Genomic DNA, 57,440 nt, shown 5'->3' on the forward strand with positions numbered 1-57,440 from the left:
ACCCCGACACGCATAAAACTGGCGTCTGACGCTCCGAACAAGCCGGGAATACTGCTCCTGATACGGATCAGCTTGTTGGCCCTGCGCATGGCATAGTAATGACTTTCTTCTCCAAGATAGGGCTGCTCGCGCAAAGCACGAGCCTGCTCCGGATTTATGCCTATTTCAATGCGTATGCCGGCCAGCAACCCGACCAGCCGGTAAAAAGCCTCGTGCTTATTTTGCAGATGCTCCGGTTTCTCGCCCTTCATCCAGAGAAAACCGTCGATTTCCTCGGCGCCAAACGGTCCCAGTTTGAGCCACTGTTCAATAGGCGCATCTCTGAGCCAATCGGCGATAAATGCACCGGCTACAACAAGTCCGATGCCAACCATCAATGCCCAGCCTGCCGGCCCGATGAAGGCAGCCATTCCGGTCGCCCCCGCTGCCGGACCAGCCATAAAAGCACTCACCAGCATGACCATCCCACCCCCGGCAGCGATCAGGTGCCCCCAGCCGCTGCTATCACTATGATTGAAGGCATCCATGGCATCCCAGAGGCCGATGCCGACAACAGCTACAGCACCTACGGCACCAAGCAGCATTCTTCCGGACACTTGAAACGCAAAACGTTTACTTGTTTTGGCTAGCGGATTTCGGAACAGAGGCTTATTCAGAGCGCCTGTCACTCTCTGCATCGCCGCAGTGTCGCTTGCGATGCGCTCAGCCAAAATTTGTGACGCCAATACAAGGTCATAGAATGTAGCTAAAACTCCCGAAGCGACCCTGGCTCTACCTCTTACCCTTTCAACTTGGCTAGCCGTATTTATCAGAGCCGCAAGGTTATAAACCTCCACCCCCACCAAAAACGCCGGCAGCAGCGGATGGTTAAGCACCCTCAACGCCCGTCGCCGGGCCTTACTTGTGCGCTCTAACTGATCACTCTCAGCCGCCGCTGCCAGCGCGCGCTCCTCTGCTGCAGCAGTCTGATTGAAGAGATCATAGGTATTGCGAAACAGCGCCGCTGTCGGCGTGCCTTCAGCTACCACCCAGAGTGCAACGGGGGCTTGTTTAGTGCCCGCCAAACCGGCATCGGTCGCGGCGGTGGAGTTGGTGCTTGCCACCAGACGGTCACCATCACCAAAAACATGGCCACTCATCTGCGTGCCGCCAGTGGCTTGCGCACCCATGACCTGCTGCGGCACGATCAGCAAGTCCCTTTCATTCACATTACCCGTGCGATAGATGCGCAGGCCACCCAGGGTGCCAGGGGCAATGGCGCGCCCCAAGTCAGTGCCGTCCAACTGGAAGGCACTAATCTTCAATACACGACTCTGCTCACTCAATGCGCTACGTGACGCCTGTAAGTCGGCATCCAGGGCCTCGTAGTGCCTGATATCTAGCCCCAGCTCATGCAGTCGGGCCTCTGCCTGAATCAGCGCACTTTGCACATTTGAAGCAACTGTCAGCGCAAGATTGACCGACTTGGACAGTCCCGCCGTCATGACGGTCTCCATCATGTCGCCCTCTGCTGCAGCCACTAGCGCACGCGCTTCAAGCAGCATCAGATTACTTGGTTCAGGCAACTCCATCTCTTCAAGCCGGGCCAACAACCGGCACCTGAAATGCCCATCGCCCTCATTGTGCTCTTCCCCATCGGGAAGTTCGTAGGCTTGCATACAGCTTTCAAGTGTGGTTCTCGGCAACAGCATGGCCCGCAAGGGGTGATCTTCACGCTGGAATCGCACCATGAAACGGTCCGCTGGCCCCACCTGGGGTGTTGGCATTATCTTCAGCGGATCACGCAGCACACTTGCCGTGGCCAACAAGGCTTGCCCTGCCAGTGCGAACGTACAAGTGTATTGAATATCATCCTGACTGAATGCGTCGGCCAGCGTTTCCTGGTAGCAAGTGTCATCCAGGCACTCTGCCAATACTGTGCGTATCTGTTCATGACACTCGCTGATGTTGCGCTTCAGCGGCTGAGCCAAAGCCCTGCGGACTTTTCTCACTCCCTGACCGTCCAAGGCCTCGGCGTAACGTCTTAGCGGGTTACTTCCCCGCCCCAACCGACTGGAAAGGATATAGTTGTCGACCAGAAGCGCGCTGGAAAAATGCTCCTGCTGCCCTGCAATCTGTGCACTCAGGTTGATCTGGGTCTGTATTGCTGTCAGCCGATCCTTCAGTTGGCGCATGCGATACAAGGCATCTTCGACAAGAATTCCACAAATCTTCCGGTCACGCACTTGCGCCAGCATATCGGGACTGCGCTCCAGGTTTTGCCAGCTCTGCTCTGCTGCAACCACCTGCTGACACTGTTGCTGATGTTCCTGTTCCTGTTCCTCTGCTTCCGCGTCTGTTTCCTGTAAGGCCAATACGTGGCGCTTCATACAAATATTCAAGGCATCAGTTTCCAGCTCACCACGTGGGAACCTCTGCTGATGCAAAAAGGCATCGAGCATCTGCTCGGCGTGCTCCATCTTATCCAGAGGGTACTGCCCCTCCAGATCCAGCAGATAACCCGTTGGCTCATTGAACTGGTACTCGAACATGTCATCGCGCTGGCGCTGCGGCGCAATACCAGCCAAGGGAAAAACTCTGCCAGCAATCCGCCGACGCTGCCTTTCAGCTTCTGCAGCCGCCTGCAACCCTTGCAGATTGTTAGTTAGCAAGGCAGACAGCAAACCAGCCGCCATCACCTGCCCCGAACCACTCTCCATGCTCTTGAAGTACTCACCCGACAGTCTCATGGCGACTGGTTGGCAGCGACGCCCGCGCGCTTGAGCATCAGCTTCCAGGCGCCGGATGCGTGGTGCAGTCCACTGGACTTCTGAATAGGCAACCTGAACATCAGAGACATAGCCGCTCTTCCACCGTGCCGGCAGCCAGATTTCCTCCAGCGCAACGCCCGTTGCTGCTCGGCGGCCATCCTGCTGCCCAGAATCCCGCCAGCTCTGAAGATTTACATCATGGTAAAAGGTACCTTGCTCTGTCTGGCGAATTTCCAGTTCGCGCCACAAGGTGCCTCGGAAGAAGACATACAGATAACCCGGACGCGATACCACCGGCACGCCCCCATCATCCATCCGGACTCCGCTACGCACGAGCGCCAGCGGGACCACCGCCGCGACCTGGTTCTCCTGCCCATCCAACTGACGTTTAGAGGCTCCCAGTTCTTCGGCCAGCGGTAATCGGATAGTGACACCCTCCGTGGTATCCACCTCAAGCCAGACATCGCAGGGAGAGGCATCCTCCCAGGGCCAGAGATGCAGAGTACTGCTGAAAACCTCATCCTCTAGTACTTCTGTTGAAGCCTGCTCGCTGATTGCTGCGGGTTGATCGCTACCATGCTCCGACAGCATCAGGCGTTGGCCCTGAGGATGGTTGATGCCAACAACTTCAATAATCAACTTGGCCGGCTCACACGCCGGTCCGTCACTCAAACTATCTACCTTGCTCATCCATGATGCTCCATGAGTTGACTGGCGGGATCCTCCAACCAGGCACTGAGAGTGTCCTGTTCATCATGCCCAACGGCTAAACCCTGCTCTATGCGACGGATCAGTCGTGCGAATGGTTCCGCCGAGTGGTTGTTCAGCCAATCAAAGGCGAAGCGCTCAACGCCTTGCCTCGCCAAAGCCGTTTGCTGGCTTTCACTCAGATTGAAAACGGGCAACCCTGCCGACGTCTCCTTGGCTGACACCTGTAATACCTCATGCCAGCTCAAGCTCTGCTCTGCTCTATCAGCCCAAGTACCGCCAAACCAAAATATCTGTCGCAGTGGCCCCATCCATCGTGGTAGCTCTTCACTTGAAACTGCGGGCCAGAGGTAGCTGGCCACCACCGGATCGTAGTAGCGCATTATGGCTTTGCGTTGCTGACCAAAATCGACATGCAATAAGGCCCGCAAGTGGCTGAGCACCTCATCAGGGCTTGATGATCCGATCAGTAGAATGCCGTTGAGCCTGCCGGGGTCCTCGCGTAGTGCAGCCAACAGACCGCCCCGCTCTGACAAGCGGAACAGCAGCGGGCCTTGCTCCCTCAAACGGGACCATGGTGTCTGATCAAACAGATACTCGGGAGAAGGGTCCGGTTCATGCTGGTAGACGCTTTCCATCAACCCTTCTTGCGGCTCTGCCAACCAATACAGGGGGCCTGCAATCAGCGGGAGTTCGGAGTGTCGAATCAGACTCATGCGCTTCCTGCCTTTCTGCAGGGACAATCTGCCAATGGGCACTGTGCCGCAGAGCCGCCTTGCGGCTTCTGGCACAGCTCCACCAAGGCGCCGTTGTTTCGCTGAGCCTGCTTCAGCTTATGCAACAACACCGCACCCGCCTCATCCGACTCTGCCACCGCTGTATCACCCGGCAACTTTGGCGCAGCCCCACTCCCCGAGCCTGCGCTACCGCCGGAGTTGATCTTGACGCTGGGGCCGACCAGGGTGACGCCGCTGGGGTCGAGTTTGACGAAGCTGCTGCCGACCTTGAAGGTGATCTCGCTGCCGGCTTCCAGTACTACTTTCATGCCGCTGGACAGGTGGATTTCCTGGCCGGCTTCGATGAACTGCCCCTGACCCAGCTTGACATGCTGATTGCCCGCCACGGTCAGATGATCATCGGCCTTGATCTCAGTCTTTCGGTCGGCGTGGGTAGTGTGGTGTTCCTCGGCCAGGTTTTCGCTGTAGCGGTTGGCTTCGATGCGTTCGTGACGTTCATGGCCGACGCGGATGCGCTGGTCGTGTTCGATGTCCTGGTCCCAGTCGCGCTGGGCATGGATAAAGATCTGTTCCTGTCCGGCCTTGTCTTCGATCCGCAGTTCGTTGAAGCCGTTGCCGCCAGGGCTGGAGAGGCTTTTGAACAGGCTGCGGGTTTTGTGTTCGGGCAGCTCATACGGCACCGGGTGGGCGCTGTTGTACAGGCAGCCGGAGACCAGCGGTTGGTCGGGGTCGCCTTCGAGGAAGCTGACCAGTACTTCCATGCCGACTCTGGGGATGGTCACAGCGCCCCAGCCGTTGCCGGCCCAACTGCTGGCGACCCGCAGCCAGCAACTGGTGTTGGCGTCGGCCTGGCCTTCGCGGTCCCAGTGGAACTGGACCTTGATCCGGCCTTCGTTGTCGCAGTGGATGTCTTCGCCTTCCGGGCCGGTGACCACGGCGGTTTGCTGGCCGAGGACCTTGGGTTTGGGGTGGTTCAGGGCCGGGCGCCAGGCGCTGTCCCAGGGGGTGGCGGTGAAGTGGTTGCGGTAGCCCTGGGTGAAGTCGTCATCGTTGTCGCTGTCACTGGTAATCGACTCTTCCAGTACCTGGGGTTGTTTGCCCTGGTGGTGGATGGCGGTGATCAGCCAGAGGTCGTTCCAGCTCTGGGTGGGGTGGCCTTCGAGTTCGAGGAAGTGGCCGCTGCGCAGGCTCGGCTGATCGCTGTCGCCACTGGCCTGGCGGTAGTCGCTGCGGTGGCGTTCGAGGGCGCGGCGGGCCAGCTGTTTGCCACGCTCGCGGTCTGTGAAGCGGCCGGGATAGTCGTAGTCTTCGAGGTCCGGCAGGTGTTCGCTGCGGGCTTCGCTTTCGAGCAGCAGGCGGGCTTTCTGGTGGTCGTAGTCGCGGCGGCTGACCCGGCTGCTGCGGGTTTCCAGGCGCAGGCCGAAGCGTTTGACTACCGGGTCGTCGGCGACCATGCCGTTGCCTTGGTCGAATCCGGTTGGCTCAAGGCGCGGGAAGCCGGTCTGGTCGTCGCCGAACACCAGCAGGTGGCCGTCCGGGCTGTGGCGGAAGTGGTAGTGGATGCCTTCTTCTTCACACAGGCGCTGGATGAAGTGCAGGTCGCTTTCGTCGTATTGGGTGCAGTACTCACGGGCCGGGTAGTCGCTGCCGAGCTGGAACTGCCAGGCGTCGGACTGGATGCCGTGTTCGGGCAGGATCCGGGCGATGATCTCGGGCACGCTCAGGTGCTGGAAGATGCGCTGATTGTGGCGCAGGCCGAGGTAGTGCAGGTGCGGTACCAGTTCCAGCTGGTAGCGGGTCAGGCGCTGGCCGGATTCGCTGACGGCGGCGTGGTGGATCAGCCCGTGCAGGCCGCTGCCGTTGCCCAGGTCCAGCCAGGCGCTGTGCTGCAACAGGGCTTCGAGGTCGATGTCGGGCTGTTCGCTGACCAGTTGCAGCTCGATGCGGTAGCACTGGCTGATGGCCTCGCGGGCGGTAAAGGCCAGGACCTTGAAGTCGTGGTCGAGGCCGTCGAGGGTCAGGCTGAAATGGGCTTCATTGGCTGGGGCGAACATCCGTTGTTCCTTTGCTGCGAGGCTACCTCGGAAAACCCCGGACCTTGCCGTGGCTTTCGGTGGCAGCCTGATCTACTGACACAGAGCACCCCCGCCCGGCGCGGCCGGGCGGGGGTGGGCATTATCACCGATTTAGGCGCTGATCGGTGTGCGCCAGTCATCAGAACCGGAGGTACCGGAGACTTCGTGGGTCCAGATGATCTTGCGGTAGGTGAAGTAGACGTCTTCCAGGTGGGTGAAGTGCGACATGTTCGGGTCCTGGCAGTTGGGCATGTGCGACTGCACGTCGACGATGATCGCGTCTTCCAGTTCGATGGTGTAGTAGTGCTCCTGGGTGCCGGTGGCCGAGGTGCGGTACCACTCCAGGCGGCACTTGTTCAGGCGCTCGCCGGAGGTCAGGGCGTTGAAGATCAGCGGCGACGACTTGTCGAACACCTTGGTGATCATCAGCGGCTTGTGGACGCGCTGGCCGGTCGGCTGGCCGGACTGCGGATCGCGCGGGATGATGACCTGATGGTCGAAGGCCTGGACCAGGATCTGGTCTTCGTGACCTTCCTGGAAGATGTTGCCGACCGAGTCTTCGGTAAAGGTGCCGGCGGTGATCAGGCCTTGTTTGGTGCCTTCAATGGTCATGTACGCGGGTGTTGGCATCGTGCTCTCCTTGCCGTGAATAAGGACCTGAAACGGGTCCGGGAGTCCACAACAGAGCAAGGCCTGTGCCAGTTATTTTTTATCCAGCCAGATCAAATGCTTGGCAAAAAGACATCACGGCGCGCAACGCGGAATGTGATGAAGATCACGGAAAAGTGCGCAACTTCTTGCGCACTGCTGTGCAAGAAGTTGCGCACTCATCTGAGGCACCTGAATAACAAGGCCTGCAGACAACCATGCACAGGGTTATCCACAGATTGCTGCGCAAGAAGTTGCGCAGTAATGTTTGTCCAGGGAGCCCCTGAAAAACGTAGGCGAGGCAGGCAAGACAAGGCCGATGGCGGCCCCGAAAAAACAGCCGAAAAAGCGCAGTTTACAAATTGTAAATGAGCATTTTTAGGCTGTTTTTAACGCAGTATTGCCAACGCAGGTAGTTTTTCAGGGGTTCACTAGCCGGCCCGGCGCATCAGCACGATACCCATCACCAGCAGCACGGCAATCGGTAGCGCCACGGCAATCAGCGGCGGGAAGCCAAAGACCAGACTGGACGGTCCGAGCAGGTCCTGCACGATACGAAAACCAAAGCCAACCAGCACCCCGGTAAACACCCGCTGACCCAGCGTTACCGAGCGCAGCGGTCCAAAGATGAAGGAAATGGCAACGAACACCAGCGCCGCGGTAGCTACCGGCTGCAGCAGCTTTTTCCAGAACGCCAGCCAGTACTGGCTGTTGTTCAAGCCCTGCTCGGCCAGGTAGGTTTGATAGCGCCAGATGCCGGCCATGGACAACAAGTCGGGATCGAGCACCACTACCTTGAGCAGTTCCGAAGACAGCTCGACATCCCAGTGCTGCTGCAGGTCACGACTGGTGCTGGTGTGGCCATCCTCGATGAAGTGCGTGGTTTCGACATCCTCCAGCAGCCAGCCCTGCTCCTGGGCGCTGGCGCGCCGGGCAAAGCTGGTTTCCAGCAGGTTGCGCTGACCATCGAAACGGTAACGGGTCACCCCGTGCAACACGCCATTGGGTTGCACGGCATTGATGTGAATGAAGTCGTTGCCCTCACGGTGCCAGAGCCCGCGCGACTTGATCGCCTCGCCGCTGCCTTGGGCGATGGCCCGGCGACTTTCCGCCAGATTCTCGGTATAGGGCGACACATATTCGCCGATCAGTGCGCCAGCCACCATCAACACCAGCAGCGGCTTCATCACCGAGCCGATGATCCGGGCAACCGAAACGCCGGCGGCGCGCATCACCGTCAGCTCGGAATGGCTGGCCAGCGTACCCAAGCCCACCAGACAACCGACCAGGGCCGACAGCGGCAGCATGTCGTAAAAGCGCCGGGGCGAGGTCAGCAGAACGTAGATCAAGGCCTCCATCGCGCTGTAGTCACCCTTTTTCAGGTCATCCAGCTCGTTGATAAAGGCGAACAGCAGATCCAGCCCCAGAATGATGACGGCCACTACCAGGATGCTGAACAGCACGGTAGTGCCAATATGCTGATCAAGCCGCCGCATGCGAACCTCCCCGAGGCGCGCTGGGCGCCAGCAATGCCTGACGGTTGAGCAGCAGACCGACCGCCAGGAACACCCCATGCACCCACCAGAGCCCCAGATTCGCCGGCATGCGCCCGCTTTCAATCCAGCCCCTGGCAGTAATCAGCAACGCCAGATAGGTCATATACAGCAAAATGGCGGGCAACAGCTTGAGGAATCGACCCTGACGCGGATTGACCCGGGCCAGCGGCACAGCAAAGAAGGCCACGATCGGCACCAGCAGCGGCAGCGCCAGACGCCATTGCAACTCGGCCTGCATCTTGCGGTCGGCATGCCCCAGCAGCTCACGGGTGGGCATGGCCTCACGATCGGTCACCTCGGTCGCCACTTCCGGCTTGGGCAGCAGCACACCGTAGGTGTCATATTCGATGGTACGAAAATCGGCCGCACCTGGCCGGCCGTCATAGCGATAGCCTTCATACAGCACCAGATAGCGACTGCCATCGGGATTGAGCTGCTGACGTCCAACCTCGGCCACCAGCACGCCGATACTGGCATCGGCGCCGCTGCCGGTACGCTCGGCAATGAAGACCTCCTGCAACTCGGTACGATCATCCGACAGGCTGCCGGCATAGGTTACCCGCGCCGCATCCCTGCCAATCGACTGGAAACGCCCGGCGGCCAGGGTATCGAATTCGGTGATAGCGTCCTGTTCATTGAACAGTTGCTGGGTCTTGTACACCCCCAACGGCGACACCCACAGACTCAGCACGGCCACCACCAGCGCAACCAGCAAGGCCGGCCCCTGGGTATACCAGAGCACCTTGCGGTCACTCATGCCGTTGGCCGAAAGCACCGTCATCTCGCTGTCCAGATGCATGCGCCCGTAGGCCAGCAGAATGCCGAGAAACATCCCCAGTGGCAGAATCAGCACCATGAAGCCGGGCAGACGATAGCCCATGATCAAAAACAGTACCCCGGGGTCAAGCTGCCCGGCAGCAGCCTGAGCCAGATACTTGATGAAGCGCCCGCTCATGATGATCAGCAGCAGCACGCCACTGACCGCCGTCAGGGTCAGCAACACCTCGCGACTCAGATAGCGAAAAACAATCACATTAACGTCCTTGGCTCCTGGCGTGCTAATGAGCCAGAATGCAGCTAAATGAAACCTGGTAAGGTCGACCAGGCCGGCAAAACCCCATGGGGGCGTTCAAGCCGGTTATGGCGACGTATTATCAGCCAATCCACTTGATTTGTCTTGGGGAGCACCATGGAGTTCAACGTCAAGCACGGCACACTGGAAACCATCAAGAGCGGCTGCCTGGTGGTCGCCCTCAGCGAAGCCCGATCCTTGAGCGGTCCAGCCGCTGATCTGGACAAGGCGTGCGGCGGTCAGATCAGTGCTGCAATCAAGCATGGCGACATCACCGGCAAGCCGGGACAAAGCCTGATGCTGTTCGGCCTGCCGGGCATCACCGCCCAGCGAGTACTGCTGCTGGGCTACGGCAAGGAAGACGAATTGAACGACCGCGGCCTGCGCAAACTGGCCAAAGCCGTGGTTGCCCAACTCAAGGACGGCGGTGCCAGCGACGCCCTGCTGACTTTGCCGGCCCTGGAGATCAAGGACCGCGACCTCTACGCTCGCACCCGCCTGCTGGTAGAAACCATCAGCGACGCGCTCTATCAGTTCGATCAGTTCAAGAGCAAGAAGGCCAGCGCGCCGAAACTGAAGAAGTGCCTGCTGTGGAGCGCCGACAAGAGTGACGCCGCTACACTCAAGAGCGCCATTGAGCACGGCCAGGCAATCGGCAGCGGCATGGCCCTGACCAAGAACCTTGGCAACCTGCCAGGCAACGTCTGCACCCCCAGCTATCTGGCCCGCGAAGCCAAGGCCCTGGCCAAGGCGCACCCGGAACTGGAAATCGAAGTGCTCGACGAAAAGGCCATGAAGGCACTGGGCATGGGCTCACTGCTGTCAGTCAGCGCCGGCAGCGCCGAGCCGGCCAAGCTGATCCGCTTCAGCTACAACGGCGGTAAGGCCAAGGGCAAACCGCATGTACTGGTCGGCAAGGGCATTACCTTCGACACCGGCGGCATCAACCTCAAGCCGGGCCTGAACATGGACGAAATGAAGTACGACATGTGCGGTGCCGCCACCGTATTCGGGGTAATGAAGGCAGTGGCCAGCCTCAAGCTGCCAATCAATGTGGTCGGCCTGATCGCTGCAGCCGAGAACATGCCCAGCGGCACTGCGACCAAGCCCGGTGATATCGTCACCAGCATGTCCGGCCAGACCATCGAGATTCTCAATACCGACGCCGAAGGTCGCCTGGTACTGTGCGACGCCCTGACCTACGCCGAACGCTTCAAACCGGCCAGCGTGGTCGATATCGCCACCCTGACCGGCGCCTGCATCGTCGCTCTGGGCAGCAATGTATCCGGTCTGATGGGCAACAACGATGAACTGATCGACCAGTTGCTGAGCGCCGGCAAGCAGGCCGACGACCGCGCCTGGCAACTGCCGCTGTTCGAGGAATACCAGGAGCAACTCGACAGCCCGTTCGCCGATATGGCCAACATTGGCGGACCCAAGGCTGGCACCATCACCGCCGGTTGCTTCCTGTCGCGCTTCGCCAAGGCTTACCCCTGGGCACACCTGGACATCGCCGGTACGGCCTGGATCAGCGGCGGCAAGGACAAGGGCGCTACCGGCCGGCCCGTGCCGATGCTGGTGCAGTACCTGCTGAATCAGGCTGGCTGAGATATAACACCCCATGACCCGGATTGATTTTTACCTGCTCTCCTCGGCCGACCCAGCCCAGCGGCTGGATTATGCCTGCCGTTTGGCACACAAAGCCTGGGGGAGCGGGCACCGGATCTATCTGCACTGCGCGGACGAAGCACAGGCCCAGGCGCTCGATGAGCACCTATGGGCCTTTCGCCCGGAGGCATTCTTGCCTCACGGCCTGCACAGTGAAAGCCCGCACGAGGCCGTCGTGATCGGTCATGGGGATGAGCCCGGTGAACATCACGACCTGCTGATCAACCTCAGTGATCAGGCCCCGGGGTTCTTCAGCAGTTTCAGCCGGCTGGCGGAAATCGTCGTCGAACATGATCCGGTTCGCCTTCCGGCACGTGAGCGCTTCCGTTTCTACCGCGAACGCGGCTATCCTTTGCAAACCCACAATATCCGCACGGCGGGATAACCCCATGACTCAGCGCGACCCTTCGGAACCCTCACGCCTGCTTGAGGACCTGGAGTCCATTCGCAACCTGCTTGACGAGCACGGTGAGCATGACCAGGGCGAGCCCGATGCCGAGGCCAGCGCCCAGCTCGACATCCCGCTGCTGCAGGATATCGTCACTGATCCCGCAGCAACCCCGCCCACCCTGCGCGAACCGGAACCGGCACCAGCGCCAGGCCCTGCCGTCACAGCCGCGCCGGAGCCAACCGACGCAGGCAAACCGCACAACCCGTTCCTGCCTTACGCCTCATTGGCCAAGCTGGCGGAAGAACGCCTGCAGCTCGACCGACTGCTTTCCAACCCAACGCCACCACCCAGCCATTACGGGCCGCACACCGGCGCCCGCGAGGTGCGGATGGAGGCTCGCCTGCAGGCCGAAGCCCAGTTGATCCTGCAGGATGTACTCGACGACCTGATGCCGACCATCGAGGACGAACTGCGCCGGCGCCTGCAGCGCAAACTGGATCAGTTGGTACGCGAACAACTGAAGTAAATCAGCCGCATCACAACGGATGCCGGCAACGCCTCAGCCCGTTATAATGGCGGTTTTTCCGCGACAAACGCCCACCTGAGCGGGCGAACGATTCCCGTCGCCAGCAGATAACCGGATAGCCAGACACCCATGGACAAGACCTACCAGCCGCACGCCATTGAAACCTCCTGGTACCAGACCTGGGAGCAGAACAACTATTTTGCCCCCCAGGGCTCGGGCGAGTCCTACACCATTGCCCTGCCGCCGCCGAACGTGACCGGCAGCCTGCACATGGGCCATGGTTTCAACAACTCGATCATGGATGCTCTGATCCGCTTCCGCCGCATGCAGGGCCGCAACACCCTGTGGCAGCCGGGTACCGACCATGCCGGCATCGCCACCCAGATGGTGGTTGAGCGCCAGCTGGCCGCACAGGGCGTCAGCCGCCATGATCTGGGCCGCGACAAGTTCCTCGAGAAAGTCTGGGAGTGGAAGGAAGAGTCCGGCGGCACCATTACCCGGCAGATCCGCCGCCTGGGCAGCTCAGTGGACTGGAGCCGCGAGCGCTTCACTATGGACGAGGGCCTGTCCGAGGCGGTCAAGGAAGCCTTTGTGCGTTTGCATGAGGATGGCCTGATCTACCGCGGCAAGCGGCTGGTCAACTGGGACCCGAAACTGCACACCGCAATTTCCGACCTGGAAGTGGAAAACCACGACGAGACCGGCTCGCTGTGGAACCTGCGCTACCCGCTGGCCGACGGCGCCAAGACCGCCGAGGGCAAAGACTATCTGGTGGTCGCCACCACCCGCCCGGAAACCATGCTGGGTGACAGCGCCGTGGCGGTGAACCCGAACGACGAGCGCTATCAGGCGCTGATCGGCAAATTCGTTGAGCTGCCACTGGTGGGCCGACGCATTCCGATCATCGCTGATGACTACTGTGATCCGGAGTTCGGTACCGGCTGCGTGAAGATCACCCCGGCCCACGACTTCAACGACTACGAGGTCGGCAAGCGCCACGCCCTGCCGCTGATCAACGTACTGGACAAGGACGCCGCGATTCTCGCCAGCGCCCAGGTGTTCAATATCGACGGCAGCGTCAACAGCGAGCTGGACACCAGCCTGCCGGTCTCCTATGCCGGACTGGACCGCTTCGAGGCGCGCAAGCAGATCGTCGCCGACTTCGAGGCCGCCGGCCTGCTGGAAAAGATCGAACCCCACGCGCTCAAGGTGCCCAAGGGCGACCGCTCCGGCGTGGTCATCGAGCCCTGGCTGACCGACCAGTGGTACGTCTCCACCAAACCGCTGGCCGAGCAGGCGATTGCCGCCGTGGAAGACGGCCGTATCCAGTTCGTGCCCAAGCAGTACGAAAACATGTATTTCAGCTGGATGCGCGACATCCAGGACTGGTGTATCTCGCGTCAGCTGTGGTGGGGCCACCGCATTCCGGCCTGGTATGACGAGGCTGGCAATGTCTATGTGGGCCGTGACGAGGCGGAAGTCCGTGCCAAACACAACCTCGGCGATGCGCCACTGCGCCAGGACGATGACGTGCTCGACACCTGGTTCAGTTCCGGTCTGTGGACCTTCTCGACCCTCGGCTGGCCCGAGCAGACCGAAGCGCTGAAGACCTTCCACCCGACCGATGTGCTGGTCACCGGCTTCGACATCATCTTCTTCTGGGTCGCACGGATGATCATGCTGACCATGCACCTGATGAAGCATGAGGACGGCAGCGCGCAGATTCCGTTCAAGACCGTCTACGTGCACGGTCTGGTGCGCGATGGCCAGGGCCAGAAGATGTCCAAGTCCAAGGGCAACGTGCTCGACCCGCTGGATATCATCGACGGCATCGATCTGGAATCGCTGGTGCAGAAGCGTACCAGCGGCATGATGCAGCCCAAGCTGGCGGAGAAGATCGCCAAGCAGACCCGCGCCGAATTCCCCGACGGCATCGCCGCCTACGGCACCGACGCGCTGCGTTTTACCAACTGCTCGCTGGCCTCCACCGGTCGCGATATCAAGTTCGATATGGGCCGGGTAGAAGGCTACCGCAACTTCTGCAACAAGATCTGGAACGCCGCGCGCTATGTAATGATGCAGTGTGAAGACCAGGACACCGGCGTCAATGGTGAGCCGGTCGAGCTGACCCTGGCCGACCGCTGGATCATCTCGCAGTTGCAGCGCACCGAGGCCGAAGTGACTCGCCAGCTCGACCAGTTCCGCTTTGACCTGGCCTCCAATGCGCTCTATGAATTTATCTGGAACCAGTACTGCGACTGGTATCTGGAGCTGTCCAAGCCGGTGCTGTGGGATGATAACGCCCCGGCCGAGCGTCTGCGCGGTACCCGCCGTACCCTGGTGCGAGTGCTGGAAACTGCGCTGCGTCTGGCCCACCCGTTCATGCCCTTTATCACCGAGGAAATCTGGCAGAAGATCGCCCCGCTGGCCGGCAAGAGCGGTGCGACCATCATGCTGCAGCCTTGGCCGCAGGCCGACGACGGCCGTCTGGACGAAGCCGCCGAAGGCGATATCGAATGGCTCAAGGCGATGATCCTTGGCGTGCGCAACATCCGTGGCGAGATGAATGTCGCGCCGGGCAAGGCCCTGGAGGTATTGCTGCGCAAGGCCGGCAGCGAGGATCAACGCCGCTTGCAGGACAACGAAGCATTCCTGAAGAAACTGGCCAAGCTCGACAGCATCCGCGTACTGGCCGACGGCGAAGAAGCGCCGCTGGCCGCCACTGCACTGGTCGGCGAGCTGGAAGTGCTAGTGCCGATGGCCGGGCTGATCGACAAGACCGCCGAACTGGCGCGTCTGGACAAGGAAATCGGTCGCCTGGAAGGCGAGGTCAAGCGCATTGGCGGCAAGCTCGGCAATGCCGGCTTCGTCGACAAAGCCCCGCCGGCGGTGATCGACAAGGAGCGCGCCAAGCTGGCCGAGGCGGAAAAGGCCCTGGCCCAGCTCAGTGAGCAACGCGCGCATATCGCCAGTCTGTAACCAGCGTACCCGGCCATGAGCGGCGAGTTGCTCTGGGTGCTCGGCCTGCTGCTGTGCAGCATGGTCCTGTTCATCCTCAACAAGCCGCGCATGGACGTGGTCGCGCTGCTGGTGATTCTGGCCCTGCCGCTGTCGGGCATCCTCAGTCTGGAGGAAACCCTGGCCGGCTTCAGCGATCCCAGCGTCATCCTGATCGCCGCGCTATTCGTGATCGGCCATGGCCTGGTCCGTACCGGCATCGCCTATCAGCTCGGCGACTGGATGGTTGCCAAGGCTGGCAACAGCGAATCCCGGCTTCTGATCCTGCTGATGCTGACCGTCGCCGGACTTGGCTCGGTGATGAGTTCGGCCGGCGTCGTCGCCATTTTCATTCCCATCGTCCTCAGCATTGCCAGCCGCATCGGCAGTTCGCCGGCCCGGCTGTTGATGCCGCTCAGCTTTGCCGGGCTGATCAGCGGTATGCTGACCCTGGTCGCAACCCCGCCCAACATGGTGGTGCACAGCGAACTGGTCCGTAATGGCCTGGACGGCTTCAGCTTCTTCAGCTTCACCCCGATTGGCCTACTGGTACTGGCCCTGGGGATCGGCTACATGCTGATTGCCCGACACTGGCTGGGCCAGACCAAAGCCCAGAACAGCCATGCTCTGCCACGCCAGACCCTGACCGAACTGGCCAGCGCCTACCGCCTGACCGAGCGTGAACGGCGTCTGCGGGTACGCCCGGACTCGCGTCTGGCCAACCACCCGCTGAACGAGCTGGAACTGCGCAGCCAATACGGCATCAATGTGATCGCCGTTGAGCGCCAGCAACGCTTTCGCACTCTGCTGCAGATCGCCACCGGCAATACGCTGATTCAGCCCGGCGATGTCCTGCTGGTCGATCTGGCCAGCCCGACCATTGCCCTGCTCGGTGCCTACGACGAGTTGGGACTGGAGCCGCTGCCGCTCAGTGATTCCTATTACAGCATCCACTCGCACCAGCTCGGCTTGGCCGAAGTGGCCCTGCCGCCGGAATCACGATTGCCAGGCAAGACCATTCAGGAGCTGGGCTTTCGCAGCCAATACCAGCTCAACGTCGTCGGCCTGCGTCGCAGCGGTCAGGCGCTGGAAGGATTGCTGGTCGATGAACGGCTCAAGCCCGCCGACACCCTGCTAGTGGCCGGTGAGTGGAAGGATATCAAGCGCCTGCATGGTCTGAGTCGCGACTTCCTGCTGCTCAGCCTGCCCGCCGAAGTCGATGAGGTGGCACCGGCCAAGCGCAAGGCACCCTACGCCCTGCTCTGCCTGGCAGTGATGGTGATGCTGATGGTCAGCGGCCTGGTACCCAATGTGCTGGCCGCCCTGATCGGCTGCCTGTTGATGGGCGCATTCCGCTGCATCGACATGGATTCGGCCTGGCGGGCCATCCACTGGCCCAGCCTGCTGCTGATCGTTGGCATGCTGCCATTCGCCCTGGCCCTGCAGAAAACCGGCGGGATCGACCTGGCGGTTCACGGCTTGCTGCAGCTGTTTGGTGAAGCCGGGCCACGTGCACTGCTGGCAGCCCTGTTTGCCGTAACAGCGATCACCGGCCTGTTCATTTCCAACACCGCCACAGCGGTGCTGATGGCCCCGGTAGCGATCGCCACCGCCCAGGCGCTGGAGGCCTCACCGGCACCATTCGCCATGATCGTCGCCCTGGCCGCCTCGGCAGCATTCATGACGCCAGTGTCCTCACCGGTCAATACTCTGGTGCTGGACCCCGGCCGGTACCGGTTTACCGACTTCGTGCGGATCGGCGTACCCTTCACCCTGCTGGTGATGCTGGTCAGCGTGCTGCTGGTGCCCTGGTTATTCCCGTTATGAACGCCTTTGCGCCCCGCGCCGATCTGCGCTAACGTGCGGCCCTTGAAACCCTGCGGACAGACGTCATGCCCATCGACAACAGCATCGTTCATCAGATCCACAAGAAACCTGACGGCCAACCGGCCAGCCTGACACTGCGCGACGCCGAACTGGCCGCCAGCGAGGCTCTGGAGCAATTGCTGGCCGGCCTGATCGAAGCCTACAACAGCAAGCCGAACAAGGCCTGGGGCTACTTCCACGAGGAAAGCGGCGCCTACCCGTTCAGTGGCTGGTTGCAGCAGTTGCTGGATCAGGAGCTGGATTTCGTCGGTTTCTCGGCCAAGGCCACCGAACAGCTCAAGACCCTGATGGAAAGTTCCAATCTGGCGCTCGGCGGCCATGTGCTGTTCATCCGTTACCGTCAGGGCATGACCGCGTTTCTGGTGATCGCTCTATTGCACCATACCGAAGGCGTTACCGTCACTGACGACCTCGATGTGGCCGCTGCCCGGCATCTAGATCTGTCCAGCCTGAACATGGCGGCGCGGATCAACCTGACCGAATGGAAACAGAACGCCAGCGCCAAGAACTACATCTCGTTCATCCGTGGCCGCAGCGGCAAGCGGGTTTCAGACTACTTCCGCGACTTCATCGGCTGCGTCGAAGGCTCCAACCCGGAAGAGGAAACCAACACCCTGTTGCAGGCCTTCAGTGACTATGTCGGTGAAGCCGAGCTGGAGCCGGATGCGCTCAAGCAGAAAACCAAGGCCCTGAGCGGTTACGTTAGCAGTCAGGCGCGCCAGGGCGAACAGGTGGCACTGGAAGAGTTGTCGGGGCTGATCGACGAGGAGCAGCCGCGCGCCTTCTACGACTACATCCGGCACAAGGATTACGGTCTGGCCCCGGAAATCCCGCCGGACAAGCGCGCGGTGAGCAACTTCATGCGCTTCTATGGCAAGGCTGACGGCCTGTCGATCAGTTTTGAGGCGCATCTGCTCGGTGAGCGAGTCGAATACGATGAAAGCGAGGATGCCCTGCTGATCAAGCACCCACCCAAGGGACTGATTCAGCAACTGCGCAACAAAAAACGCTAGGCATTATTCGCGGCTGCTAGCCGCTCCTACCAGAATCATGCGCGGGGTAGGAGCAGCCAGCAGCCGCGAACCAAACCCTCTAGCAACAGTAAGCTGCCGCGTTCAGCGATACACCAGCGATCCCTCGGTCGAGAGGATCATGACCATCACCAGCCACGACAGCAACCCCAGATAACCCAGCACCAGCCCACCCAGCGCCAGACCATCGCCCTTGAGCTGGCCATTGCTGCGACGAATGTTGGCGCGCGCCACGTGGCCACAAACCACCGCTATCAGCGAGCCCAGAAACAGCAAACCCACAATACCCATCACCAGACTTAGCACCGCCAAACCCGAGGTTCTGACTGCATCGCCAGCCGGCTGCCGCGGCACCGTCGAGGCCGCCTGCTCCGGCTCGGCAACCGCATCGAGCTCTACCTCCCAGCTCGATGCCGTCGCCGTGTCGGTACGCCGCTGAATCTCGGTAGCCTGCCCACCCGCCGCGACAAAGCTGACCGGATCGCCCTGACTCGGCATACCCAGACCTTTCCAGTCCGAGAACCCATAGCTATAGCGGCGGCCATTACTACCGCGCACCACACCCGGTTTTGCGCCGGGCACATCAACAACAACACCGTCCATCAATGTCCCTCACCCTCCATGAATCAAGCCGACAGCTCGCTTCAAGCCGCCTCATCACGCCACTGCTCGGCGGCTTCAGCACCGCGCGCCTCGCGCAGCGGTAACACGGCGATGATCGCCAGTACGAACAGCAGCATGCAGAACAGGATCGCGTCGGCCAGGCCAACACCCCATTGAATCAGGCCCAGGCCGAACATGCCAAACACCGCTGCCAGCTTGGAGGCCATACCCCATAGCCCGAAGAATTCGGCGGCCTTGCCCTTGGGCGTCAGTACACCAACCAGCGCGCGGGTAGCCGATTGGGAGGAACCCAGGCTGGCTCCGGCCAACACACCGGCTACCAGAAAAACGTACTGGGCTTGCCAACTGACCCCGAACCAGCGCGCCAGCAAGCCGGTCAACGCCGGGGTTTGCCAGATTGCCAGGATCGCCACCAGCCACAGACTCAGGGTGATCAGATAGGTGGTGCGTGCACCGATCCGGCTTTGCAGCCAGCCAAACCCCAGCGCCCCGATGGTGGCGGTGATCTGCACGGTAATGAACATCAACACCCGCACATTCTCATCCCAGCCGATAACCTGGGCACCGTAGATGAACGAGAAGGCAATGATGATGTAGATGCCAGCCATGGCGAAAAATACCGACACCAGCAGATAGCGCAGATCACGAAAATGACTGACCTCGCGCCAGGTGGTCAGTACCCGATTCAGGCCGATCCCCAGCAGGTTCTGGTCAACCGGCAGGCGCTTGCCACTATGCCGCTCCTTGAGCCAAACAAAGGTGGGGATGGCTGCAATCAGGAAGAAGGCCGCCGCGAAAGGTCCGACCCAACGAATGGTGTCGTAGTTGTCGGCCGATACTTCGCCAAGAAACACCAGGGCAAAGGCGGCAGCTACCAGCCCGCCAACATAACCCAAGGCCCAGCCAACCCCGGAAATCCAACCCAGTGCCTGGCGCGGCCCCAGATCCGGCAGAAAGCTGGCTATAAAGCCCTCGCCTATGGAGTAGGCGAAATTCGATAGCACGATCAGTACCACCGCCAGGGTCAGCCAGCCCGGCTCAATCAGATACAGCATGGCGGTGGTAACCACGGTCAGCAGATAGCTGGCGAACAGAAAGCGCTTGCGGCTATGGGTGTAGTCCATGATTGCGCCGCAGACCGGATTGGCCACCACCACCATCAGGTAGCTGAGCGCCAACGCCAGACTCCAGAGCAGATTGCCGAGCCGATAGTCCGGGGCATCACCAACGATTACCCGGGTAAACAGATCACCGTAGATCACGGTAATGATCAGCAGCGTATACCCCTGATTGGCGAAATCGAACATCGCCCAACCAAAGATTTCGCGTTTCGGGGCCAGCTCGGTAGCGCTCATCGCAGCTCCTCTGGTTCTTATAATGGCTTCTGCCAGAACATAGCCCGCCCCATCTGCGGGTCCAGTTCATAACCGGCATAGCCCAGCTTGCGATAGGCCGCCTGGGCTACCCGGTTGCCTTCGAGTACCTCCAGCGTCAGCTTGCAGCAGCCCCGTTCCCGGGCAATACGCTCTACCTCTTCCAGCAGTTGCTGGCTGAGGCCCTGGCCACGAAACTCCGGCAGTACCACTACATCGTGGATGTTGATCAACGGTTGGGCAACAAAGGTCGAGAAGCCTTCAAAACAGTTCACCAGTCCGGCCGGTTGCCCATCGACCCGGGCCAGCACACTGAAGGCATGCGGCAAACCAGCCAGTTTGCCCACCAGGCTGGCCTTGACCGACTCGGCCAACGGCTCGCCGCCACCCATAGGGTCGCGGGCATAGGCGTCGAGCAGACCAACAATTGCCTGGGCATCATCGGGATCATGGTAATTGGCTTGGCTGAGAGTAAGGGTCATGCGGCTGGCTCCGTTGTTTCACTGATTATCTGGCAGCGCCTGGATAGAACGCAGAATATCGCGGCCAATGGCCTCGCGCTTGGGCAAATCGTCCAGCCGATTGGGAGTATCGATATTGAGGGCGAAGAATACCGGGCCTTGCGGCCACTCGACCCAACCCACCCACCAGCCATACTGGCCTTGCCAGCCGGTCTTGGCTCGCAAAATCCAGTCACGCCCGGCTTCAACGATCAGAATATCCTTAACCAGACGCTGGTGCTCGAGCCGGAAAGGCAACAGGTTACTGTACAGACGCTGGAGAAATTCGATCTGCTCATGGGCGGAAATGGCCAGAGCCCCATCGATCCAGTAGGGCCCCTGCTCAGTACTCGGGTCGGCGTTGCCGTAGCTGCTGTACTGCAGGTATTGCCGGGCCTGTTGTTCACCGATCAGCCCGGCAAACTGTTCGTATACCCATACGGTGGAGTTGCGCATTGACGAGCGCAAGTCCTGATCCTGGTTGTGCGCAGCGAAACTGCGCTCCACGCCGTCCCAGACGAAGATCTGGAATTCATCCCGCACTACACCAGCCTCAAGGGCAAACAGGGCGTGCGGGATCTTGAAAGTCGAGGCTGGTGAGAAGCGCTGCTGCGCTCGTTGTGGGTTGTGTACCCAAAGCTGGTCCTGCTGGCCACGCTGATCAAGCACCACCAGGGTTCCGCTGGCCTGATGCTGATCGAACACTGCTGCCCAATCCGCTCGCTGCTGCTCCGGGGCGGCCTGTACCCAAGCGGTCATAAACCAGAAACTGCAGATAAACAGCAAAACGCGCATGGGCTCTCCCTGTCCAGTATGAAAGTCGATCAGTTATGTGATTGCAGGGCAGCCAGGCACATATACTCCATCTCCTGCGCCCACTGACACAATTGAGGCTCATCAAGCTGTACCAGCATGGCATAGCGGCGTCCGCCCCAAACCGCCAGATGCAGGGCTTCGACCCGGCTCGGCGGAGGTGGTTCCGGCAGATCGGTGCAGGCATCGATGACCCGTTGCCACATCGCTGCCAGCTCCTCACAGGCCCGCCGCTGGTGCTTGTGCTCGGCGATCTGGGCTTCGAGCTTGAGCATATCCGGGTGAAACCAGGACAATTCGGCTCGTTCCAGCCCACAGAGCAGACGAATCAGCCGCTGGATGCGTTGTTGCCAGCTAAGCCCCGGCACCTGCACCACCTGCTCATCGACCGCATGAATCAGAGTCTCGATGCAATGGCGCACATAACCTGAGTGCAGCGCCTGCTTGCTGGGGAAGTAGTCATATAGCGTGCCGACCGCAACACCTGCCTCCAGGGCTACCGCCCGGGTGGTCAGACGCTCCCAGCCATCGCGCTGCCAAATCCGAACATAGGTATCGAAAATCGCCTGCACGGTGAACTTGGCCCGGGCCTGGGTTGGCCGTTTGCGCGGCTTGCTGCGCGGCTCGCTCGGGGTTGCCTTCATCGCTGGCGGTATCCGAACCACTGCTCCCGTGCGCCGCGATAGAGTGTGTTCACCATCATTGCTGTCAGGAACCTCATAATGACTCTTGTTACCCAGTTGCAAACCGACAAGCTCGATCTCGGCAAGACCCGCATTGCCAGCCAGCCGCTACCGGCACTGCAAGCCGGGGAAGCACTGTTGAAAATCTGTCGCCTGGCGGTCACCACCAACAATATCACCTATGCCGCCTTCGGCGACACGCCGCATCTGCGCTATTGGGACTTCTACCCCACCGATAATCGGGAGTGGGGCCATATGCCGGCCTGGGGATTTGCCGAAGTAGTTGAAAGCACTGTGGACGGTCTGACCATTGGCGAACGATTCTATGGCTTCTGGCCGATCGCCAGCCATGTGCGGATGCAGCCGGTACGGATCACTGAGCGCGGCTTCTACGACGGCAGCGCACACCGCCTGGAATTGACTTCCGCCTACAACCAGTACCAGCGCATCAGCACCGACGCGGCCTATCGGGCCGAGAACGAGAACTACCAGATGCTGTTGCGGCCGCTGTTCATCACCTCGTTCATGCTGGCCGATTTCCTTGAGGACAACCAGTTCTTCGGCGCCCGCCGAGTGATCATTTCCAGCGCCTCAAGCAAGACCGCCTACGGCACGGCGTTCTGCCTGGAGCAGGTACCGGGGCTGGAACTGATCGGGCTGACCTCTACCCGCAACTGCGCCTTTGTCGACAGCCTTGGCTGCTACCAGCGCAGTGTCAGCTACGATGAACTGGAAAGCCTGAGCACCGACGTACCGACGCTGTATGTCGATTTTTCCGGCAATGACGATCTGCGCGCCCGCATCCACAGCCACTTCGATGAAGCGCTCAAATACAACTGCTACGCCGGTTCGGCCCACTCCCAGGACCACCTCAGCGCCAGTGCTATTCCGCCGACCGGTCCGAAGCCCGAGCCCTATTTCGCCCCCTACCAGATCCGCAAGCGCAATGCCGACTGGGGGCCGGCAGAAGTGACCCGCCGCTTCAATGAAGCCCAACTGGCCTTTATCCAGCGGGTCAGCGACCAGGCCAACCCGTGGATGTCAGTCACCGAGCACCAGGGACTGGAAGCTGGCCAGCCGCTGGTCCGCTCACTGGTCGATGGCCAGGTCGACCCCAACTGCGGGCATGTGCTGGTACTGGAGTAACACGGAAAGGGAGCATCGCTCTGGCGATGCTCCCAAGCCCCTAGGGTTTTAGCTTGTAGCCGGTACGAAAAATCCACCACACCAGAGTCAGACATACGCTCAGAAATACCAGGGTCATGCCAACACTGACGCCAATGTGCACATCGGCGGCGCCATAAAAGCTCCAGCGGAAACCGCTGATCAGGTACACCACCGGATTGAACAGGGTCACGGTCTGCCAGAACGGCGGCAGCATGGTGATCGAGTAGAAACTGCCGCCGAGAAAGGCCAGCGGCGTGACGATCATCAGCGGGATGATCTGCAGCTTCTCAAACCCGTCAGCCCAGACCCCGATGATGAAACCGAACAGGCTGAAGGTCACCGCCGTCAGAATCAGGAAGGCCAGCATCCAGAACGGATGCAGGATCTGATAGTCGACGAACAGCCGCGCCGTAACCAGCACCAGCAACCCGAGCAGTACCGACTTGGTCGCCGCCGCACCGACATACCCCACAACGATTTCCACCGGCGATACCGGGGCTGACAGCACCTCGTAAATGGTGCCGGTGAACTTGGGCATGTAGATGCCGAACGAGGCATTGGAAATGCTCTCGTTGAGCAACAGCAGCATGATCAGCCCGGGAATGATGAAAGCCCCGTAGCTGACCCCGTCGATCTCAGCCATGCGCGTACCGATCGCAGCACCGAAGACGATGAAATACAGCGAGGTGGAAATCACCGGCGAGGCAATGCTCTGCAACACGGTGCGCCACATGCGCGCCATTTCAGCCTTATAGATGGCCTGGATACCGTACAGATTCATGCGCCCTCCCCAACTCGCAGGCGCGGCTGTTCCTGTCCTTGCAGCAGCCCAACGAAGATATCTTCCAGTGAACTCTGCGAGGAATGCAGATCCTTGAACTCGAGGCCTTCGCGCTCGAGCTGACGCAGCAGATCAGCCACCCCGGTCTGCTCGCACTTGGCATCGAAGGTGTAGACCAGGGCGTGGCCCTCATCGGCCAGGGTCAGGGCATGACAGGCCAGCGCCGCGGGGATCTCGGTGATCGGCTGCTGCAACTGAATGGTCAATTGACGGGTACCGAGCTTGCGCATCAAGGTGGCCTTGTCTTCGACCAGCAGTAGCTCGCCATGGTTGATCACCCCGATACGGTCGGCCATTTCCTCAGCTTCTTCGATGTAATGGGTGGTGAGGATGATGGTCACGCCATTATCACGCAGGCGCCGCACCATGGCCCACATGTCGCGACGCAGCTCGACATCGACCCCGGCCGTCGGCTCATCGAGAAACAGCACCTGGGGCTCATGGACCAGCGCCTTGGCAATCAGCACCCGGCGCTTCATCCCACCGGACAACGCCATGATCCGCTCGTTGCGTTTATCCCACAGCGACAGCTCACGCAAAATCCGCTCGATCAGCGCTTCGTCCGGCGCCTTGCCGAACAGTCCACGGCTCAGACGTACGGTAGCCAGCACCGTGTCGAACATGTTGTTGGTCAACTCCTGGGGTACCAGGCCGATCAGGCTGCGGGCCTTGCGATAATGCCGCACGATGTCGTGCTCCCCTACCAGCACCTGGCCGGCCGAGGGATTGACCAGCCCGCAAACAATGCTGATCAGGGTGGTCTTGCCTGCTCCATTGGGGCCGAGCAAGGCAAAGATTTCACCCCGGCGAATTTCCAGACTGACACCCTTGAGCGCCTGAAACCCCGAGTCGTAGGTTTTTGCCAGATCCCTGACAGTGATGATCGCGCTCACAATAGCTCCCTGTTTGTTGCAGTCATTGACCGGCACACCGGTCATCGCTAGCGTTCAACTTACTAACCCCGATCAGGCCGCCGACAGGGCAAAGCCGAAGCGCGGGAAGTACACATGCAGTAGCCCGGCACGCTCGTCCTCGCGGGCAATGATGATCTGCTCAGCATCTTCGTAGACCAACGTGCCAGCTACCGGATCGGTACCATAGTCTACGGCATTGACACTGACCGCTTGACCCACCTGCAAGCCAAGCGGGCTAACAAATGTGCTCTCGGGCACGGCTTGCGGGGTTGCCGCCTGGGCGATGCCGATTGCCTCGGCGGCGCTCAGCTCGGTATGGGCCCCATGCCCCACATCGGCAATGCGCTGCATCCAGGCTCTGACCGCCGGATAACCATCCAGCGCCTCGGCCACGGCCGCGTTGCTGGCAACGAACCACAGCGGATGGTAATAGGCGAAGTCGGCGATGCAGGCCAGTTCACCCAGCAGGTAATCACCATTGCGTTCGAGCTGGGTTTCCAGCCGCCCGAGCAGAGTCGGCCACTGAGACAATGCCACCTGGGTATCCAGGCGACTGGCTGTGCCACCGCTGAAGAGCTTCTGGCGATCAGCCACGAAGCCCTTGATCACCTCCTCCGGCATCCCGGCAAACCGTGCAGCCAGGCCCTTGGGCTGGAAATTGATCGCCACCGCGTGCTGAAACAGCACCTGATCGGCGAACTGAGCCAGCGCCGCTGCCGCCGCTTCACGCCCTTCCGGGAACAGGGCCGGGGTGGCCTTTTCCTGCTCCAGACGGCGGGCGATCAGTGCGGTATCGCAATAAATATCGGCGCCAATCTGCAGTACCGGGGTGCGCCGGTAACCGCCGGTCAGCGCGGTCAGGTCCGGCTTGGGCATGACCGGAGGAATCAGTACCGAGTGCCAGGACAGGCCCTTGAAGCCCAGTAACAGGCGGGCTTTCTCGGCGAACGGCGATTGCGGGTAATGATGCAGGATCAGATCGGTCATGGGGATTCTCCATTCAAGGTCCATGCAGCTTAGCGGTGCCGCCGGCTGATGCCCAGTTGCTCGTGGTGACTGATCATCAGCCATCGAACTGACTGATCAGTCGTTCCTTGGCTTTTTTGTTCAAGGCCTTGATGGCCAGTTCGCGGCGCAGTGCCGTGCCATGGTCGCCACACAGCTCACGCCAGACCAGCGCCTGGGCCGGGCTGCGATTGAAAAAACGTGCGCCCTTGCCCTGCTGATGCTGGCGAAAACGTCGCTGCGGGTCGGTGCTGATCCCAGTGTAAAGATGACCGTTCTCAGCCCGTACAATATATACCCACCAGCACGTCGACGGTTCCTCATGGCTGCTTTGTGGCGGCGCAACAGGCATACTCGGTTCATTCATTGTGGAGACAAGCTCATGTTCGTACAGATATTCACCACCGGGGGCACCTTCGACAAAGTCTACTTCGACGCCCTGAGTGAATACAAAATTGGCGAACCCATGGCCGCTGAGCTGCTTGAGCAGGGCCGGGTCGGCTTCAACTATAGCGTGGAGTCGCTGCTGAAAAAGGACAGCCTGGATCTGGACGATGACGACCGCACCCTGATCCATGAGCGGGTCGCCAACTGCCCGCATGAACACATCCTGATCATCCACGGCACCGATACCATGACCGTCACCGCCGCCGCGCTGGCCGATATCGAACACAAGGTCATCGTCCTGACTGGCGCCATGCAGCCGGCCCGCTTTCGCGACAGCGACGCCCTGTTCAACCTCGGGCTGGCGGTCGGCGCCCTCAACATTTGCCAGCCCGGCGTCTGGATCGCCATGAGCGGACGGGTGTTCCCCGCCGACGGGGTACGCAAGAACCGGATGGCAGGGCGGTTCGAGGCGCACTGAGGCTCTCCCTGCCCTAAAGGTCAGGATTTTCCGCGCCCTCGACAACGCCAGGATGGGCTGCCACGGGCGCAGCCCTCGCAACACACCGGCCACCGCACCGCGCAGACCTACCCCGGCTCCACCGTCATCGCGAGCCGCTGGCGGCGTAGCGATCCAAGTGCTGTGCTGCTATTGCACTCAGCCCGTACCACCCACAGTAATCTGGTCGATTTTCAGCGTCGGCTGGCCAACCCCAACCGGCACCGATTGACCATCCTTGCCACAGGTGCCAACACCACTGTCGAGTTGCAGGTCGTTACCCACCATAGACACGCGGGTCATCACCTCTGGGCCATTGCCGATCAGGGTCGCACCCTTGACTGGCGCTGTGATCCGCCCGTCTTCGATCAGGTAGGCTTCACTGGTGGAAAATACGAACTTGCCGCTGGTGATATCGACCTGGCCTCCACCGAGATTGGCGCAGTACAAACCTTTTTTCACCGAACGGATGATTTCCTCTGGCTCGCTTTCGCCAGCCAGCATGTAGGTATTGGTCATGCGCGGCATGGTCAGATGCGCATAGGACTCACGGCGCCCGTTACCGGTCGGCGCTACTCCCATCAGCCGGGCATTCAGCTTGTCCTGCATATAGCCTTTGAGAATGCCGTTCTCGATCAGGGTGGTGCAGTGGGTCGGCTGGCCCTCGTCATCCAGACTCAGCGAGCCACGCCGGCCCGGCAGGGTGCCATCATCAACAATGGTACACAGGCTGGAAGCCACCTTCTCGCCCACCCGGCCGCTATAGGCCGAACTGCCCTTGCGGTTGAAATCGCCTTCCAGACCGTGCCCAACCGCCTCGTGCAGCAACACTCCGGACCAGCCCGGGCCCATCACGACCGGCAGGCTACCGGCCGGGGCGGCCACTGCCTCAAGGTTGACCGAAGCCTGGCGTACCGCCTCGCGGGCATAAGCCATGGCCCGTTCCTCAGCCTCGAAGAAGCGGTAGTCGGTACGCCCGCCGCCGCCAAAGCTGCCGCGCTCGCGGCGACCGTTGTGTTCGATGATGACGCTGACATTGAGCCGCACCAGCGGCCGGATATCACCGGCCCAGGTGCCGTCACTGGCGGCGATCAGCACGGTGTCGTGGACGCCGCCCAGGCTGATGCTGACCTGGGTGATGCGCGCATCCAGGCTGCGGGTATAGGCATCCAGGCGCTGCAGAAAAGCCACCTTGTCAGGCTGGGACATGGCCTCCAGCGGGTTGTCCGGCAGATACAGTGGCTGCCCCGCCGGCCGCTGCCAGGCCTGGACCCGGCCGCTCTGGCCGGCCCGGGCAATCGATCGGGCTGCACCGGCGGCCTGGCTCAGGGCCGGCAGACGAATGTCATTGCTGTAGGCAAACCCGGTTTTTTCACCGGACAGGGCACGCACGCCAACCCCCTGATCGACATTGAAACTGCCGTCCTTGACGATCCCGTCCTCCAGCACCCAGGACTCGCTGATCTGGTGCTGAAAATACAGATCAGCAGCATCCACACCTGGGCCCTTGAGCAGTTGCCCCAGTACTTCGGCAACCCCGTCAGCGCTAAGCTCGGCGGGAGCCAGCAGACGCTGTTCGGCCTGTTGGATCAGTTCATTCATGAGATTTCGGCTCCTTGGCGACCGGCTCGATACGGTCAGTCACGGCAAAACGGCGATGCTCGGCAACCGGCATACGCGCACGGATATCTTCCAGATGCTGGCGGTCAATGGCGCCGGCAACCACACCCATGCCTTCGGGCAGGCAGGCCTGGATCACGCCCCAGGGATCAATCAGGCAACTATGTCCAAAGGTCTCACGGCCACCGGTGTGGCGCCCACCCTGGTTGGCCGCCAGTATGTAACACTGGGTTTCGATGGCCCGAGCCCGAAGCAGGACCTCCCAGTGGGCCAGCCCGGTGACTGCGGTAAAGGCCGACGGCACCACGATCAGCTCGGCCCCGGCCCGGCGCAGGGCCTGATACAGGTCGGGAAAGCGCACATCGTAACAGATGCTCAGGCCCAGGCGCCCGACCGGTGTGTCCAGGCAGACCAGTTGCTGACCATGCTCATAATCGCGCGACTCGCGATAGCTGCGGGTATTGTCCGGCACTTCGACATCGAACAGATGCAATTTGTCGTAGCGGGCGACTTCCCGCCCCTGATCGTCATAGACCAGGCAACTGGCCAGGGCCTTGCCGTCGTCGCTGGCCGGCAACGGGATACTGCCGCCCACCAGCCAGACGCCGTGCTCGCGCGCCTGACGCGCAAGAAAGTTACGGATCGGACCACTACCGCCAAACTCAGCCTTGGCAATCTCGGCCAGTGACCGATTGCCGAAGGCCGCGAAGCATTCGGGCAGCAAAATCAACTCGGCTCCGGCCGCCGCCGCTTCACCAATCAGCACCGCCGCCTGATTGAGGTTGGCCTTGACCTCCGGGCCGCTGAGCATCTGCAGGGCTGCTACCTGAGCCATATCAATTCTCCAGAGCGGCCTTGCTGTCGAAGGCCCTATCAAACTCTACGTTGGGTTGTTGCCAGTCACCGCTGATCCGGTACTTGACCGAGGCAAAACGCGCCACCCGGTCGCCCAGAATGCGGTCGGCCAAAAACAGTACGCCACCAATGTGCGGAGCGCCGGCCAGAATCGCCGCCAGGGGCAGATTGTTGGTAACCGGCAAAGTCACCAACAGGCCCATATCAATCTGGTCATTGGGCAGGTCAAGCTGACCCTCTAGCTGCAACTTGGCGCTCGGCCCGTCCATGACCAGCGGCGTGCGGGTGTGCATCACCCCTGCATCCAGCCCCAGCTCGCCCTTGAAGCTGTCATAGGCTGTGCCTTTGCCAAACAGGTCGGAAAAATCCAGGCGCAGGCGGCGGGTCAAGGCGTTGAAGTTCAACAGACCGAATACCCGCAGCGCGTCGGCCGAGCCTTCGCCACTTTGCAGCGCGCCATTGCTTGCATCAAGACTGACCGTACCACTACTGCGAGCCAGCGCGAAAAAAGCCGGCGAGCCTGGCCAGCTCAACTCGGTCCGGGCCTGAAAGCGTTCGCTGGTCAGGGTCGGGGCGTAATGCCAGGCTTGCAATACCGCGCCCAGATCCGTGGCGTTGAGTTCGCCGCTAAAGCGGCTACCCGAGTTCAGCCAGTCCAGATCACCCTGCAGGCGCAGGCCACGCAGATCGACGTCAACCCCGCTGAAATGGCTACCAGTGCTGCTGGGGCGCGCGGAGAAACGCACACCACCCACCAGTTCATCACCCCAGTGCAGGGCATGGATACGTACATCCAGGCTGGGCAGGCTGGTCGGATCAAAAGCAGCCAGCGGGTCTTCCGGCACCACCGGCTCGACCAGCGCGGTGTGATCCGGGCCTGGCTCGTGACGCGGTAGTGTCAGACGCTGAAGCTCAACCACCACCGGCGCATCGTTGGCGTCGGGCCAGCCGATTTGCCCACGCAAGCTACTCTGCTCGATATCCAGCAGCCAACCATTGCTGGTACGCGCGCCACTGACCTGAACATTGTCCAGATCCAGCCCAAAGCCCTGAAAGCGATCGGTCTGGACATTGAGCCGCTGCACCAGGTCGCCCATCTGTCCAGCCGGGGCCTGCGCCAGTGGGGTATCGGCCGGCTTCAACGCGCTGCCATCGAGCCACTGCTGCCAGTGGCTCCAGTCAAAGTCACGGAACCGGGCCTGCACCGCCAGCCCGGGCCAGATCGGGGTCACTGGGCTACCACTGCGGTAGCGCAGATCACCGGCAAACTGACGCTCATCGATATGAATCAGGCCGCGCAGTTCGGGTCCCAGATTGAATTGCCAACGTTGCAGCCCTGGCGTCAGTTCCAGCAGCAGCCGGCTCGGCAAGCGCTCGGCACTCGACTTGGCCAGAGGTTCCGGTAGCACCAGACTGACGCCTTCCAATGCACTACTGACTTCAACCCGCTGACGGCCTTCGGCCAGACGCACGTCGGCCTGCCAGTCAAGAGCCCCGCTGGCCAGCCCCTTGGGCAGTGCCTCCACCCCCAGCAGTGTCCAGCCCTGCAACCGCTCCAGCGAGTGCTTGCCACTCAGACGGATGCGTTGCTGCGCATCAATCCGATCAATCTCGGCGGCAACCGGCTCACCGAGAAAACGCAGCGTCAGACCTGAAGCCGCGAGCCCCTGCCCATCGTTGTAGGCGAACCGGCCGCGCAGTTCATGAATCGGCTCCTGCAACTGCGGAATCTGTAACTGCTCGACCTCAGCCTGCCAGCCCACGTCAACACCCAGCGGCTGGCCCTGACGCAGCGGAATGGCCAGGGCCAGCTGTCCATCGACCTGACCCTGACCTTGCCAACCGGCCAGCGGGTCACCGCTCAGCTCAGCCAGCGGGCTGTCCTGCATCAGCGTCAGGGCATCACTCAACGGTCCCTTAAAGTCGCCAGCCACCAGCAGGCGCAATGCCGCCTCGGGACTCTCACGCCGGGTCGAGACCTGAATGCCACTGAGCTCAGTATCCAGCAGCCGGGCCTGCCCCGGCCCGATATCCAGCAACTCATTGTCCAGATACAGGGTTGCAGATACCTCGCTCAACCCTGGCCAGCCGGGCTGGAACTGCAGGCTGCCACCCTCCAGCCGGGCATACAGGTCAATCTGACGCTCGTCCGGCTCGGCGTCCTTGAGCAGCGAACCCCGATAGGCAAAGATCGCCTGGGGTACCCGGCCGCTGAGCTGCGAGTCCTTGAGCCAATCGGCCAACGCCGGTTCGAACGCAGGGGCCAAGGTTGGCAAGTAACGCTCATGGAAACGAGCCTGGCTATCGCGTAGGGCAACACGCAGATCCATGGTCGGAACCCCTCCGGGCGGCGGCAACAGCAACTCCATCCGGGCAGTCAATGGACCTTCCTCACCTGTTGCACGCAGACCCGGGGCTATCAGGCTCAGCCCCAGCTCATCCGACCAGCGCCACTGCAGCGCTCCCTCAGCCCGCGTATAGTGCCAGGCTTGGGGAAACAGTCGTGGCAGATGGATTGCCCAGTTATCACTGGCTACTCGCAACTCGCCCTCAGCGGGGCTACCACTCAGGCTGCCACTCACCCCTTCAAAGGCCGGCACCGCTTCCCAGGCTGAGACCCCGACCCGATCAAGCCGGGCCTGCAGTCGCAGGTTGCGCCAGTCACGCCAGTCGCTCGTTCCGTTCAATTGCACATCGCGCAGGGTCCCACGGGGTGCCAGGGTGCTGATGACTTCGGCGGTCAGTTCGTGCTCGATCAAGCCCGGCAACCAGTGGCCCAGATGCTCCAGCGGTAGCTGGTCGACCCGGGCCAACCAGGCCCCGGACTCCAGCTCACGCTGCAACTGAATCCGGGTTGCCGGCCAGATCTCTTCATCCAGGCGCATGCTCAGCTCATCAACTCGCAGCGATTGCTGCCCGGCCTGCTCGCGCCACTCGAAACGGGCAACCAGATCATTCAGCACCGGCACCTGGCGCACCCCATTCAGTTCCAGCTGCGGGGTGATCAGCAGCCCCTGCAGATGATCCAGGCGCTGATGCTGCCAGCTACCCCAAAGCTGCCCACCGGCCACCAGCGTCTGGATCTGCATGCGCTCCATCCAGGCAGGAGGCAACCAGCGGCCCCAGTTGGTCGCCGGCAACTCCAGGAAAAACCCCAGTGACAAGCGCTGCCAGTCCAGCCCAGGCATCAGGGCGCTGGCCTGCCAACGCAGCCGCTCACCATCAGGCAGGTTGACCTGACCATCGAGTCGATGCCAGTTGGGGCCATTGAGCAGGGTCAGGTCGCCTTCGCTGAACACCCAGTCGGGTTGCTGCCAGGGGCTGATGCGAATTCGGGTTTCAAGCAGGGTGATCCGCCGTTGGCTGGAGAGCAAGCGCAGGGCCTCATCCAACCCGGCCAGTTGGGCGCTTTGGCCGCCAAGGCCATGCACCTGCCAGTGGCCGTCGGCGTTTTCGCTCAGTTCCAGCTCCAGCCCCTGAATCTGCAACGCATCCATCACCGGCCGGCGTTGCCAGAGGCTGGCAAACAGATCAAGCCGGGCGGTTACGTTGTCCAGGGCAAATAGTATCGGGCTGTCAGGATCAAGGTCGGCATGCACCTGCAAGCCACGCAGCTTGAACACCGGCTGCCCGCCCTGCATCTCGCCCTGCAGGCGCTCAAGGTGGATGGCCCGGCCGCTCAGTTGCTCGGCCTTGACCACCAGCTCAGCCTGGTAGTCAGCCACCACCGGCATGAACTGGCGACCCAGGCTGACGTAAATCGCGGCCAGCAGCAACCAGCCCACCAAAAGCAGGATCAGCCCATCCAATAGGCGTCGCAGCCAGGTTTGCCAGAGCATCGGGTTCACCCGTTCATCACATCAACACCACGTCGTACTGTTCCTGGGTATACATGGTTTCCACCTGAAACTTGATCGGCCGCTCGATAAACAGCTCAAGATCGGCGACATTGCCCGATTCTTCATCAAGCAAACGATCAATGACCGATTGCGAAGCCAGTACCATGTAGGCATCGGCCTGGTAGGCCCTGGCTTCGCGCAGGATTTCGCGGAAGATTTCGTAACACACGGTTTCCGGGGTTTTCTGAATCCCCCGCCCCTGACAACTTGGACAAGGCTCACAGAGCACCTGTTCCAAACTTTCGCGGGTACGTTTGCGGGTCATCTGCACCAAGCCCAGCTCGGTGATGCCAATGATGTTGGTTTTGGCGTGATCGCGTTCGAGCTGCTTTTCCAGGGTCCGCAGTACCTGGCGCTGATGATCCTCGTCTTCCATGTCGATGAAGTCGATGATGATGATCCCGCCCAGATTGCGCAGGCGCAGTTGCCGGGCAATCGCCGTGGCCGCCTCAAGGTTGGTCTTGAAGATGGTTTCCTCAAGGGTCCGGTGTCCGACAAAGGCCCCGGTATTGACGTCGATGGTGGTCATCGCCTCGGTCTGATCGATCACCAGATGGCCGCCGGACTTGAGCATGACCCGCCGCTCCATGGCCTTCTGGATCTCATCCTCGACCCCATACAGGTCAAAGATCGGTCGCTCGCCAGGATAGTGCTCGAGCTTTTCCTCGATGCCCGGCATCAGCTCCTGAACGAACTGCTCGATCTTCTGGAAGGTTTCCCGCGAGTCGATCCGGATCTTCTCGATCCGCGGATTGACCAGATCGCGGAGGGTGCGCAATGCCAGGGCCAGATCCTCGTACAGCACCGAAGGTGCCGGGGCCTGGCTCATCTGCTGGGAGATCTGCTGCCAAAGCCGGCGCACATAGCGGATATCGACCAGGATATCTTCCTCCCGCGCAGCCTCGGCAGCAGTACGCAGAATGAAACCACCGGCCTCTTCCACACCTTCATCTTCGACACAGTGGGCAACGATCTGCTTGAGCCGCTCGCGCTCGGCTTCATCTTCGATTTTCAGCGAAATCCCCACATGCGGGGTCTTGGGCATATACACCAGATAACGCGAAGGTACCGACAAGTGGGTGGTCAGCCGTGCGCCCTTGGTACCGATCGGGTCCTTGGTCACCTGCACCACCAGCGACTGGCCCTCATGTACCAGCGAACTGATCGGCTCGACCGCCGGCCCTTCGCGCTCGGAGATTTCCGAGGCATGGATAAAGGCTGCGCGTTCCAGGCCGATATCGACAAACGCGGCCTGCATGCCGGGCAGAACCCGCACGACCTTGCCTTTGTAGATATTGCCGACGATACCACGACGCAGGGTTCGCTCGACATGGACCTCTTGCAACACCCCGTTTTCGACCAGGGCCACCCGGGTTTCCATCGGGGTGACGTTGATCAGAATTTCTTCGCTCATAGGCTCTCCCGCTCAATTCATACTGGCAGAATACCGGTGAATCGAGCTGTGCAACAGCGATCACTGAGATAGAGTCAGCCAATCAACCGATTCGTTGAAGGCGGGTTGGGAGTTCAGCCGGCCGCCGGGGCTAGGGTCTGTTGACGTTTCATCGCAAGCCGCGTTGCTGCCAACAGGCAACCCCGAACTGGGCCAGTAATTGTGCAGTTTCCATCAAGGGCAATCCGACCACAGCGCTGTAGCTGCCGTCGATCCGCTCGACAAAGACCGCCCCCAGTCCCTGAATGCCATAGCCCCCGGCCTTGTCGCGCGGCTCGCCGCTGGCCCAGTAGGCCTCGATCTCGGCCTCGCTCAGGCCCCGGAACCAGACCCGGGTTTCCACCAACTGGCTCAGGCAGCGCCCGTGCTGGGCCACGGCGACCGCCGTGAGCACCCGGTGCTCACGCCCGGACAGCGCCCGCAACATCTCCAGCCCCTGCTGGCGATCGACCGGCTTGCCGAGAATCTGCTCGCCCAGCACCACGGCAGTATCCGCCGCCAGCACCACCGCGCCATCGGCAACCTGTGCCAGCCCGGCTTGAACCTTGTCGGCCGTCACCCGCAACACATAGACCTCAGCCGACTCGCCGGCCAGTTGCTGCTCATCCACTGAACATACCAGCCGCTGGCAAGGCACACCGATCTGGGCCAGCAGTTCACGCCGGCGCACAGAAGCAGAGGCCAGGTACAGGGGTTCAGTAGACATGGAAGCGTTTACGCAGCACCGACAGGACCGACGACACCCAGGGCCAGAGGAATACGCTGACCAGCGCCGGCATCAGGAACAGCAGGGTCGGCGGCCGGTTGCCGCTCAGGCTGTTGAGCCACAGCAGAACCATCTGGGCGATGCCCAGAACCGGCAGCATCACCAGACTCTGCTGCCACAACGGGAAACGCCGGATACGCTGATGCAGCAACAGCACCAGCCAGGCCACCAGGGTCATGACCAGTGCATGCTGGCCAAACAGCTCGCCGTACAGTACATCGGTCGCCAACCCACTGACCCAAGCGGTCAGCAGACCGACCCGGTGAGGCAGGGCCATCACCCAGTAGGCCAGCACCATCGCCAGCCACATCGGCCGCCCCAGATCCAACGGCGAGGGCATCGGCATGATGCTCAATAGCAGAGCGGCGAGAATGCTCAAGGCGATCAACAGACTATTGCGCATCGCCATTCTCCTCTGAAGCCTGGTCGGCCGCGTCAACTGCTACCGGCTCGGCAACCTGCTCGCCCTCATCCTGTGCGCCATTCTTTTCTTGCTCACTCGCCAACTCCAGCGCCGGCAGCACTTCGCCATAGGCACTTTCCGGGCTGAATACCAGCAACATGTAACGACTGCGATTGAGCTGCGCAGTGGGCGCCACCTTGACCTCGGCAAACGGATGCCCAGGATCGCGATCCACAGCGACCACCCGGCCAACCGGGTAACCGGCCGGGAAACGCTGCCCCAGACCGGAGCTGACCAGAATGTCGTCGACCCGAATATCGGCGGTATCGCCGACATAGCGCAATTCCAGATATTCGTTGTTGCCGGTCCCGGCGGCGATGGCACGCAAGCCGTTGCGGTTGACCTGCACCGGCAGACTGTGGGCGGCGTCGGTAATCAGCAGAACCCGGGCGGTATGCGGCATGACCTCGACCACCTGGCCCATCAGGCCGCTGGCGTCCAGCACTGGCTGGCCAAGGAACACGCCATCACGCTCACCCTTGTTGATCATCAGGCGCTGGGTAAAGGGATTGGGGTCGACACCGATCAGTTCAGCCACCAGCACCCGCTCATCTACCAGCGAGGAGGAATTGAGCAGTTCACGCAGACGCACGTTCTGCTCGGTCAGCGAGGCCAGCTTCTGCAGTTGACGCTGAATCAGCAGCGACTCGGCGCGCAGCCGTTCATTCTCGGCAATCAGCTCAGCCCGGCTGGAAGTCAGTTGGTGAAAGGTATCCCAGGTCCGGGCCGGGACTTCAGCCACGTAATACAACGGCGTCAGCAGCAGGCCAAGCTGAGCGCGCAGCGGTTGCAGCGCCGCGAACCGAGCGTCGATAACCATCAACACAACGGACAGCACCGTCAGTGCGAACAGTCGTACGCCCAGTGACGGTCCCTTGATGAATAGCGGTTTAATGGCGGGTCTCCCATTGCGCCACGGGTTGACAACCACAAGTCCGGCAGACCGCCACCAGGCGAGCCTGCCGGATCACAGCGAATCACTCGGTGGAGAGCAGGTCCATGCTGTGCTGATCCATCATTTCCAGTGCCTTGCCACCGCCGCGGGCAACGCAGGTCAGCGGATCTTCGGCAACGATTACCGGCAGGCCGGTTTCCTGCGCCAACAGCTTGTCCAGATCACGCAGCAGTGCCCCGCCACCAGTCAGGATCAGGCCACGCTCGGCGATATCCGAGGCCAGTTCCGGCGGCGACTGTTCCAGTGCGCTCTTGACTGCCTGGACAATGGAGGCCAGCGACTCCTGCAGCGCTTCCAGCACCTCGTTGGAGTTCAGGGTGAAGCTGCGCGGCACACCTTCAGCCAGGTTGCGACCACGGACATCAACCTCCAGCACATCGCCGCCGGGGTAGGCCACACCGATTTCCTGCTTGATCCGCTCGGCAGTGGATTCACCAATCAGGCTGCCATAGTTACGCCGCACATAGGTCACGATCGCCTCATCGAAGCGATCACCACCGACCCGTACCGATTCGGCGTAGACCACGCCGTTGAGCGAGATCAGGGCAATCTCGGTGGTACCACCACCGATATCGACTACCATCGAGCCGCGCGCCTCTTCTACCGGCAGACCGGCACCGATCGCCGCTGCCATTGGCTCCTCGATCAGGAACACCTCGCGGGCCCCGGCGCCCAGCGCCGATTCACGAATCGCCCGGCGCTCGACCTGGGTCGACTTGCACGGCACACAGATCAGTACTCGCGGGCTGGGCTGAATGAAGCTGTTTTCGTGAACCTTGTTGATAAAGTACTGGAGCATTTTTTCACAGACGCTAAAGTCGGCGATCACGCCGTCCTTCATCGGCCGAATGGCCTGGATGTTGCCCGGGGTACGGCCGAGCATGCGCTTGGCCTCGGTGCCGACAGCAACCACGCTTTTCTGGTTGCCGTGGCTACGAATCGCGACCACTGAAGGCTCGTCAAGAACGATGCCGCGATCGCGGACATAAATCAGGGTATTGGCCGTGCCCAGGTCGATGGACAGATCGCTGGAAAACATGCCACGAATTTTTTTGAACATGGGTAAACAGTATCCCGAGACGCGTAAATAAAAATAATAAATTGTAGGGAAACACGGATAAGCTACCTGACAAGCAGCACAGACCAGCAGCGATCACTCACAAAGACAGCGGCAACCCGCATGACTGGCCGGACAATATCACGCTCACAGGTAACTGATCGGTACTTCCGGAAGTGTCGCAACTCTAACAATGGCGGGGTTTTTGGGCAAGGCGCGGATGTGGTAAATTCGCCCCTTTGTCCGGTTTCCCCGCGCCGTCACGGCCGATATCGGTAACATCCGCGCCAATTGACCGGAATCATTCCCGGCTTCATGGAGAACAGCACATGGCCTTTGACCGCTCCGATGTGGAAAAGATCGCCCATCTGGCCCGCATCGCCATCCGCGAGGACGAGATCCCCGCCACCACCGCCAAGTTGTCCGGCATTCTCGGTCTGATCGACCAGATGCAGGCCGTGGACACTACCGGCATCGAGCCGCTGGCCCATCCGCTGGAAACCACCCAGCGCCTGCGTCCGGACAGCGTGACCGAGCAGAATCAGCGCGATGCCTACCAGGCCATCGCTCCGGCGACCGAAGCCGGGCTGTATCTGGTACCCAAGGTGATCGAATAATCCGTCGCGACGAGAGCTTCCCCATGCATGAGAAAACCCTGGCCGAGCTATCCCAGGCCCTGCGCAGCAAGGCGATTTCCAGCGTCGAGCTGACCCAGCACTACCTCAAGCGCATCGAGCAGTTCGATGGCGCGCTCAACAGCTACATCACCGTAACCCCGGAACTGGCCCTGGAACAGGCCCGTACCGCCGACGCGCGAATCGCCGCCGGTGACGCTGGCCCACTGACCGGCATTGCCCTGGCACACAAGGACCTGTTCTGCACCCAAGGCGTGCGCACCAGTTGCGGCTCTAAGATGCTCGACAACTTCATTGCCCCCTACGAATCCACCGTGACCCAGCGTTTTATCGACGCCGGCACAGTGATGCTGGGCAAGACCAACATGGACGAATTCGCCATGGGCTCGTCGAACGAATCGAGTTTCTATGGCCCGGTGCGCAACCCTTGGAACAGCGAACACGTCCCCGGTGGCTCATCCGGCGGCTCGGCGGCTGCCGTGGCCGCCCGGCTGTGCGCAGCGGCCACCGGTACCGATACTGGCGGTTCGATCCGCCAGCCGGCTGGCTTCACCGCCCTGACCGGACTCAAGCCGACCTATGGTCGGGTCTCGCGCTGGGGCATGATCGCCTACGCCTCGAGCCTCGACCAGGGCGGCCCTATGGCCCGCAACGCCGAAGACTGCGCCCTGTTGCTGCAGGCCATGGCCGGTTTCGACCCTAAGGACTCGACCAGTGTCGATGCGCCGGTGCCGGACTACTCGGCCAGCCTTAACGACTCACTCAAGGGTTTGCGCATCGGCCTGCCTAAGGAATACTTCAGCGCCGGGCTGGACAGCGCTACCGCCGCCGCTATCGAAACCGCCGTCCAGCAGTTCCAGGCCCTGGGTGCCGAGATCAAGGAAATCAGCCTGCCCAATGCCGAGCTGGCGATCCCGGCCTACTACGTAATCGCCCCGGCCGAGGCCTCGTCCAACCTGTCACGTTTTGACGGCGTGCGTTTCGGCTATCGCTGCGACAACCCGGCAGATCTGACCGACCTCTACACCCGCTCACGCGGCGAAGGCTTCGGCGCCGAGGTCAAGCGGCGGATTCTGGTCGGCACCTATGCGCTGTCGGCCGGCTACTACGACGCCTACTACCTCAAGGCCCAGAAGATCCGCCGGCTGATCAAGAACGACTTCATGGCCGCCTACGAGCAGGTCGACGCGATTCTCTGCCCAACCTCACCAACCCCGGCCTTCCGCATCGGCGAGAAAATCGACGACCCGGTCAGCCTGTACCTGACCGATATCTACACCATCACCGCCAACCTCGCCGGCGTGCCGGGCATCGCCCTGCCGGCCGGGTTCGCCAATGGTCTGCCGATTGGCATGCAGTTGCTCGGGCCCTACTTCAGCGAGGCGCGCCTGCTGAACATTGCCCACCAGTACCAGCAGCACACCGACTGGCATACCCGCGCACCCGCAGGTTATTGAGAGGACTGAGGACAGACTATGCAATGGGAAATCGTCATCGGCCTGGAAATCCACGCCCAGTTGACCACCGCCTCGAAGATCTTCTCCGGCAGCGCCACCACCTTCGGTGCCGAGCCTAACACCCAGGCCAGCCTGGTTGACCTGGGCATGCCCGGCAGCCTGCCGGTGCTCAATGCCCTGGCGGTGAAGAACGCAATCAAGTTCGGCCTGGCGGTGGATGCCGAGATCGGCATGACCAACGTGTTCGCGCGCAAGAACTACTTCTACCCTGACCTGCCCAAAGGCTACCAGATCAGCCAGATGGAACTGCCGATCGTCGGCAAGGGCCACCTAGATATCACCCTGGAGGATGGCACGGTCAAGCGCGTCGGGATTACCCGGGCACACCTGGAAGAAGACGCTGGCAAGAGCCTGCACGAAGACTTTCACGGCATGACCGGCATCGACCTGAACCGCGCCGGCACTCCGCTGCTGGAGATCGTCTCCGAACCGGACATGCGCAGCGCCAAGGAAGCGGTGGCCTATGCCAAGACCATCCACTCGCTGGTGCGCTATCTGGGCATCTGCGACGGCAACATGGCCGAAGGCTCGCTGCGTTGTGACTGCAACGTCTCGGTACGACCCAAGGGCCAGACCGAGTTCGGCACCCGCTGCGAGATCAAGAACGTCAACTCGTTCCGCTTTATCGAAAAGGCCATCAACCATGAGGTGCAGCGCCAGATCGACCTGATCGAGGACGGCGGCGCCGTGGTCCAGGAAACCCGCCTATATGACCCGAACAAGGACGTCACTCGCTCCATGCGCAGCAAGGAAGAAGCCAACGACTACCGTTACTTCCCCGATCCGGACCTGCTGCCGGTAGTGATTGAGCCGGCGTTCATCGAGGCAGTGCGTGGCGAGTTGCCGGAACTTCCGGCGCAAAAGCGCGAGCGTTTCGAAAGCCAGTTCGGCCTGTCGGCTTACGACGCCAGCGTCCTGTCGGCCCAACGTGAATTGGCTGACTACTTCGAACAGGTCCAGCAGAGCTGCGGTGACGCCAAGCTGGCGGCCAACTGGGTCATGGGTGAGCTGTCCAGCCTGCTCAACAAAGCCGATCTGGAGATCGATCAGTCGCCGGTCAGCGCCACACAACTGGGCGGTCTGATTCAACGGATCCAGGACAACACTATCTCCGGCAAGATTGCCAAGATGGTGTTCGAAGCACTGGCCAATGGCGAGGGCGACTCGGCCGATGCGATCATCGAAGCCAAGGGGCTCAAGCAGGTGACCGACAGCGGCGCCATCGAAGCCATGCTCGACGAGGTGCTGGCCGCCAACGCTGCTCAGGTCGAACAGTATCGCGCCAGCGACGAGGCCAAGCGCGGCAAGATGTTCGGCTTCTTCGTTGGCCAGGCGATGAAAGCCTCCAAGGGCAAGGCCAACCCGCAACAGGTCAACGAGTTGCTGAAGAAAAAGCTCGAAGGCTGAACCGTAGGCGTCCGGGCGTGGTCACAGATCACGCCTCGCGGCACTGGCTCATTTGAAGTAGGAGGCTGTCATGCGCCGGACTGCGCTACTTGGTATGCTGTTAACCCTGCTGGCCTGCACCAGCGCACCAGCCGTGGCCAGCCATGGCAACAGCATTGAGGCCGACTGGAGCGAAGTCGGCAAGGCCTCGTTCTACTCTTCCCGCCTGCACGGCCGCCGCACCGCCAGCGGCGAACCCTACGACCAGGGCAGCATGACCGCCGCCCACCCGAGCCTGCCGTTCGGCACCCTGGTGCGGGTCACAAACCTCAACAACGGCCGCAGCGTGGTGCTGCGGATCAATGACCGTGGACCTTTTGTCGGTGGCCGGGTGATCGATGTTTCTCGGGTTGCCGCCGAACAGCTCGGCATGGTCCGCGCCGGCAGCGTCCGGGTCCGGGTCGAACTGGAGAACGAAGACACGCTCTGACCCCCTCCGGTCTGCCCCTTAGTATCTGCCCGCTATACTGAACGCAACGTTCACTGGCCGCGCCCCCAGCGGAACGGCCCGGCATGCCAAGGATTTTGCAATGACCGACAAACCGCTCTGGAAGACCACCATTCTCGTTCCGGTATTCGCTCCGGCCGTCATCGTCGCCCTGCTGCTGGTGATTGGTACCATCAGCAACCCGGACCAAGCTGGCAAGGCGTTCTCTGCAACGCTGGCCTTCATCACCGAAACCTTCGGCTGGTTCTACATGCTGGCGGTGGCGATCTTTCTGGTATTCATCGTCGGTATAGCCTGCACATCCTGGGGCAATATCAAGCTCGGCCCCGACCATGCCGAGCCGCAATACAGTTTCCCGGCCTGGTTCGCCATGTTGTTCTCAGCCGGTTACGGTATTGCCCTGCTGTTTTTCGGAGTTGCCGAACCGGTACTGCACTACGCATCGCCGCCGGCCGGCGCGGCTGAAACCGTTGACGCGGCCAAGCAGGCGATGCAGATCGCCTTCTTCCACTGGGGCTTCCATATCTGGGCGATCTACGGTCTGGTGGGGCTGGTACTGGCCTATTTCTCGTTTCGCCACGGTCTGCCACTGTCGATCCGCTCAGCGCTCTATCCATTGATCGGCGAGCGTATCTATGGCCCGATCGGCCATGCAGTCGACGTGTTTGCCATTCTCGGCACCCTGTTTGGCATTGCCACCACCCTAGGGTTGTCGGTGGCCCAGATCAATGCCGGCCTGAACTATCTGTGGGACAGCATACCGGTGAGTGTCACAGTACAGATCATCGCCATCGCGGCCATCACCGCCCTGGCATTGATTTCGGTAGTGGCCGGCCTGGACAAGGGTGTCAAGCGGCTATCGATTCTCAACATGGTGCTGGCCGTATCCTTGATGTTGTTCGTGTTCGTGGTTGGCCCCAGCATCATGATCCTTGAGACCTTCCTGCAGAACACCGGCAGCTACCTGAACCACATCGTCGAGCGTACCTTCAACCTGCAGGCCTATACCCGTAGTGACTGGATCGGTAACTGGACCCTGTTCATCTTTGGCTGGACTATTGCCTGGGCACCATTCGTCGGCCTGTTCATCGCCAAGATCAGTCGCGGCCGGACAATTCGCCAGTTTGTTTTCGGCGTGATGCTGGTACCGACCATGTTTACATTTTTATGGTTCTCGATCTTCGGCGACACCGCTCTGCACCTGATCATGAACGAAGGCTACACCGCTCTGATCAGCGAGGTGCAGAACGATACTGCAATCGCCCTGTTCAAACTCTACGAGCGCCTGCCGCTAACGTCGATCGTGTCCTTCATCACCGTAGTGCTGATTATCACTTTCTTCGTCACCTCTTCGGACTCAGGCTCACTGGTGGTCGACTCGCTAGCCTCTGGCGGCGCACTGCAAACTCCGGCCTGGCAACGGGCTTTCTGGGCGATTCTAGAAGGCGTGCTGGCCTCGGTCCTGCTGCTGGCCGGTGGGCTCAGCGCATTGCAAACCATGACTATCGCCAGCGCCCTGCCATTCGCCATCATCATGCTGATCGCTGCGACTGGGATGTGGCGCGCGCTGACCATCGAAGGCCACCGTGACGCCAGCCTGCAGTACGCCATGCAGAGCGGTCGCCACAGCAGCGGCCGCGATCCTGGCCACTGGAAGAAACGACTGGCCGGTATGCTGCACTTTGCCAGCCGCGAGCAGATTGAAAGCTTCATCTCGGGCACTGCGATGAAAGCCATGCAGCAGGTCAGCCGAGGTCTGCAGGAGCAGGGCTGGCCAGCCAGCGTAAGCTTCGATCAGGAACATTGCCGGGTCTATCTGGAAGTCAGTCGCGACGACGAGCTGGATTTTATCTACGATATCCGTCTGCGTGACTACGCCCGGCCCAGCTTCGCCTTCCCGGAACAGGATCGCAGTCCCGCAGGCGACGCCCACTACTACCGCGCCGAAGTGTTTCTGCGTCGGGGCGGACAGTCCTACGATGTGCATGGTTACGATGAGCAGGAACTGATTGGCGATCTGCTCGATCAGTTCGAAAAATACCTGCATTTTCGCCACATTTCCCCCGGCACCCTGCCGTGGAACATGGCCGAACATGATGAGATGCTGCAACCTGCCGAGTTGCAGCCGGATCACAAAGACCCGGGTAGTTGAAGGCCGGCCGCCGCCTCGATCAGCAGGCGGCGGCCATCAAGGTGTTGCGGGCCGTGCTCAGCGTTGCAGTATCTCGACGATGGTGGGGTCCTGAAACACCCGGGTCAGCGCGTCACTCATGACCTCTGTCACCAATCGGGTATTAGTCGCCTGATTGGGTGCATAACCGAACCGGTGCTGGGCCGAAGCGCTGTAACGTCCCTGGTACTGCTGATTACTCGAGCGAGCCTCGGCGGCAAAAGTCGCGCTGATATCAGCCTGGGTCACATAGGCGCTACTCTTGGGCGACTGATAACGCAAGTCAGCCAAGCTGACCGTCAGGCGGTTGGCGTTCGGCGTACCTTCGGGCACCACATTAAAGCCGAGTTGACGCACAGCCTGTTCAACCTGATGACGCACCTGCCCCAGGCTCTGCTCATTGATGGTGATGTTGCTGGAGTCGGGGTAGATCCCACCCCGGGTACCAAGCACCTTTGAAGGACGGGTATCCTGCACCACCACCACGACCGGCTGCTGCCGGGCGACTGGGTTGAGCGGCACCTGCACTTGCGGCTGCACATTCAGTTGTTGCGGGCTATGGGCACAGCCCACCAGCACCAGGGCCATCGCGGCCACTACCAGCATCCCCAAACGACCAAACATGAATCAACACTCCTGCATCAAGTTGAGGTAACACCATAAAACCTGCTTTGTGCCTGCGGTTTGACTCATCCGAGGCCAACACGGTTCCACCGCTCTCACCGTCATCAACTTGCAATGCCCCGCATCGATACTGGCGGCATTACCTGATCAGGGGAGATGGGCTGATGATCGGTTTACTGTTGCGGCGCGCACCGATGCGCCACTTTGCCCGGCTCGACAACCAGGGCCGCTGCCAGTCGCTGTGGCAACTGGCCGAGCCACCCGACAGCGGGCACTGGGTCGAAATCACTCACAGCGATCCTCGCTGGCTTGGCCAGACCATACCGCCCGACGCCCTGGCGCCGATGCCTGGCGCCCGGCGCCAGCGGCAATCCTGGCAGGCCCAGCCAGTCTGAACCTCAGCGAGCGCCTGCCGCCTCCAGTACTGTCACATAGTCACCGCCCAGGGCGTGCTCACGGACATGCTGAAGGAAAGTCCGGCCTTGGCCGTCGGTGGCATTGAGATCATGTCCCGCCGCCTTGAACATCACCAGAAAACGCTCAAAATCATCCACCCGCAGGCCGCGGTAGGCCCGGGTCAGGATATGCAGTTCTACCGACTCGTCTGCCGCATAGGGCCGAGCCTGCAGAAACGCGGCAACCTGCTCGTCGCTCATCTCCTCGCCAATGACCTTCTTCTTGTCCTTACGCACGCCACACCTCATTCGCAGATTCGCCAAAACGCCATTGTACCCAGCCGCCCTAACAGCCGCTAGCGACTGACCGGTCCGCCATGCACATCGGCCCAGACCGTGCCGTTGCCATGGAAGCGGGCTTGTACATAGCTCGGGCCGGCCTGATCCAGAACCCGCAACAGGGTATCCATATAGCTGAGCGGATAACTCAGATGCAGGGTCTGACTGCGACTATCGAGCCGGGTCGGGCGGGTTCGGGTGCCTGCATCAACAAAGCTGATTTCGGCCCGCCGGACCGGGCTGCCCGAAATCAGTGAGCGCCCCTCCAGCAACAGCCAGACTCCATGCCCGGCGCCCACCTGGGTTGCTCCCGGGCGCTGTTCCGTACCCACAGTCAGGCGATAGTGTTCAACCTGGAACAGCATCTGCTCGGGCTTGTCCCGGCGCACGCCGTAAACATCCTCAGGCATGAACTCGTCATGCGGCAAACTGACCGGATTGGCCAATACCGCACTGCCGAGTACACTCAGGAGCATTCCAACAAAGTAATGGCGAATGGTACGCACGGGCTTTTCCTCGTTGCCGGGCCGTGAATCACTCCGCTGTATTAGCAGTAAGTCGAGTTGTCATTCAAGCCCCATCGCCGCACAGTCCCTTTGATTCCCTCTGGAACAGGATGCCCCATGGCGACTCCCCGGCGTTTTGCCTTGCCGTTGTTCAGTGCCCTGCGTGACAGTTATCAGGGCTACGGGCTGGCTGCCCTGCGCGGTGACCTGCTGGCCGGAATCACGGTCGGGATCATCGCCATTCCACTGGCCATGGCGCTGGCCATCGCGGTCGGAGTGGCGCCTCAGCATGGTCTCTATACCGGAATCGTTGCCGGCCTGATCATCGCGGTGACCGGAGGCTCGCGTTTCAATATTTCCGGCCCTACCGCCGCCTTCGTGGTGATTCTGCTGCCCATCACCCAGCAATACGGCCTCGGCGGCCTGTTGCTGGTAACCATCATGGCCGGCCTGATTCTGATGACCCTGGGGCTGGCCCGACTTGGCAACCTGATCCAGTTCGTACCCTACCCGGTGGTGATGGGCTTTACCGCTGGTATCGGGATCGTCATTGCCATCTTGCAGGTCAAGGACCTGTTCGGCTTGCAGCAGGTTGGCCAGCACAGCCATACCCTGGAACAGTTGCAGGCGCTGGTTTCGGCCCTGCCAAGCCTGCAACTTGGGGATACCCTGGTCGGTCTCAGCACTCTGGCGGTTCTGATTCTCTGGCCACGCCTGACCAAACGCATCCCCGGCCACCTGATCGCTCTGCTCGCCGGCTCGCTACTGGCCGCCAGCCTGCTGTACTGGGACATTCCAGTGGCAACCCTGGGCTCACGGTTCAGCTACGAAGTCGATGGCGTACTGCATGCCGGCATCCCGCCCTTCGCCCCCCAATGGGTACTGCCCTGGCAGTTGCCAGGCGCCGACGGTCAGCCCTTGCTGGTTAACTTCGCCCTGCTACGCGAATTGCTGCCCTCAGCCCTGGCAGTGGCCATGCTCGGGGCCATCGAATCGCTGCTCTGCGCGCTGGTCGCCGACGGCATGGCCAATACCCGTCACGATCCCAATGCCGAATTGATGGGCCAAGGTTTGGGCAATCTGGTCGCCCCCTTCTTCGGCGGCATCACCGCCACCGCGGCCATCGCCCGCACCGCCACCAGCGTCCGCAGCGGCGCACGCTCGCCCCTGGCGGCAGTGATCCACGCACTGGTCATGCTACTGGCAGTGGTGTTGCTGGCTGATCTGTTCGCCTACCTGCCAATGGCCTCGTTGGCCGCCATGCTGCTGATGGTCGCCTGGAACATGAGTGAGGCCCCCCATGTTCTTCATGTACTGCGCATTGGCCCACGCCAGGACGTGGTGGTACTACTGGTCTGCCTGCTGCTGACCGTACTGTTCGATATGGTGCTGGCTGTAGGGGTTGGCCTGCTGCTGGCCTCGGCGCTGTTCATTCGCCGCATGGCCGGGCTCAGTCGTGGCCAGGCACTGCCCTTGCAGCGCCACCAGGCGCTGGCGAACCTGCCGGACAGCGTGGCGCTGTATCGAATCGACGGGCCGCTGTTCTTTGCCGCCGCCGACAAGGCGCTGGATGCGATCAGCCGCTTCGATGACCGGGTTGTACATTTGGCTCTGGACATGCAGGCGGTACCAAGTATCGATATGAGCGCGCTGGTCCTGCTGGAGAAAGCCCTGCAGGACCTGCAGCGGCGTGGCATCAGAGTCTACCTGATCGGCGTACGGGCGGAACTACGCCTGAAACTCAAACGCGCCGGGCTGGGTGCCAGGACAGGAGAACGTTACTACCTGGCCACCCCGGAGCGGGCTGCGCAGAAAATTCAAGAGTATCTGGCTCAGGACTGAGCCAGGGACACACTGATTAAATCGACTCAGTGCGTCAGCCGATTGTCACAAGTTAATGGCCCTTGAGCGCGAAGATCCCTGCCGCGTTGCGCCAGTAGCCCTTGTAATCCAGGCCGAAACCGAAGATGTAGCGGTCCTCCACCTCCAACCCGGTAAAGTCGGCGCGCATGCCCGGATAGGCCTTGCGGTCGTGTTTTTTGTCCAACAACACAGCAGTCAGCACCTGCTCGGCACCGGCATCCTTGCAGTATTCGACGATCGCCGCCAGGGTATGCCCCTCATCGAGAATGTCGTCGATGATCAGCACCGTGCGACCCACCAGCGAGTGTTCGGCCTTGGCTTTCCAGAACAACTCACCGCCGGACAGCTTGTTGCGATAGCGGGTGGCATGCAGATAGCCCACTTCCATAGGGAAATCCAGCCGGGTCAGCAACTGTCCGGCAATGATCAGCCCGCCATTCATCACGCTATAGACAATCGGATTGCTGTCGCCCAGAGCCTGGTTGATTTCAGTGGCCATGCTTGCCATGGCCGCCTCGACCTGCTCCTGACTGAACAGGCAGTCGGCCTCGGCCATTACCTGCTTGACGTGTTCCAGATCGATCGACATAGCTAAACTCCGGGGAAGGTCTGAAAAAGGGGCGAAAAATACTGATCTTGTCGCAGAAACGCAAGTATAGCGGGACTTTCCCGACAGATAGACGGGTGACCGCAGTGGCTCATTGGTTTAACCTATGGCGATTTTGTCTGCGCCCTGCATGAGAGCCCGTCTGCATGAATATCAAAGAAATTCGCCATCCGCTGATACGCCACAAGCTCGGACTAATGCGCCGCGCCGACATCAGCACCAAGAACTTCCGTGAGCTGGCTCAGGAAGTAGCTGCCCTGCTGACCTACGAGGCCACCCAGGATATGCCGGTTGAGACCCACAGCATCGAAGGCTGGTGTGGTCAGGTCGAAGTGGAAAAGCTGTCCGGCAAAAAGGTTACCGTGGTGCCGATCCTGCGCGCCGGCCTGGGTATGCTCGATGGGGTACTGAGCCTGATTCCAAGCGCCAAGGTCAGCGTCATAGGTCTGGTTCGCAACGAGCAAACCCTAGAAGCCGATGCCTACCTGGAAAAGCTGGTCGGCGAGCTGAACCAACGCATGGCGCTGATCATCGACCCGATGCTGGCCACTGGCGGCTCCATGGTTGCGACTATCGACATGCTCAAGCGTGCCGGTGCCCGGGAAATCCGCGCACTGGTACTGGTGGCTGCGCCTGAGGGTATCGAGCGGGTCAACGCTGCCCATCCCGATGTACAGATCTACACTGCCTCAATCGATCAACGCCTGAATGAGCACGGCTACATCATTCCAGGCCTGGGCGATGCCGGGGACAAGATCTTCGGCACCAAACAGAAGGACACGCACTGATGCAGGACCTCGAAACCCACGGCTGGCGCACCGCCCTGGCCGGCTCGCAGATGCTGTTCGTGGCGTTTGGCGCGCTGGTGCTGATGCCACTGATCACCGGCATGGACCCCAGTGTCGCCCTGTTCACTGCCGGCCTTGGCACCCTGCTGTTCCAGTTCACCACCCAGCGTCAGGTGCCGGTGTTTCTGGCTTCCAGCTTCGCCTTTATCGCCCCGATCATGTACAGCAACCAGACCTGGGGGCTACCGGCCACCCTGGGCGGCCTGCTGGCGGCCGGGATGGTCTACATACTGCTGAGTCTGCTGGTTCACCTGCGCGGCCCCGGCTTCATTCAGCGTCTGTTGCCACCGGTGGTGGTTGGCCCGGTGATCATGGTGATCGGCCTGGGGCTGGCCTCGGTGGCAGTTAACATGGCCATGGGCAAGAGCGGCGACGGCGCGACGCAACTGGTGGATTACAACCTGGCAATTCTGATCGCCCTGGCCTCGCTGGTAACCACCATCGTGGTGGCGGTCTTCGCCAAGGGGCTGTTTCGGCTGGTACCGATTCTGGCCGGGGTCGTGGTTGGCTACGGCCTGTCCTGGGCCCTGGGCATCGTTGATTTCAGTCAGGTCAACGAGGCCAACTGGCTGGCCATGCCCGGCTTCGTCACTCCTGAGTTTCAACTGGCGGCAATTCTGTTCATGATCCCGGTGGCCATCGCTCCGGCCATCGAACATATCGGCGACGTGCTGGCGATCGGCTCGGTCACCGGCAAGGATTACATCCGCAAGCCAGGTCTGCAGCGCACCCTGCTGGGTGACGGGGTGGCTACCTCGGCTGCGGCCCTGCTCGGCGGGCCACCGAATACCACCTACTCGGAAGTGACCGGGGCCGTGATGCTGACCCGCAACTTCAACCCCAATGTGATGATCTGGGCTGCGGTGTTCGCCATCGGCCTGGCCTTCGTCAGCAAGTTCGGCGCGATACTGCTAAGCATGCCGGTACCGGTCATGGGCGGCATTCTCTGCCTGCTGTTCGGCTCGATCGCAGTGGTTGGCATCAACACCCTGATCCGCCACCAGGTGGACCTGAGCCAGGCCCGCAACCTGTGCATCGTCTCGGTCACCCTGGTGTTCGGGATCGGCGGCATGGTGATTGGCAACCAGAGCATCAGCCTGCAGGGCATCAGCCTGTGCGGGGTGGTGGCCATCGTGCTCAACCTTATCCTGCCCCAAACCAGCCCTGCGGCTGAGACCAAGCCCGGCGAAGAGGCAGCCTAACGGCGCCAGCACTTCGGCTCGGTCGGCGTTCGCCGGCCGAGCTGATCCAGCCCATAGTGGGCACATGCATCCTGCGCCATTATCCCGCCAGGGGTAGCGATGGCTCTCAGCTGAAAAGTCTCCGCCGTTCGCTCCAACTGAATATTGAATAGCGCCGGACCTGACGCCGGACTCTGACTCACCAATCCGACGACCTGACCGCTATCATAACGGCCATGGCGGGTGTAATGACGCTCCAGAAGCTGGGCGTTTTCCAGTAGCAGGGCACCCACTTCGGCACGCCGGGTCTGACGTACGTGCTCCTGATACGAGGGATAGGCCAGACTGGCCAGAATCGCCACGACCACCAGTACAATCAACAATTCCATCAGGGTGAAGCCTGTCGTCCGCGTCGGCACAAGAACCCCCTACATCAGTTGGCGCCAGAGCGCCTGGGTAAAGCGGCAGTTGTTGGTCAGCCGCTGCCGGGCCAACCCGCCACTGCCCGGCGTTATTACCTGCTGTTCGACACAGGCTGGCCGCCGATGCTCGCTAAGGCATGCACTGGCCCGCTCCGGGCACTGACAGGTTTCACGCCGGTTGTCGCAAAACAGCCCCTGACCACCACCCGAGACCGGTTGCCCGGTTTCATCCAGCGCCAGATCCGGCACATCGAGCAACAGGATCTCGCCAGGCAGGCCAACCCCCTGCTCCAGCCCGGCGATGGCACTACCGGTTTCATCACCGTTTTCATCACCCTGCCCATCAGTAGCGCTGCCGAGCAGCGCTGTGGGCAGCATTGCCCCCGAATAAAGATCCAGCACCATCAACCAGCCGCCCGCCTCGCTGAGACAGGCATCCTGCCCATCGCTGCGCAGGTACGCGGTAGTGAACAAAACCCGCCCAGCGCTCACTTGCGCCGCACGCGTGACCCGCTCGCCCGCCACCCCCAGCGGCAAATACCAGCCACGCTGAGTACTCCAGTCAACCCGCTCCTGACTGACCTGACGAGACTGCCCCTGGGCGGTATCGAACTCATCAGTGATGCGCTGGGCCAGCAGATCCGCAGGACCAATCGCCGGCTGCCCGCCCGGCCGATCCCAAATCGCATAAAACGCCTGCCCTTCGAGATCCATGCGATCAGCCGCTTCAAGGAACTTGCCGGTACCAAACAGCAGCAGATGACCACCTTGCGGATGCCTGACTGCTACCGGCGCCACGCTAATCGGCTGACCGGCGGCGGCCTGGAATAAAGGCTCGCCTGCGAACGCCACCCGCCAGCCCGCTGCGCCGCCGCTCAGTTCGAACTTCCACAACCGGCCCTGCAGGTCACCGGCGTAGGCCACCTGCACCTGCCCTTGGGCATCATGCACCAGCACCGGGGCCGACAGCCCATTAGCCCCCGCCTCTCCGACGTCCAGCTGGCGTAGCAGCCGACCATCATCCAGCGCCAACACATACAGGGCGGCCTGAGCCCGACGACTGCCGTAGCCATTGCCACTGATCACCACCCAGCGGCCATCCAGATAGGCAATCTGAGGCTGGCCATAGCTATACCCCAGATCGGCATAAGCGGGGTCACTGGCATGCACATCCCACAACCCGCCCAAGGCGCCGGCACCGCGTGCCTGATCGAACAGGCGCACTGCCGACAGGCCCTGACCACCCGCGCCCATGCCGGCGACAGCGACTGTGGACCACTGACCGGCAATCTGCGCATCGGCCAGGGTGATCGGCCCATCCATACCGGAGCGGTGTTCAGCACTATGGCCATAATCGACCCGCGCCCGCTGCTCCAGCCCGGTAATCGCAGCCGCTGGCAGGTAAGCCAGCTGTGGATTGCCGGTCTCGGCATCAAGAATATGAAGAAAACCGTCATTGGCGCCCAGCACCAGGAGCGAGGTCATACTGGTCTGCTTGAATTGCCAGTAGCCGGTGTAACCAGCAACCCCGTAATCGTGGGCAACCTGTGCCGGGGCGGCGTAGCGCAACTCAGCATTGATTACATCCCCCAGCAGCCGCTGCCGTGGACGCAGTGACGCTACTGTCTCGCCCCTGGCCCAGTCCAGTAGGGCCTGATCTTGCCCGGCTGGCAATCCGGCCCGCTGTGCGGCCTCGCTCAGTTGCTGGCGCTGAGCCGGCCCGAAACTATCGGCGGTAAAAGCATCCAGAGGCACCGCCGCGCCAGCGAGCGCACCCACGGCCTGACGCCAGGTCTGGTACAGCCGGGGCTGCTGTATCGGGGTCAAACGCTCATCGCTGCTCCATAGTCGCCGCCCCAGTTCGCCGCCCTGCTCCAGGGCATAGGCTTCGACCCGGCCACTCCAGTCTTGCCGATCGAAGCTGGTGCGAAACAGCCGACTGTCAGCCAGCAACTCACCCGTGCTGAGCGCAGCCTGGCTGGTCGCCGTCGTGCAACCCGTCAAGGGGCCACTCAACGGGTTGAAGGCCTGTGCCGGCCAAGGTATGGCCATCCCCACCAGCAGCCCTAGCCAGCCAGCCGCCAATCGGCGAATCAACCCTGTCTCAGATTCCTCCACCAAGGACATACATGCTCTCCAATACAATCCGTGTATTGCCACTGAGCCCAACCACCACGACCCGATACAGGTGGGCGGGCGCCTCGCCCGGCGCCTTAACTGGCACCAGACTTTCCCCCAGGCTGTAAACCTGATACCAGAGCTGCACGCCATTGACGGACTGATCATGCTCCAATTGCCGCCAGCCAATGCCGGCCAAACCCTGGGCATCCAGATCCAGCACTTGCGGGGCAAGTTCACAGGTTTCCGCCTGACAGGGGGCCGGCAGGGGCCGGTTATTCAGCACCTCCGAGCGCAGCAACTCCTCTACCCGGCGCAGGCCCGCCTCGGCAGCCTGAAACCCGTCATGACGTTGTCTGCTATTGGCGGCCATGCGTTCCTGCAAGGTCGACATCTGAATGCCGGCACTGCTGATCAGGCTCAACAACAGCAAAAACACCAGGCTGGCCACCAGTGCCGCGCCGCGCTGACGCGGTCCTGCGCCCATACCGGCATCCACTTCACAGCACCAGGTTGCGGATAGCTACCACCATCCGATAGTCCTGTGCCCGAACTCGACCCGCATCCGGTGCCTGCGGGTTATCGCTCAGGCGCAACGCCAGCCGCACGCTGCGAATCCGCGCCAGATCCGTGCTGGCCAGTGTGCTGACATACTGGCCGCTGACCGCCGAGTCCTCAGCACTAGCAGCCAAACCAAAGCTGAACTCAAGGCTGACCACGCCTCCCAGCAGGGTCTCGAAGTTGCCGCTGCCATTGAGCCGAGACTGCACCTGATAATTGCGTAACCGATACTCCTGCAGTCGTACCGGTATCACCATGTCACCGGGCTGAATATCGAGACTGGCATCCTCGACCAGGCGAAAATCGTTGCCGTCCCGACAGTTGCTCGCAATCAGCCAGCGGGCGTTGTAATCCTGCGGGCTGCGCACACTCGGGCTGGCAAACAGTTCGCCGGTGGGGTCAGCGGTGATCAGCGACAGCACCTCGCCATCGAAACGAATCGGAGTAGCGAACTGCGCCGGTACCCAGGCACGCTGCTCATCCGGCAAACGCGTCAAGTCCAGGCAACCATACATGCCGACCATGCGCAGCTCACGCGTCAGTCGATTGAGAATGAAACGCGCATCCTCCTGAACCCCAGCAGACAGACGCTGCACCTCGAACGATTGCTTGCTGGCGACAAACAGCTGGACCACACCAAGCACCAACACCACACCAAGCACCATGGCAACCAGCAATTCGACCAGCCCTACCCCAGACTGGCGACTGGACAGGCAAGCTCGCCTACTCACAAACCTATCTCACTGGAGACGACAAACCGGGTATCGGTCTGGCCGGCCACAATACGCGTTTCGGACCAGGCGATAGTCACAATGACCCGCGCGCCCTGACGCTCAACCGTAGCGGTACCACCAGGCAAAAGGCAGCTTACAGCTTCATGCAGGTCGGCCAGATCACGGGCCAGAATATCCTGCGCGAACGCAGGCACCCGTTGGCAGTCACCACTGATCTGGGTGACATACTGGTCAAGCTGCTGATAGTTGGCCCGCATCCGATCAAGGATGTCATAGGCAATGAAACTGGCCAGAGTGCTATGCGCAGCACTGGCATTGAAGCGCAAGGCATTCAGTTGCAGTGATGCGGCCCCGAGCACTCCGATGGCCAAGACCAGTACGGCGATCAACACTTCCAGCAGACTGGAGCCGCGCTGGCAGGATAGACATGACATGATGACCCAGCCTCCCCGTCTGATGACCTGGCCAGATGCCAGATCAAGGCTCGGGGAGACTAGAAGCAAGCCAGGGGGCTGACTATCCCCCAAACAGGCGAGACACTATTGATACATGTCTCAAAACAGAGATTTTTTAGCTCACCACCCGCAATGACTGCCCGGCGAAAAAACCCGCCAGATTCTCAGCCATCTGTCCGACAATGCGCTGACGCGCCTCACGACTACCCCAGGCACTATGCGGCGTGATCACCAGGTTGGGTAATTGGGCATCGAGCAGTGGATTGCCATTGACCGGTGGTTCCTGAACCAGCACATCAGTAGCGGCCCCAGCCAGATGACCACTGCGCAGGGCAGCCAGCAACGCCGCCTCATCGACAATTCCACCGCGGGCGGTATTCACCAGCAGACTGCCGGGCTTCATCCGCGCCAGAGCGGCGGCGTCGATCAGGCCACGGGTCTGCTCAGTCAAGGGGCAATGCAGACTGAGTACATCAACCTGTTCCAGCAGCTCGGCCAGCGCCAGCCGCCCCGAACTCTCCCGCCCCGGCAAGGCTCCCACCAGCACACGCATACCGAAGGCTTCGGCCAGCCGGCCCACCGCCTGGCCCAACTCGCCGTAACCGAGAATACCTAGAGTACGACCGTGCAGCTCGCCAATCGGAAAGTCGAGCAGACAAAACTGGCTGCTGCGCTGCCAGGCCCCCTCGCGTACCGCCTGACGATAGGACTCGAAGCGGGTGATCAAGACCAGCATCAGCATCAGGGTGTGCTGAGCCACCGAGGGCGTACCGTAACCCCGGCAGTTGCATACCGTGATACCGCGGCGCCGGGCGGCGTCCAGATCGACATTGTTAGTGCCGGTTGCGGCCACCAGGATCAGCCTCAGATTGGGGCAGGCCTGCATCACCGCGTCATCGATCACCACCTTGTTGGTGATGACCACCGGGTGCCCGGCAATGTGCTCAAGCACCTGTTCCGGAGCTGTTGCGGGGTACAGTTGCAAGTGCCCGGCCTGACGCCGTAGCGGGTCCAGGTCGAGGTCGCCGAGATCGAGAGACGCATGATCGAGAAATACAATCGAATCGAGTTCAGACATGAATCTGTATCTACCTTGCGGGGGACAAGCTCTCTAGAATGAGGACTTTGCCGGGAGACGTCCATGTATTTGAATGAGTTTTTGCTGGTGGCGCTGGTCCATCTGCTGGCGGTAATGAGCCCTGGGCCGGACTTTGCCGTGGTAATTCGCAACAGCGTTGGTGCCGGCCGCCAGGCCGGCTTGCTGACCGCCGCGGGGGTCGGCAGTGGCATCCTGCTGCATGTCGGTTATTCGCTGCTGGGTATTGGCCTGATCGTGTCGCAGTCGGTCTGGCTGTTCAACCTGCTCAAATGGCTGGCCGCCGCCTACCTGCTGTATATCGGCATCCGTGCCCTGCGGGCCAAACCCCAACTGCTGCCCGACGGCCATACTCCTCCGCTGGCCATGGCGCCCGGCAAGGCCTTCATCAACGGTTTCATCACCAATGGTCTGAACCCCAAGGCCACCCTGTTTTTCCTGTCCCTGTTCACCGTGGTGATCAATCCGCAGACCCCACTGGCGATCCAGGCCGGCTACGGGCTGTATCTGGCACTGGCGACCGCCGCCTGGTTCTGCCTGGTGGCCCTGCTGTTCAGCCATCACAGTGTCCGCCGGGGTTTTGCCCGACTGGGCCACTGGTTCGACCGGTTGATGGGCGCCATCCTGGTCGGTCTGGGCCTGCATCTGGCCTTGTCCGAATGGCTTCGGCGTTAGTGTCCCGTAACTAGCAACACTCAGGCCGCTCGCGGCGTGGTCCGACACCACTGGGCCAGGGTTGCAACCCACTGCGGGTGGTCGTTCAGACAGGGGACCAGCACCAGCTCCTGGCCGCCCGCTTCAATAAACTGTTCGCGGGCCCGGTCGCCAATCTCCTCCAGCGTCTCGATGCAGTCGGCCACGAACGCCGGACACAGCACCAGCAGGCGCTTGACCCCCTGTGCCGCCAACTCGTCGATCCGGGTTTCGGTATAGGGCTCGATCCACTTGTCCCGTCCCAGCCGCGACTGGAAAGCCTGCGACCACTGCTCCGGCGCCAGCCCCAGGCGCTGGGCAAACTGCTTGCTCACCGCTGTGCACTGGGCCCGGTAGCAGGTTGCATGGGCCGGTGACGGACGCTCGCAACAGTCGGGAGAGGCCAGGCAATGTGAGCCGGTCGGGTCGGCCTTCTTCAAATGCCGCTCCGGCAAGCCATGGTAACTCAGCAGCACATGGTCGAATGGCTGCTCGAAGTAGGGTTTGGCACTGGCCACCAGCGCCTCCAGATAGTCGGACCGGTCATAAAAGGCCGGCACCACCGTCAGAGTCAACGGCAATTGATGCTTGGCAATGACCCGCTGCGCCTCTCGAACTGAAGTGGTAATGGTGCTGTCGGCATGCTGAGGGTATTGCGGCATGAACAATACCTCGCGCACCCCAGGCTGCTGCGCCAGTTTCAGCAGGCCCTGCTCAATCGAAGGCTGGCCGTAACGCATGGCCAGTTCGACCGGCATATCCAGTTGCGCCTGCAGCGCCTGCTGCACCCGGCGACTGATCACCACCAGGGGCGAGCCTTCATCCCACCAGATCGAAGCATAGGCCTCGGCCGAGGCCTTGGGTC

At 61.4% G+C, this 57,440-nt stretch carries 52 protein-coding genes (2 of these 52 running past the window's edge); 18 read left to right on the plus strand and 34 right to left on the minus strand.

What is annotated here, in order from left to right; all coding sequences use genetic code 11:
• The 6 genes from BVH74_RS01295 to lptF all read right to left on the minus strand — a co-directional run.
• Positions 1 to 3,440 carry the 5' portion of a hypothetical protein gene (locus BVH74_RS01295; protein ID WP_080048341.1) on the minus strand. Its footprint begins 436 nt before the window's first position, so the window shows 3,440 of its 3,876 coding nt (coding positions 1-3,440); the start codon lies at positions 3,438 to 3,440; its stop codon lies off the left edge, out of view.
• Positions 3,437 to 4,174 carry a DUF4123 domain-containing protein gene (locus tag BVH74_RS01300; RefSeq protein WP_080048342.1) on the minus strand — a complete coding sequence of 246 codons (738 nt, stop codon included), beginning with the start codon at positions 4,172 to 4,174 and terminating at the stop codon, positions 3,437 to 3,439. The genes BVH74_RS01295 and BVH74_RS01300 overlap by 4 nt, the downstream gene beginning before the upstream one ends.
• A complete protein-coding gene (locus tag BVH74_RS01305; protein WP_080048343.1) occupies positions 4,171 to 6,249 on the minus strand; it encodes a type VI secretion system Vgr family protein in 2,079 nt (692 codons plus the stop codon). The genes BVH74_RS01300 and BVH74_RS01305 overlap by 4 nt, the downstream gene beginning before the upstream one ends.
• A gap of 132 nt (positions 6,250 to 6,381) precedes the next feature.
• Positions 6,382 to 6,900 carry an Hcp family type VI secretion system effector gene (locus BVH74_RS01310; protein ID WP_080048344.1) on the minus strand — a complete coding sequence of 173 codons (519 nt, stop codon included), beginning with the start codon at positions 6,898 to 6,900 and terminating at the stop codon, positions 6,382 to 6,384.
• A 449-nt stretch (positions 6,901 to 7,349) separates the two neighbouring features.
• On the minus strand, positions 7,350 to 8,414 hold the full coding sequence (gene lptG, locus BVH74_RS01315) for an LPS export ABC transporter permease LptG (RefSeq protein ID WP_080048345.1): 1,065 nt from the start codon (positions 8,412 to 8,414) through the stop codon (positions 7,350 to 7,352).
• Positions 8,401 to 9,507: an LPS export ABC transporter permease LptF gene (gene lptF / locus BVH74_RS01320; protein ID WP_080048346.1), complete on the minus strand. Its 1,107-nt coding sequence runs from the start codon at positions 9,505 to 9,507 to the stop codon at positions 8,401 to 8,403. Before lptF ends, lptG begins: the two co-directional genes overlap by 14 nt.
• Positions 9,508 to 9,663: 156 nt before the next feature.
• Between lptF and BVH74_RS01325 the strand changes: the two genes are divergently transcribed.
• The 6 genes from BVH74_RS01325 (at position 9,664) to yejK (ending at position 18,028) form a co-directional block, all read left to right on the plus strand.
• Complete coding sequence (locus BVH74_RS01325) at positions 9,664 to 11,154, plus strand: leucyl aminopeptidase (RefSeq protein WP_080048347.1); 1,491 nt, start codon at positions 9,664 to 9,666, stop codon at positions 11,152 to 11,154.
• Between the two features lie 13 nt (positions 11,155 to 11,167).
• Positions 11,168 to 11,599, plus strand: coding sequence for a DNA polymerase III subunit chi (locus BVH74_RS01330; RefSeq protein ID WP_080048348.1), 432 nt, complete (start codon positions 11,168 to 11,170; stop codon positions 11,597 to 11,599).
• 4 nt (positions 11,600 to 11,603) lie between these two features.
• Positions 11,604 to 12,131: a hypothetical protein gene (locus BVH74_RS01335; protein WP_155121680.1), complete on the plus strand. Its 528-nt coding sequence runs from the start codon at positions 11,604 to 11,606 to the stop codon at positions 12,129 to 12,131.
• 129 nt (positions 12,132 to 12,260) lie between these two features.
• A complete protein-coding gene (locus BVH74_RS01340; protein WP_080048349.1) occupies positions 12,261 to 15,110 on the plus strand; it encodes a valine--tRNA ligase in 2,850 nt (949 codons plus the stop codon).
• A gap of 15 nt (positions 15,111 to 15,125) precedes the next feature.
• Positions 15,126 to 16,955, plus strand: coding sequence for an SLC13 family permease (locus tag BVH74_RS01345; RefSeq protein WP_080048350.1), 1,830 nt, complete (start codon positions 15,126 to 15,128; stop codon positions 16,953 to 16,955).
• 65 nt (positions 16,956 to 17,020) lie between these two features.
• Positions 17,021 to 18,028: a nucleoid-associated protein YejK gene (gene yejK, locus BVH74_RS01350; RefSeq protein WP_080048351.1), complete on the plus strand. Its 1,008-nt coding sequence runs from the start codon at positions 17,021 to 17,023 to the stop codon at positions 18,026 to 18,028.
• Between the two features lie 102 nt (positions 18,029 to 18,130).
• On the opposite strand, the gene BVH74_RS18740 is transcribed toward yejK, so the two are convergent.
• Genes BVH74_RS18740 through BVH74_RS01375 form a run of 5 tightly spaced genes read right to left on the minus strand, consistent with a single transcriptional unit; the run spans position 18,131 to position 22,000 of the window.
• Positions 18,131 to 18,649 carry a DUF4190 domain-containing protein gene (locus BVH74_RS18740; protein ID WP_218189163.1) on the minus strand — a complete coding sequence of 173 codons (519 nt, stop codon included), beginning with the start codon at positions 18,647 to 18,649 and terminating at the stop codon, positions 18,131 to 18,133.
• Positions 18,650 to 18,690: 41 nt separating this feature from the next.
• Complete coding sequence (locus BVH74_RS01360; protein ID WP_080048352.1) at positions 18,691 to 20,025, minus strand: MFS transporter; 1,335 nt, start codon at positions 20,023 to 20,025, stop codon at positions 18,691 to 18,693.
• Positions 20,026 to 20,042: 17 nt separating this feature from the next.
• Entirely contained in the window at positions 20,043 to 20,525 is a 483-nt protein-coding gene (locus BVH74_RS01365; protein WP_080048353.1) for a GNAT family N-acetyltransferase, read from the minus strand.
• A gap of 18 nt (positions 20,526 to 20,543) precedes the next feature.
• On the minus strand, positions 20,544 to 21,338 hold the full coding sequence (gene blaOXA, locus BVH74_RS01370; protein ID WP_080048354.1) for a class D beta-lactamase: 795 nt from the start codon (positions 21,336 to 21,338) through the stop codon (positions 20,544 to 20,546).
• Positions 21,339 to 21,367: 29 nt separating this feature from the next.
• Positions 21,368 to 22,000, minus strand: coding sequence for a TetR/AcrR family transcriptional regulator (locus tag BVH74_RS01375; protein ID WP_080048355.1), 633 nt, complete (start codon positions 21,998 to 22,000; stop codon positions 21,368 to 21,370).
• Between the two features lie 78 nt (positions 22,001 to 22,078).
• Here BVH74_RS01375 and BVH74_RS01380 point away from each other — a divergent pair, with 78 nt between their 5' ends.
• On the plus strand, positions 22,079 to 23,185 hold the full coding sequence (locus BVH74_RS01380; RefSeq protein WP_080048356.1) for a DUF2855 family protein: 1,107 nt from the start codon (positions 22,079 to 22,081) through the stop codon (positions 23,183 to 23,185).
• Between the two features lie 40 nt (positions 23,186 to 23,225).
• On the opposite strand, the gene BVH74_RS01385 is transcribed toward BVH74_RS01380, so the two are convergent.
• From BVH74_RS01385 to BVH74_RS01400, 4 genes are all read right to left on the minus strand, one after another.
• Positions 23,226 to 23,987, minus strand: coding sequence for an ABC transporter permease (locus tag BVH74_RS01385; protein ID WP_080048357.1), 762 nt, complete (start codon positions 23,985 to 23,987; stop codon positions 23,226 to 23,228).
• The gene (locus BVH74_RS01390) at positions 23,984 to 24,940 is read right to left on the minus strand and encodes an ABC transporter ATP-binding protein (RefSeq protein ID WP_080051579.1); all 957 of its coding nucleotides are present in this window, start codon (positions 24,938 to 24,940) and stop codon (positions 23,984 to 23,986) included. Before BVH74_RS01390 ends, BVH74_RS01385 begins: the two co-directional genes overlap by 4 nt.
• A 72-nt stretch (positions 24,941 to 25,012) precedes the next feature.
• A complete protein-coding gene (locus tag BVH74_RS01395) occupies positions 25,013 to 25,948 on the minus strand; it encodes a glutathione S-transferase family protein (protein ID WP_080048358.1) in 936 nt (311 codons plus the stop codon).
• 76 nt (positions 25,949 to 26,024) lie between these two features.
• Positions 26,025 to 26,318, minus strand: a complete 294-nt coding sequence (locus BVH74_RS01400) for a GIY-YIG nuclease family protein (RefSeq protein ID WP_231705639.1) — start codon at positions 26,316 to 26,318, stop codon at positions 26,025 to 26,027.
• 30 nt (positions 26,319 to 26,348) lie between these two features.
• Between BVH74_RS01400 and BVH74_RS01405 the strand changes: the two genes are divergently transcribed.
• Positions 26,349 to 26,831: an asparaginase domain-containing protein gene (locus tag BVH74_RS01405; protein ID WP_080048360.1), complete on the plus strand. Its 483-nt coding sequence runs from the start codon at positions 26,349 to 26,351 to the stop codon at positions 26,829 to 26,831.
• A 177-nt stretch (positions 26,832 to 27,008) separates the two neighbouring features.
• Here BVH74_RS01405 and tldD read toward each other — a convergent pair whose 3' ends face one another.
• The 8 genes from tldD to mreB all read right to left on the minus strand — a co-directional run bounded on the left by tldD (position 27,009) and on the right by mreB (position 37,920).
• Positions 27,009 to 28,451 carry a metalloprotease TldD gene (gene tldD / locus BVH74_RS01410; RefSeq protein WP_080048361.1) on the minus strand — a complete coding sequence of 481 codons (1,443 nt, stop codon included), beginning with the start codon at positions 28,449 to 28,451 and terminating at the stop codon, positions 27,009 to 27,011.
• Positions 28,444 to 29,304 carry a carbon-nitrogen hydrolase family protein gene (locus tag BVH74_RS01415; RefSeq protein WP_080048362.1) on the minus strand — a complete coding sequence of 287 codons (861 nt, stop codon included), beginning with the start codon at positions 29,302 to 29,304 and terminating at the stop codon, positions 28,444 to 28,446. The genes tldD and BVH74_RS01415 overlap by 8 nt, the downstream gene beginning before the upstream one ends.
• Before the next feature lies 1 nt (position 29,305).
• On the minus strand, positions 29,306 to 33,163 hold the full coding sequence (locus BVH74_RS01420) for a YhdP family protein (protein ID WP_119702040.1): 3,858 nt from the start codon (positions 33,161 to 33,163) through the stop codon (positions 29,306 to 29,308).
• Between the two features lie 16 nt (positions 33,164 to 33,179).
• A complete protein-coding gene (gene rng, locus BVH74_RS01425) occupies positions 33,180 to 34,637 on the minus strand; it encodes a ribonuclease G (RefSeq protein WP_080048364.1) in 1,458 nt (485 codons plus the stop codon).
• A 148-nt stretch (positions 34,638 to 34,785) separates the two neighbouring features.
• Complete coding sequence (locus tag BVH74_RS01430; protein WP_080048365.1) at positions 34,786 to 35,382, minus strand: Maf family protein; 597 nt, start codon at positions 35,380 to 35,382, stop codon at positions 34,786 to 34,788.
• Complete coding sequence (gene mreD / locus BVH74_RS01435; protein ID WP_095626766.1) at positions 35,372 to 35,845, minus strand: rod shape-determining protein MreD; 474 nt, start codon at positions 35,843 to 35,845, stop codon at positions 35,372 to 35,374. Before mreD ends, BVH74_RS01430 begins: the two co-directional genes overlap by 11 nt.
• Positions 35,835 to 36,770 (minus strand): rod shape-determining protein MreC, encoded by a 936-nt coding sequence (gene mreC / locus BVH74_RS01440; RefSeq protein ID WP_231705640.1) that lies wholly within the window; start codon positions 36,768 to 36,770, stop codon positions 35,835 to 35,837. Before mreC ends, mreD begins: the two co-directional genes overlap by 11 nt.
• Before the next feature lie 112 nt (positions 36,771 to 36,882).
• Positions 36,883 to 37,920: a rod shape-determining protein MreB gene (gene mreB / locus BVH74_RS01445; RefSeq protein WP_080048367.1), complete on the minus strand. Its 1,038-nt coding sequence runs from the start codon at positions 37,918 to 37,920 to the stop codon at positions 36,883 to 36,885.
• A gap of 326 nt (positions 37,921 to 38,246) precedes the next feature.
• Here mreB and gatC point away from each other — a divergent pair, with 326 nt between their 5' ends.
• The 5 genes from gatC to BVH74_RS01470 all read left to right on the plus strand — a co-directional run bounded on the left by gatC (position 38,247) and on the right by BVH74_RS01470 (position 44,115).
• On the plus strand, positions 38,247 to 38,534 hold the full coding sequence (gene gatC / locus BVH74_RS01450) for an Asp-tRNA(Asn)/Glu-tRNA(Gln) amidotransferase subunit GatC (protein WP_080048368.1): 288 nt from the start codon (positions 38,247 to 38,249) through the stop codon (positions 38,532 to 38,534).
• Positions 38,535 to 38,557: 23 nt separating this feature from the next.
• Positions 38,558 to 40,009, plus strand: coding sequence for an Asp-tRNA(Asn)/Glu-tRNA(Gln) amidotransferase subunit GatA (gene gatA, locus BVH74_RS01455; protein WP_080048369.1), 1,452 nt, complete (start codon positions 38,558 to 38,560; stop codon positions 40,007 to 40,009).
• A gap of 18 nt (positions 40,010 to 40,027) precedes the next feature.
• Positions 40,028 to 41,476: an Asp-tRNA(Asn)/Glu-tRNA(Gln) amidotransferase subunit GatB gene (gene gatB / locus BVH74_RS01460; protein WP_080048370.1), complete on the plus strand. Its 1,449-nt coding sequence runs from the start codon at positions 40,028 to 40,030 to the stop codon at positions 41,474 to 41,476.
• A 70-nt stretch (positions 41,477 to 41,546) separates the two neighbouring features.
• The gene (locus BVH74_RS01465; RefSeq protein ID WP_080048371.1) at positions 41,547 to 41,945 is read left to right on the plus strand and encodes a septal ring lytic transglycosylase RlpA family protein; all 399 of its coding nucleotides are present in this window, start codon (positions 41,547 to 41,549) and stop codon (positions 41,943 to 41,945) included.
• 100 nt (positions 41,946 to 42,045) lie between these two features.
• Positions 42,046 to 44,115 carry a BCCT family transporter gene (locus BVH74_RS01470; RefSeq protein WP_080048372.1) on the plus strand — a complete coding sequence of 690 codons (2,070 nt, stop codon included), beginning with the start codon at positions 42,046 to 42,048 and terminating at the stop codon, positions 44,113 to 44,115.
• A 57-nt stretch (positions 44,116 to 44,172) separates the two neighbouring features.
• On the opposite strand, the gene BVH74_RS01475 is transcribed toward BVH74_RS01470, so the two are convergent.
• Complete coding sequence (locus tag BVH74_RS01475) at positions 44,173 to 44,757, minus strand: YajG family lipoprotein (RefSeq protein WP_080048373.1); 585 nt, start codon at positions 44,755 to 44,757, stop codon at positions 44,173 to 44,175.
• Between the two features lie 164 nt (positions 44,758 to 44,921).
• Here BVH74_RS01475 and BVH74_RS01480 point away from each other — a divergent pair, with 164 nt between their 5' ends.
• The gene (locus tag BVH74_RS01480) at positions 44,922 to 45,152 is read left to right on the plus strand and encodes a hypothetical protein (RefSeq protein ID WP_080048374.1); all 231 of its coding nucleotides are present in this window, start codon (positions 44,922 to 44,924) and stop codon (positions 45,150 to 45,152) included.
• 3 nt (positions 45,153 to 45,155) lie between these two features.
• Here BVH74_RS01480 and BVH74_RS01485 read toward each other — a convergent pair whose 3' ends face one another.
• Together BVH74_RS01485 and BVH74_RS01490 are read right to left on the minus strand one after the other, a co-directional pair.
• Positions 45,156 to 45,449 (minus strand): PA4642 family protein, encoded by a 294-nt coding sequence (locus BVH74_RS01485; RefSeq protein WP_080048375.1) that lies wholly within the window; start codon positions 45,447 to 45,449, stop codon positions 45,156 to 45,158.
• A 59-nt stretch (positions 45,450 to 45,508) separates the two neighbouring features.
• Entirely contained in the window at positions 45,509 to 45,997 is a 489-nt protein-coding gene (locus tag BVH74_RS01490; protein WP_080048376.1) for a hypothetical protein, read from the minus strand.
• Positions 45,998 to 46,114: 117 nt separating this feature from the next.
• Between BVH74_RS01490 and dauA the strand changes: the two genes are divergently transcribed.
• A complete protein-coding gene (gene dauA / locus BVH74_RS01495) occupies positions 46,115 to 47,839 on the plus strand; it encodes a C4-dicarboxylic acid transporter DauA (RefSeq protein WP_080048377.1) in 1,725 nt (574 codons plus the stop codon).
• Positions 47,840 to 47,891: 52 nt separating this feature from the next.
• Here dauA and BVH74_RS01500 read toward each other — a convergent pair whose 3' ends face one another.
• Positions 47,892 to 48,449 carry a hypoxanthine-guanine phosphoribosyltransferase gene (locus BVH74_RS01500; protein WP_080048378.1) on the minus strand — a complete coding sequence of 186 codons (558 nt, stop codon included), beginning with the start codon at positions 48,447 to 48,449 and terminating at the stop codon, positions 47,892 to 47,894.
• A gap of 164 nt (positions 48,450 to 48,613) precedes the next feature.
• Between BVH74_RS01500 and upp the strand changes: the two genes are divergently transcribed.
• Entirely contained in the window at positions 48,614 to 49,255 is a 642-nt protein-coding gene (gene upp / locus BVH74_RS01505) for a uracil phosphoribosyltransferase (RefSeq protein WP_080048379.1), read from the plus strand.
• A complete protein-coding gene (locus tag BVH74_RS01510; RefSeq protein WP_080048380.1) occupies positions 49,255 to 50,517 on the plus strand; it encodes a uracil-xanthine permease family protein in 1,263 nt (420 codons plus the stop codon). Before upp ends, BVH74_RS01510 begins: the two co-directional genes overlap by 1 nt.
• On the opposite strand, the gene BVH74_RS01515 is transcribed toward BVH74_RS01510, so the two are convergent.
• From BVH74_RS01515 to BVH74_RS01540, 6 genes are all read right to left on the minus strand, one after another.
• Positions 50,514 to 50,915 (minus strand): type IV pilin protein, encoded by a 402-nt coding sequence (locus tag BVH74_RS01515; protein WP_373279471.1) that lies wholly within the window; start codon positions 50,913 to 50,915, stop codon positions 50,514 to 50,516. The genes BVH74_RS01510 and BVH74_RS01515 overlap by 4 nt on opposite strands.
• A gap of 9 nt (positions 50,916 to 50,924) precedes the next feature.
• The gene (locus BVH74_RS01520) at positions 50,925 to 53,045 is read right to left on the minus strand and encodes a pilus assembly protein (RefSeq protein WP_177344502.1); all 2,121 of its coding nucleotides are present in this window, start codon (positions 53,043 to 53,045) and stop codon (positions 50,925 to 50,927) included.
• The gene (locus tag BVH74_RS01525; protein ID WP_119702032.1) at positions 53,023 to 53,523 is read right to left on the minus strand and encodes a pilus assembly PilX family protein; all 501 of its coding nucleotides are present in this window, start codon (positions 53,521 to 53,523) and stop codon (positions 53,023 to 53,025) included. The genes BVH74_RS01520 and BVH74_RS01525 overlap by 23 nt, the downstream gene beginning before the upstream one ends.
• Before the next feature lie 13 nt (positions 53,524 to 53,536).
• Entirely contained in the window at positions 53,537 to 54,328 is a 792-nt protein-coding gene (locus BVH74_RS01530; protein ID WP_080048384.1) for a prepilin-type N-terminal cleavage/methylation domain-containing protein, read from the minus strand.
• Positions 54,325 to 54,765: a type IV pilus modification protein PilV gene (pilV, locus tag BVH74_RS01535; RefSeq protein ID WP_080048385.1), complete on the minus strand. Its 441-nt coding sequence runs from the start codon at positions 54,763 to 54,765 to the stop codon at positions 54,325 to 54,327. The genes BVH74_RS01530 and pilV overlap by 4 nt, the downstream gene beginning before the upstream one ends.
• A gap of 136 nt (positions 54,766 to 54,901) precedes the next feature.
• Complete coding sequence (locus BVH74_RS01540) at positions 54,902 to 55,864, minus strand: 2-hydroxyacid dehydrogenase (protein ID WP_080048386.1); 963 nt, start codon at positions 55,862 to 55,864, stop codon at positions 54,902 to 54,904.
• 63 nt (positions 55,865 to 55,927) lie between these two features.
• Between BVH74_RS01540 and BVH74_RS01545 the strand changes: the two genes are divergently transcribed.
• Positions 55,928 to 56,557 carry a LysE family transporter gene (locus BVH74_RS01545; protein WP_080048387.1) on the plus strand — a complete coding sequence of 210 codons (630 nt, stop codon included), beginning with the start codon at positions 55,928 to 55,930 and terminating at the stop codon, positions 56,555 to 56,557.
• Positions 56,558 to 56,577: 20 nt separating this feature from the next.
• Here BVH74_RS01545 and hemH read toward each other — a convergent pair whose 3' ends face one another.
• Positions 56,578 to 57,440: the 3' portion of a ferrochelatase gene (hemH, locus tag BVH74_RS01550; RefSeq protein ID WP_080048388.1), read on the minus strand. The gene runs 160 nt beyond the window's last position; only the last 863 of its 1,023 coding nucleotides appear in the window; the start codon falls outside the window, past its right edge; its stop codon occupies positions 56,578 to 56,580.

The sequence above is a fragment of the Halopseudomonas phragmitis genome, assembly GCF_002056295.1.
Lineage (GTDB): Bacteria > Pseudomonadota > Gammaproteobacteria > Pseudomonadales > Pseudomonadaceae > Halopseudomonas > Halopseudomonas phragmitis.

Excerpts from the sequence above, each read along its gene's own strand:
- BVH74_RS01300 (WP_080048342.1), bottom strand. The coding sequence starts at position 4,174 with ATGAGTCTGATTCGACACTCCGAACTCCCGCTGATTGCAGGCCCCCTG.
- BVH74_RS01305 (WP_080048343.1), bottom strand. The coding sequence starts at position 6,249 with ATGTTCGCCCCAGCCAATGAAGCCCATTTCAGCCTGACCCTCGACGGC.
- BVH74_RS01310 (WP_080048344.1), bottom strand. The coding sequence starts at position 6,900 with ATGCCAACACCCGCGTACATGACCATTGAAGGCACCAAACAAGGCCTG.
- lptG (WP_080048345.1), bottom strand. The coding sequence starts at position 8,414 with ATGCGGCGGCTTGATCAGCATATTGGCACTACCGTGCTGTTCAGCATC.
- BVH74_RS01325 (WP_080048347.1), top strand. The coding sequence starts at position 9,664 with ATGGAGTTCAACGTCAAGCACGGCACACTGGAAACCATCAAGAGCGGC.
- BVH74_RS01330 (WP_080048348.1), top strand. The coding sequence starts at position 11,168 with ATGACCCGGATTGATTTTTACCTGCTCTCCTCGGCCGACCCAGCCCAG.
- BVH74_RS01335 (WP_155121680.1), top strand. The coding sequence starts at position 11,604 with ATGACTCAGCGCGACCCTTCGGAACCCTCACGCCTGCTTGAGGACCTG.
- BVH74_RS01340 (WP_080048349.1), top strand. The coding sequence starts at position 12,261 with ATGGACAAGACCTACCAGCCGCACGCCATTGAAACCTCCTGGTACCAG.
- BVH74_RS01345 (WP_080048350.1), top strand. The coding sequence starts at position 15,126 with ATGAGCGGCGAGTTGCTCTGGGTGCTCGGCCTGCTGCTGTGCAGCATG.
- yejK (WP_080048351.1), top strand. The coding sequence starts at position 17,021 with ATGCCCATCGACAACAGCATCGTTCATCAGATCCACAAGAAACCTGAC.
- BVH74_RS18740 (WP_218189163.1), bottom strand. The coding sequence starts at position 18,649 with ATGGACGGTGTTGTTGTTGATGTGCCCGGCGCAAAACCGGGTGTGGTG.
- BVH74_RS01360 (WP_080048352.1), bottom strand. The coding sequence starts at position 20,025 with ATGAGCGCTACCGAGCTGGCCCCGAAACGCGAAATCTTTGGTTGGGCG.
- BVH74_RS01365 (WP_080048353.1), bottom strand. The coding sequence starts at position 20,525 with ATGACCCTTACTCTCAGCCAAGCCAATTACCATGATCCCGATGATGCC.
- blaOXA (WP_080048354.1), bottom strand. The coding sequence starts at position 21,338 with ATGCGCGTTTTGCTGTTTATCTGCAGTTTCTGGTTTATGACCGCTTGG.
- BVH74_RS01375 (WP_080048355.1), bottom strand. The coding sequence starts at position 22,000 with ATGAAGGCAACCCCGAGCGAGCCGCGCAGCAAGCCGCGCAAACGGCCA.
- BVH74_RS01380 (WP_080048356.1), top strand. The coding sequence starts at position 22,079 with ATGACTCTTGTTACCCAGTTGCAAACCGACAAGCTCGATCTCGGCAAG.
- BVH74_RS01385 (WP_080048357.1), bottom strand. The coding sequence starts at position 23,987 with ATGAATCTGTACGGTATCCAGGCCATCTATAAGGCTGAAATGGCGCGC.
- BVH74_RS01395 (WP_080048358.1), bottom strand. The coding sequence starts at position 25,948 with ATGACCGATCTGATCCTGCATCATTACCCGCAATCGCCGTTCGCCGAG.
- BVH74_RS01400 (WP_231705639.1), bottom strand. The coding sequence starts at position 26,318 with ATGCCTGTTGCGCCGCCACAAAGCAGCCATGAGGAACCGTCGACGTGC.
- BVH74_RS01405 (WP_080048360.1), top strand. The coding sequence starts at position 26,349 with ATGTTCGTACAGATATTCACCACCGGGGGCACCTTCGACAAAGTCTAC.
- tldD (WP_080048361.1), bottom strand. The coding sequence starts at position 28,451 with ATGAATGAACTGATCCAACAGGCCGAACAGCGTCTGCTGGCTCCCGCC.
- BVH74_RS01415 (WP_080048362.1), bottom strand. The coding sequence starts at position 29,304 with ATGGCTCAGGTAGCAGCCCTGCAGATGCTCAGCGGCCCGGAGGTCAAG.
- BVH74_RS01420 (WP_119702040.1), bottom strand. The coding sequence starts at position 33,163 with ATGCTCTGGCAAACCTGGCTGCGACGCCTATTGGATGGGCTGATCCTG.
- rng (WP_080048364.1), bottom strand. The coding sequence starts at position 34,637 with ATGAGCGAAGAAATTCTGATCAACGTCACCCCGATGGAAACCCGGGTG.
- BVH74_RS01430 (WP_080048365.1), bottom strand. The coding sequence starts at position 35,382 with ATGTCTACTGAACCCCTGTACCTGGCCTCTGCTTCTGTGCGCCGGCGT.
- mreD (WP_095626766.1), bottom strand. The coding sequence starts at position 35,845 with ATGCGCAATAGTCTGTTGATCGCCTTGAGCATTCTCGCCGCTCTGCTA.
- mreB (WP_080048367.1), bottom strand. The coding sequence starts at position 37,920 with ATGTTCAAAAAAATTCGTGGCATGTTTTCCAGCGATCTGTCCATCGAC.
- gatC (WP_080048368.1), top strand. The coding sequence starts at position 38,247 with ATGGCCTTTGACCGCTCCGATGTGGAAAAGATCGCCCATCTGGCCCGC.
- gatA (WP_080048369.1), top strand. The coding sequence starts at position 38,558 with ATGCATGAGAAAACCCTGGCCGAGCTATCCCAGGCCCTGCGCAGCAAG.
- gatB (WP_080048370.1), top strand. The coding sequence starts at position 40,028 with ATGCAATGGGAAATCGTCATCGGCCTGGAAATCCACGCCCAGTTGACC.
- BVH74_RS01465 (WP_080048371.1), top strand. The coding sequence starts at position 41,547 with ATGCGCCGGACTGCGCTACTTGGTATGCTGTTAACCCTGCTGGCCTGC.
- BVH74_RS01470 (WP_080048372.1), top strand. The coding sequence starts at position 42,046 with ATGACCGACAAACCGCTCTGGAAGACCACCATTCTCGTTCCGGTATTC.
- BVH74_RS01475 (WP_080048373.1), bottom strand. The coding sequence starts at position 44,757 with ATGTTTGGTCGTTTGGGGATGCTGGTAGTGGCCGCGATGGCCCTGGTG.
- BVH74_RS01480 (WP_080048374.1), top strand. The coding sequence starts at position 44,922 with ATGATCGGTTTACTGTTGCGGCGCGCACCGATGCGCCACTTTGCCCGG.
- dauA (WP_080048377.1), top strand. The coding sequence starts at position 46,115 with ATGGCGACTCCCCGGCGTTTTGCCTTGCCGTTGTTCAGTGCCCTGCGT.
- BVH74_RS01500 (WP_080048378.1), bottom strand. The coding sequence starts at position 48,449 with ATGTCGATCGATCTGGAACACGTCAAGCAGGTAATGGCCGAGGCCGAC.
- upp (WP_080048379.1), top strand. The coding sequence starts at position 48,614 with ATGAATATCAAAGAAATTCGCCATCCGCTGATACGCCACAAGCTCGGA.
- BVH74_RS01510 (WP_080048380.1), top strand. The coding sequence starts at position 49,255 with ATGCAGGACCTCGAAACCCACGGCTGGCGCACCGCCCTGGCCGGCTCG.
- BVH74_RS01520 (WP_177344502.1), bottom strand. The coding sequence starts at position 53,045 with ATGTCCTTGGTGGAGGAATCTGAGACAGGGTTGATTCGCCGATTGGCG.
- BVH74_RS01525 (WP_119702032.1), bottom strand. The coding sequence starts at position 53,523 with ATGGGCGCAGGACCGCGTCAGCGCGGCGCGGCACTGGTGGCCAGCCTG.
- pilV (WP_080048385.1), bottom strand. The coding sequence starts at position 54,765 with ATGTCATGTCTATCCTGCCAGCGCGGCTCCAGTCTGCTGGAAGTGTTG.
- BVH74_RS01540 (WP_080048386.1), bottom strand. The coding sequence starts at position 55,864 with ATGTCTGAACTCGATTCGATTGTATTTCTCGATCATGCGTCTCTCGAT.
- BVH74_RS01545 (WP_080048387.1), top strand. The coding sequence starts at position 55,928 with ATGTATTTGAATGAGTTTTTGCTGGTGGCGCTGGTCCATCTGCTGGCG.